Below are 56,823 nucleotides of genomic sequence, written 5' to 3'. Positions count from 1 at the left end.
CGCGATGGCCGCGGTGACGGCGAGGGGGCCGACGCTGCGCTGGACCGACTGGGCCAGGCCGTGCACTCCGAGATAGGCGCCCTGCGCCGCGTCCGGGGCGAGGGCGATCGAGAGCTCCCAGGAGATGGTCGCGTGGATGATCTCGGCCAGCGTGAAGGCCGCCGTCGCGATCAGGAGGCAGGCGGCGGCGAGCGCGGCGCCGTGCGCCGCGGAGGCAGCGATGGCCACGCCCGCCAGCGCGAAGATCGCGGAGAGCGGGAGCAGGAGTCGCCGGGCCGCCGCGGTGGTGGCGCCGAAGCGGGCGAGGGGCACCTGGAGGGCGACCACCATCACGTTGTTGAGCACCATGAGCAGCGGGACGAGGCCGTGCGGGGCGTCGGTGGCGTGGACGGTCCAGAGCGGGAGGCCGACCTTGAACACCGCGTCGTCCAGGAAGAGGACGGTTTCGGTGGCCACGAAGGCCAGATAGCGGCGGTCGCGCCAGGGGGTGGCCGGATGCGGCCGGGCCGCGGGGTCGCCGGATCTGGCGACGGTGCGGGAGGGGGCCGATGGTTCGGCGCACAGCGCGGTGATGAGGGCGGAGCCGACGAACGAGAGGGCGTTGCCCGCCAGGAGCCACTGGTAGGCGGAGACCGAGCCGATGGCCAGGGCGCCCGCAGCGGCGAGGCCGCCCACGGCCCAGCCCGCGTTGGCGATGGTGCGACTGACGGCCTGGTAGCGGACGCGGCCGGGGCCGGCGATGCGGGCCGCGTACAGCTTGGTGAGGACGTTGGCCGAGCGGTCGCCGAAGCTTCCCACGGAGGCGATCAGGAGCAGGAGGGCGAAGTTGTCGGTGGTCAGGAGCGCGAACGCGGCGACGGCGCGCAGGGTTTGGAGGCCGACGAGGAGGCGGGTGAGGGGCAGTCGGTCGGCGATGCGGCCGCCGATGGGTGCGCCGGCGATGCCGACGGCGCCGGAGGCGGCGACCAGGGTACCGATCTGGGCGAGCGAGAGCCCGGCCACGTAGGTGAAGTAGAGGACGGAGACGGCTTCCCACAGGCCGCTTCCGGTCCGGTCGACGAAGGCGACCGACAGCATCCGGCGGCCGTCGAGGCCTCCCGGGACGCGTTCCCACAGCGCTGCCCTCCGGCGGCTCCAGTTCATTGCTCCCCCTTGACCGATGTTATGTATTGGTACAGAATTACTTACGTGGCAGCACAATATTCGATCTCTGGTACGACAGCCAAGGGGATTGCCGCGTCCGTCGAGCGCGCGGTCGCCGACGGGGGCCTGGGCCCCGGGGACGCGCTCCCTCCGGTGCGCAGGCTGGCCGAGGAGCTCGCGGTGAGCCCCGGCACGGTCGCCACCGCCTACAAGGAGCTGCGCGGGCGCGGTGTCGTCGTCACACGCGGACGCGGGGGCACCGTGGTGGCCGCGGCGCCCGCCGTCGCTTCCCGCAGGCCGCCCAAGGTCCCCGAGGGGCTGCGGGATCTGGCGGGCGGGCACCCGGACCCGGCCTTCCTGCCGGATCTGCCGGGTCTCCTCGCGCCGTCCACGGGCCCTCGCTCCCACCGGTCCACACCCCGGCTGCCTCAGCTGGAGGAGCGCGTGCGGGCCTGGTTCGCGGGAGACGGGGTGCCCTCCGAGTACGTGACGTTCGCCCACGGCGCGCTCGACTGCGTCGCACGGCTGCTGGCCACGGAGCTGCGGCCGGGGGACGCGGTGGCCATGGAGGACCCCGGGTATCACCATCTGCTCGACCTGCTCCACGCCATGGGGCTGCGCACGGTCGCGGTCGCCGTGGACGACGAGGGCATGCGGCCCCAGGCGCTGCGCGAGGCACTGCGCGGCGGCGCGCGGGCCGTCGTGTGCAGCCCCCGGGCGCAGAACCCGTACGGGGGCCGGTTCTCCCGAAAGCGCCGCGACGAGCTGGTCGAGATGCTGCGGACGGCGCCCGAGGTGCTGGTGATCGAGAACGACCACGCCGCCGAGATCGCCGGTGCGGAGCTCAACTCCCTTACACAGGGCGGGCTTTCGCGGTGGGCCCACGTGCGCACGGTCACCAAGTACCTGGGCACCGACCTGCGGTGGGCGGCCGCCGCGTGCGACCCGGTGACGCTGGCGCGGCACGACGGACGGCTGCTGCTCACCTCGGGGTGGGTGAGTCATCTGTTGCAGGCGGCGGTGCTGAGCCTGCTGGACGATCCGTCGGCCCAGCTCCTGGTGACGCGCGCGGAGGCCACTTACGGGGAGCGGCGCGCGGCTCTCGTCGACGAGCTGGCCCGGCGCGGGATCACGGCGCACGGGGCGAGCGGGATGAACGTGTGGGTGCCGGTGCGCGACGAGTCGGCCGTCGTCAACGGGCTGCGTACGCGCGGCTGGTGGGTGGCCGCTGGGGCCCGCTTCCGCATCGCCGCCGCGCCCGGCGTACGCATCACCGTGGCCGGTCTGGACAGCTCGGAGGCCGGGCGGCTGGCCTCGGACTTCGCCGCCGCGCTGGGCGAGTCCGAGGCCACCTACGGCGGGTGAGGCGGGCCGGTCAGCCCCGCTTGCGGGCGATGTCCTCGTAGAAGCGCAGCAGGTCCAGGTTGTCGACGGAGCCGGGGTTGACGGCCTTGTCGAGGGCCGTGCCCTGCAGCAGGCGCTTGACGGGCACCTCGATGCGCTTGCCGGTGAGGGTGTGCGGGACGCCCGGCGCCTCGATGATCTCGTCCGGCACGTGGCGGGGCGAGAGCTGTTCGCGGATCGCCTGCTTGATCTTCGTACGGAGCGCCTCGTCCAGGACCGCGCCCTCGGCGAGGTGGACGAACAGCGGCATCCAGTAGCCGCCGTCCGGTTCTTCCAGGCCGATGACCAGGGACTCGCGGATCTCCGGAAGGCGTTCGACGACCTCGTAGATGTCGGCCGAACCCATGCGCACGCCCTGGCGGTTGAGGGTCGAGTCGGAGCGGCCGTGGATGATCACCGAGCCGTGGTCGGTGAGGGTGATCCAGTCGCCGTGGCGCCATACGCCCGGGAACATGTCGAAGTAGCTGTCGCGGTAGCGGCTGCCGTCCGGGTCGTTCCAGAAGCGGATCGGCATCGACGGCATGGGGTTGGTGACGACCAGTTCGCCGACCTCCCCGATGACCGGCGCGCCCTGGGCGTCCCAGGCCTGGAGGTCGGTGCCGAGGCAGGGTGCCTGGAGCTCGCCGATGTGCACCGGGAGGGTCGGGACCGCTCCCGCGAAGCAGGAGCAGACGTCGGTGCCTCCGCTGACCGAGGCGATCCACAGATCCTCGCGCACCTCGTCGTGGAGCCAGCGGAACCCGTCGGGCGGCAGCGGCGAGCCGGTGGTCGCCACGCAGGTGACGCGGGACAGGTCGAAGTCGCGGCCCGGGTGCACGCCGGCCTTGCGGCAGGCCATGACGTACGCGGCCGACGTGCCGAACAGGGTGGCGCCGGTGCGCTCCGCCACGCCCCACTGCGCGCCCGTGTCGGGGTACCCGGGGCTGCCGTCGTACAGCACGACGGTGGTGCCGGTGAGCAAACCGGAGACGAGGAAGTTCCACATCATCCAGCCGGTGGAGGTGTACCAGAAGAAGCGGTCCCCGGGGCCGAGGTCGCAGTGCAGTCCGAGCTGCTTGAAGTGTTCCAGGAGGATGCCGCCCTGGGACTGCACGATGGCCTTGGGCAGGCCCGTGGTGCCGGAGGAGTAGAGCACCCACAGGGGATGGTCGAAGGGCACCTGCTCGAAGACCGGCTCCTGGTCGCCCGCGGTGAGGGCGGACCATTCGAGGGCGCCTTCGGGGGCGGGCGTGCCGAGCAGGGGGATGTGGACGACGGCGCGCAGGGTGGGCAGTTCGCGGCGCAGTTCCGCGACGACGTCCGTGCGGTCGTGCCGCTTGCCGCCGTAGCGGTAGCCGTCGACGGTGAACAGGACGACGGGCTCGACCTGCTGGAAGCGGTCGAGCACGCTGCGGGCGCCGAAGTCGGGCGCGCACGAGGTCCATACGGCGCCGACGGCGGCGGCCGCGAGCAGCGCGGTGACCGCCTGCGGAACGTTGGGCAGATAGCCGCTCACGCGGTCGCCGGGGCGCACCCCGAGAGCGCGCAACTCGGCGGCCAGCGAGCCGACTTGGCGGCGCAGTTCCGACCAGCTGATCCCGACCGGTTCCTGGCTCTCGTCGACGTGGAGCAGCGCCGGGTCCCCGGCCCGTGCCGGGTCCTCGGCGGTGCGCAGCGCGTGTTCCGCGTAGTTCACGGTGGCCCCCGGGAACCACTGGGCGCCGGGCATCGTTCGATCGGCGAGGACGGCTTCGTACGGGGAGGAGAAGCGGATGTCGAACCACGCGGCGACGGCCTGCCAGAAGGTGTCGAGCTCGGTGACCGACCAGCGGTGCAGAGCCGGGTACCCGCCCTCGGCCGGTGCCCCGTAGCGGTCGGCCGCCCAGGCCTGGAAGCGGGTGATCCGCGCACCGGCGATGCGGTCGGAGTCCGGCTGCCACAGGGGCGCGGGCTGCGGAGCGGGGTTCGCTGCTGAGGTCATGGGTCGGCTCCCGGGCTGTAACGCGTGGTGTGCGTGTGTCCCGCGCACACGCGAGGGGGTGTGCGCGTGAGGCGGCTGACAGGGACGATGCCATGTGATCGTCTTCCGCACCAGGGTCCCCCACCCATAGTCGGATGCCGGGGCATGTGGTGCCGCCACGGGTGAACGGCAGTTGAACGAACCGCGCACAGGGCCGTCCGGGTGGCAGGCTGAGCTGCATGAACGGCGATGACCTGGTGCGCTCGGTGAAGGCGGTCGGTTCGGTGCGGGGGCTGCGGGCGATGCGCTCGGCCGTGCGGCGGCGCCGGGCGGACGCACGGGACCTGCCCGCGCGGGGGCCGGAGCGGGCCCGGGTGCCGGGAGTGGTGACCGGGGCCGAGCCGAGTGCGGGCGGCGGTGTGCTGCGGTTCGCGCGCTCCGAGCTCATGGTGCGGGTCGCGGCGGGCGGCGCGGTGTTCTGGGGCTGGGACGGGGCCGGGCCCGAGCCGTCCTACGCGCTGGGCGGCCGCGTGCCCGAGCCGGATCCCCGGGCGGTCCTCGAACCGGACAAGGACGGGGGCTGGCGGGTCGTGTCCGAGCGGCTGACCGTGGTCATCTCCCGCCACGGCGCGGTGGACGTGTGCACACCGGGCGGGGTGGTGCTGCGACGCGAGCTGCCGCCGCGCTGGTGGGAGCCGGTCGGGGGCGGCCCGGCCCGCTGGTCGCAGCGGTCCGAAGTGGCCGCGGACGCGCGGTTCTTCGGGCTCGGCGGGCGGGCCGCGGGGCCCCGGCTGCGGGACGGCGTCTACCGGCTGTGGAACACCGACCCCGGCGGCGCCTTCGTGCCCGGCGACGACCCGCTGTACATCACCATGCCCGTGCAATTGGTGGTCGCGGACGCGGGGACCCACCTCGCGTTCTACGACAGCACCTGGGACGGCCGGGTGGTGCTGCGCGAGGGCGAGGAGGGCGCCGGGTCGGGGCACGACCGGCCGGGCGGCAGCGAGCTGCGCATGGACGGGGGGCCGCTGCGCTGCTGGGTGGTGGCGGGCACCCCGGCCCGGGTGCTCCAGGGGTGGACGGCGCTCACCGGCGCGCCCGCCGTGCCGCCGTCCTGGGCGCTGGGCCCGCAGCACGCCCGCTGGGGTTTCGGCAGCGACCGGGAGGTGCGGCGGATCGCGGCCGGGTACGCCGAGCGCGGTCTGCCCCTGTCGGCGCTGCACCTGGACATCGACCACTACGACGCCCACCAGGTCTTCACGGTCGACCCGGAGGCCTTTCCCGACCTGCCGCGCCTGGCCAAGGACCTGGCGGACGGCGGCGTACGCCTGGTCTCGATCGTCGACCCCGCGGTCAGGGCGGACCCGGACAATCCGGTCTACGCGAGCGGGCTCGCCGCCGGCGCCTTCGTCAAGGACGCCCGGGGGCACGAGGTGCGCGGCGAGGTGTGGCCCGGCGAGTGCGCCTACCCGGACTTCACCGATCCCCGGGTCCGCGCCTGGTGGGGCGGGCTCTACCAGGAGCGGCTCGACCAGGGGTTCGCCGGGGTGTGGCACGACATGAACGAACCGGTGTCGTTCGCGCCCTTCGGCGATCCGACACTGCCCAGATCCGCACGGCACGACCTCGACGGCCACGGCGGCGACCACCGCGAGGCCCACAACGTGTACGGCCTCACCATGGCCCGCGCCGGATACGAGGGGCTGCGCAGGCTGCGCCCGCACGAGCGGCCGTTCCTGTTCTCGCGCTCCGGCTGGGCCGGGATGCAGCGCTACGGCGGCACCTGGTCCGGCGATGTGGCGAGCGGCTGGCCCGGCCTGCGCGCCTCGCTCTCCCTGGTGCTCGGCCTCGGCCTGTGCGGCGTGCCGTACTCGGGGCCGGACGTGGGCGGCTTCACCGGCAGCCCCTCGCCCGAGCTGTATCTGCGCTGGTTCCAGCTGGGCGCCTGGCTGCCCCTGTTCCGTACCCACTCGGCCAAGTGGGCGGGGCGGCGCGAGCCCTGGGAGTTCGGCCCCAAGGTGCTGGAGAGCGCGCGGGCCGCGCTGGCCGAACGGGAGCGGCTGCACCCGTACTTCGTGACCCTGGCCCACTGGGCGCGGCTGACGGGTGCGCCCTATGTGCGGCCGCTGTGGTGGGGCGCGCCGGCCGACCGGGCGCTGCGCGACTGCGAGGACTCCTTCCTGCTCGGCGACGCGCTCCTGGTGGCCCCGGTCCTGGAGCCGGGTGCCGACCGGCGGGCGGTGCGGCTGCCGCGCGGGCGCTGGTACGACACCACGACCGGCGAGGCGCACGACGGCCCGGGCCAGGTCCTGCTGAACGCGCCCCTGTCCCGGATCCCGGTGCTCGCGCGGGCGGGCTCGGTGATTCCGGTGCGGGGCGACGGGGGCGGCATCGAGCTGGAGGTGTGGGCGCCGGCCGCCGGGCGTACCGGGGGCGGGATCGTGGTCAGGGACACCGGGGACGGCTGGGAGCCGGCGGAGGTCGAGCGGTTCTCGACCCGGGTCGCCCACGGCCGGGTGGTCGTGGAGCGGGCCGACGGCGGGGCCGGCGGCGAGGTAGGCCACCCGGTGCGGGTGCGGGGCGCGGTCCGCTGAGCGCTCCCGCGCCGGGGCCGGGGCCCTTCGGCAGGAGGGCGCCTCGCGTGACGCTTCACCGGCTCCTCGCGACCGCGCTCAGCGGTACTCCCCCGCGAACCACCGGCGTACCGCCCGGGTGTGCAGCGGGAAGGCCAACTCGGCCGGTTCCCGCAGCAGTTCCCAGCCGTCGGTCTCGTCGGTCGGCCGTGAGGGCGGCAGCGCCTCGGCCGGGCAGGTGGGCAACAGGCCGAAGACCAGCAGGTGTTCGGGGGAGCTGAGGGCGTCCGCGAGGCGGACCGCGACGGCCGGGGCCTCGATGCCGGTCTCCTCCCTGAGTTCGCGGACGACCGCGTCCTGCCAGCTCTCGCCGTGGTCGATGAACCCGCCGGGCAGTGCGCGGCGGCCCCGCCGCGGCTCGATGGTGCGGGTGATCACGACGAGGGCGGTGCCGCGCGCGTCGGTGACGGGCAGGAGCGCGACGGCGACGGGCAGCGGATTGCGGTACGCCACCGCGCCGCAGGCCGCGCAGGCACGCGGCCAGGCGCTGTCCGCCGGGTACGGTGCTCCGCACGCGCCGCAGTGGGAGTCCTTGAGGGGCTGCTTCGGGGTGGCGGTCACGCGCGGACTGTAGCCGACGGCCGCGGCCCCGGGCAGGGCCGCCCCGAGCGCCGACCACCCTTTCCCGACGCCCGGTTGACCTGATAGAGGGTGTGCGCATGACACGACGTACGGAACGACGAGACCCCACCTTCCGGCGGACCCCGATGAGGGCGCTGCGCGGGCTGGTCGCCGCCGCCGCGGCGCTGCTCAGCGTCACGGCCCTCTCCCCCGCCGCGCACGCCGCGCCGGAGCCGAAGGCGCCCAGGGCGTTCGTGGCGCTGAGCTCGGTCGACCCGACGATCATCCAGGAGATGCGCTACATCACGCCGCACGACTTCGTGGGCGAGCCCATCGACGGGTACCGGCAGCCGCTGTGCATCCTGACCCGGCCGGCCGCCGAGGCGCTGCACCGGGCGCAGCTGAGGCTGCTGCGGCAGGGCTACTCCCTGAAGGTGTACGACTGCTACCGGCCGCAGCGTGCCGTCGACCACTTCGTGCGCTGGGCCAAGGACCTGGACGACGAGCGGATGAAGGCGGAGTTCTATCCGCGCGTCGACAAGTCGAGGCTGTTCGCGGACGGGTACATCGCCGAGAAGTCCGGGCACAGCCGGGGCAGCACGATGGACCTGACGATCGTGAAGCTGCCCGCCCTCCCCACCCGCCCCTACCGCCCCGGGCAGCCGCTCGTGCCCTGCTACGCCCCGAAGAAGGAGCGGTTCCCCGACAACTCCGTCGACATGGGGACCGGTTTCGACTGCTTCGACACCCTGGCGCACACCGACGACCCGCGCGTCCAGGGCGCACAGCGGGCGAACCGGCAGTTCCTCAAGAGCACCCTGGAGGCGCAGGGCTTCGTCAACCTGCCCGAGGAGTGGTGGCACTTCACGTACCAGCCGGAGCCGTTCCCCGACACCTACTTCGACTTCCCCGTGGCCCGGCGCTCGGTGGCCGGACACTGAGCCGGTCCGCGGCTCCGGTTCGCCGCGGCGAGACCGGGAGCCGGCCGGTCCCGGCCGGCAGGAGCACGGCCGGGCCGCGTTCCGGTTGAGGGTCGAGCGGGTGTCCGGAGCCACCCCCGTCGGTCCCGGGCACCCGCTCTGCCTTCTCGGACGCGAAGCAGGCGTATCCGGTTCTCCGAAGAACGATTAGGTTCTGGCCCATGACACAGCCGACGTTCGCTTCGTACGAGGAGTTCTGGCCCTACTACGTGGCCATGCACTCCCGGGCCGCCACCCGGTGGGTCCACCTCACCGGCACCCTCACGGGGCTCGCGATCAGCGCCTGCGGACTCGCCCGCGGGCGCAAGCGGTACGCACTGGCCCTGCCGCTCATCGGGTACGGGACCGCCTGGCCGGCCCACTGGTTCATCGAGAGGAACAACCCGGCCACCTTCGGACACCCCGCCTGGTCGCTGCGCGGCGACCGGCAGATGATCCGGATGATGCTGGCCGGACGCGACCACGAGCTCGGTGAGATCGCCGCCAAGTGGCTCGCCGAGCACCGCTGAGCCCGGACCCGGCGACCGGCCCTCCCCAACTCCCGGCAGCCGTGGCACACTTCTGACACTCCGTCAGAAGTAAGTGCCGGGAGGGGACTTGAGCGACGCACGCACACGCACGCCTGTGGTCATGGGCTGGTTCACGGACAGCGAGGGACCGGACTTCCGGCTGCTCGGCACCCGCTGCACCGCCTGCGCCTGTGTCTTCTTCCCGCGCGACGACTCCTTCTGCCGCAATCCCGGGTGCGCGGGCGGCGAACTGGAGGAGGTGCCCCTCTCCCCGCGCGGCCGTGTCTGGTCGTACACCGACGGCCGCTACCGCCCGCCCGCTCCCTATGTGTCCGACCCCCACACGGCGTGGGAGCCCACCACACTCGTCGCGGTCGAGCTGGCGGCCGAGCGGATGGTGGTGCTCGGCCAGGCCGCACCCGGGGTACGCACCGCCGATCTCGCGGTGGGCATGGAGGTCGAGGTGGTGCCCGGAGTCCTGAACGAGGACGCGGAGACCACCTGGACCACCTGGCACTGGCGGCCCGTGGAGGTGGCCCGATGACCGACGACATCGCGGTCCTGGGGGCCGGCATGCACCCGTGGGGCAAGTGGGGCCGGAGTTTCGTCGAGTACGGGACCGTCGCGGCCCGCGCCGCGCTCGCCGACGCCGGGGTGGACTGGAGGGACGTGCACGCCGTGGTCGGCGCGGACACCGTGCGCGGCGGCTACCCGGGCCATGTGGCGGGCGCGACCTTCGCGCGGGCGCTCGGCTGGCAGGGCGCACGGGTGACCAGCGTGTACGCGGCCTGCGCCTCCGGCGCGCAGGCGATCAACGCGGCCCGGGCGCAGATTCTGGCCGGGATGGCGGACGTGGTGCTCGTGGTGGGCGCCGACGCCGCGCCGAAGGGGTTCTTCGCGCCGCCCGGGGGCGAGCGGCCCGACGATCCGGACTGGCTGCGGTTCCGGGTGCTCGGCGCCACCAACCCGGCCTACTTCGGCCTCTTCGCCCGCCGCCGCATGGCCCTGCACGGCGACACCGTCGAGGACTTCGCGCGGGTCAAGGTGAAGAACGCGGCGGCGGGCGCGCTCAACCCCAACGCCCGCTACCGCAAGGCCGTCAGCGCCGAGGAGGTCGCCGCGTCCGCCGTCGTCGCGGACCCGCTGCGCCTGCTCGACATCTGCGCCACCTCGGACGGAGCCGCCGCCCTCGTCCTGACCAGCATGGACTTCGCCCGCCGCCACGGCGCCCCCGACCCGGTGCGGATCCGCGCGGTCTCGACGGTCACCCCCACCTATCCGAGGACGGTCCTCGACCTGCCCGACATCGCGACCGACTCGGCGGCCGCCGTCGAGCCCTCGCCGCACTCCTTCCGGGCGTCCATCGCGCGGGCCGCCTACGAGGAGGCGGGCATCGGGCCCGAGGACCTGTCACTGGCCGAGGTCTACGACCTGTCCACCGCCCTGGAGCTGGAGTGGTACGAGGACCTCGGGCTGTGCGGCACCGCGGAGGGGGCCAAGCTCGTACGGGAGGGAGCGACCGCGCTCGGGGGGCGGATCCCGGTCAACGCCAGCGGCGGACTGGCGTCGTTCGGAGAGGCCGTGCCCGCCCAGGCCATCGCCCAGGTCTGCGAGCTCACCTGGCAGCTGAGGGGCACCGCGGGCGCGCGTCAGGTTCCCGGGGCCCGGGTCGCCATCACCGCGAACCAGGGCCTGTTCGGACACGGCTCCTCGGTGGTGGCGGTGCGCTGAGCCGACGCGCCCGACCACCCGGCCGGGTACCGGGCATCCGGAACGCACCCGCCCGCACTCGACACCCGTCGGCCCAACAGGCCGTGCGGTCGGCGACCTTGACGGCCCATCACGGCCGGTGAACACTTCCCGTTGTCTCTCGGCGTCACCGTATTCCGGCTCCCGGCCGCGTGGCAGGCGCGCGGTTCCCCGGCGCCGCCCTCACGGCCGATTCCGCCGGGGAGGCATGCTCGAAGCGACGCCGGCCGGCGTCCGGGTTCCCCCGCGGCCGGTCTCGCCGCCATGGGAAACGCGCACCGTGCACGGAGACCGGGGCAAGCCCCGGGCGAGGGCCAAGGAGCCGCCATGAGCAACGGGGACATATTCGTCGGGGAAGTCATAGGCACAGCGATCCTGGTCCTGTTCGGGGCCGGGGTCTGCGCCGCCGTCACACTCAAGCACTCCAAGGCCAGGGCGGCCGGGTGGGTCGTCATCGCCTTCGGCTGGGGCTTCGGCGTGCTCGCCGGGGCCTACACGGCGGGACCGCTCTCGGGCGGTCAGCTCAACCCGGCCGTCACCATCGGCATCGCGATCGACACCGGCAGCTGGGGCAAGGTGTGGGTCTACCTCTGCGGCGAGCTGGTGGGGGCCATGCTCGGCGCCGTACTCGCCTACCTCACCTACTTCGCGCAGTTCCAGGCCAACGCCGACCAGGACGAAGCGCTGGAGACGCTCGGCATCTTCTCCACCATCCCGGAGCTCAGGAACCCGGTCGCCAACCTGGTCACGGAGATCATCGCGACCGTCGGGCTCGTCCTGCCGGTCCTCTCCTTCGGCAACACCAAGGGGCTCGGCGAATCCGGAGTCACGGTGCTCGTCGTGGCCCTGCTCGTGGTCGGCATCGGGCTCTCGCTGGGCGGTCCCACGGGGTACGCCATCAACCCGGCACGCGACCTCGGGCCGCGCATCGTGCACGCCCTGCTGCCGATCCCCAACAAGGGCACGTCCGACTGGAGTTACGCCTGGATCCCGGTGGTCGGCCCACTGATCGGCGGGGCCCTGGGCGGCCTCATCCACCACGCAGCCTTCTGACCCGCAGCCTTGAGAACGAGGGGTAGCCATGACGGACAGGTTCGTCGCCGCGATCGACCAGGGGACCACCTCCAGCCGCTGCATCATCTTCAACCAGGACGGGGCGATCGTCGCCGTCGACCAGCGCGAACACCGGCAGATCTTCCCCAAGCCCGGCTGGGTGGAGCACGACGCCGCCGAGATCTGGTCCAAGGTGCAGGCCGTCGTCGCGGGCGCGCTCGCCCGGGCCGGGCTGCGCGCCGAACAACTCAGCGCGCTCGGCATCACCAACCAGCGCGAGACGACCGTCCTTTGGGACCGGGCGACGGGCAAACCCGTGCACAACGCGATCGTCTGGCAGGACACCCGGACCTCCGGGCTCTGTCACGAACTGGGCGGCAGCGACGGCCAGGACCGCTTCCGCGAGGCCACCGGACTGCCGCTGGCGAGCTACTTCTCCGGCCCCAAGGCCGCCTGGCTGCTCGACAACGTCCCCGGCCTGCGGGCCCGCGCCGAACGCGGCGAGATCGCCTTCGGCACCATCGACTCCTGGCTGATCTGGAACCTGACCGGCGGCACCTCCGGCGGCGTCCACGTCACCGACGTCACCAACGCCTCGCGGACGTTGCTGATGAACCTGGAGACCCTGCAATGGGACCAGGAGATCCTCACGGCGATGAACCTGCCCCGGGCCATGCTGCCCGAGATCAGGTCATCGGCCGAGGTGTACGGCACGGCCGTGGGCCACGTCGCGGGCGTACCGGTCGCCTCCGCGCTCGGCGACCAGCAGGCGGCGGTATTCGGACAGGCCTGCTACGACACGGGGACCGCGAAGAACACGTACGGGACGGGCAGCTTCCTGCTCCTCAACACCGGTGCCCGGCCCGTGCCGTCCAAGAGCGGGCTCATCACCACCGTCGGGTACAAGATCGGCGAACAGGCGCCCGTCTACTGCCTGGAGGGCTCGATCGCGATCACCGGAGCCCTGGTGCAGTGGTTCCGGGACCAGCTCGGCATCATCCACAGCGCGGACGAGATCGAATCCCTGGCGGCGAGCGTCGACGACAACGGCGGGGCCTACATCGTGCCCGCCTTCTCCGGACTCTTCGCGCCCTACTGGCGCTCCGATGCGCGGGGGGTCGTCACGGGGCTGACCCGGTACGTCACCAAGGCGCACCTGGCCCGCGCGGTCCTGGAGGCGACGAGCTGGCAGACCCGCGAGGTCGTCGACGCCATGTTCCAGGACTCGGGTGTGCAGATCACCAGCCTGAAGGTGGACGGCGGGATGACCGTCAACAACCTGCTGATGCAGCACCAGGCGGACGTCCTCGGGGTCCCCGTGATCCGGCCCAAGGTGTCCGAGACGACCTGTCTGGGGGCGGCGTACGCGGCCGGGCTCGCCACCGGTGTGTGGTCGGACCTCGACGAACTGCGCGCGCACTGGCAGCGCGATGTGGAATGGTCTCCGCGTATGGAGGCCCCGGTCCGTGAGCGCGAGTACGCCAACTGGCGCAAGGCGGTGGAGCGCAGCCTCGGCTGGCACGAGGAGAGCGGCGAGTAGGCCCCCGTGGACGCGCGGCCCGTACCCCGGTCGGTGGGGGTACGGGCCGCGCATCGGTCCGGCTCCGTCACGTGGTGGCGGGCTGGCGGGACTTGGCCGACATCGCCATGGCGTGCTCGACCACCCCGACCAGGATCTCCTTGACGGACTCGCGGACCCGCGCGTCGCACATGAGGAGCGGCACCTCGGGGTCGAGGTCGAGCGCGGCGCGCACCGTGTCGGCAGGGTAACGGGTGGCGTCGTCGAAGCAGTTGACGGCGACGGTGAACGGGATGCCGCGCCGCTCGAAGTAGTCGATGCCGGCGAAGCAGTCCTCCAGGCGGCGGGTGTCGGCCAGGACGACCGCGCCGAGCGCGCCCTGGGCGAGCTCGTCCCACAGGAACCAGAACCGGTCCTGGCCCGGCGTGCCGAAGAGGTAGAGCACCAGGTCCTCGCGGAGCGTGATGCGCCCGAAGTCCATGGCCACCGTGGTGGTGCTCTTGGCCTCCACCCCGGCGAGGTCGTCGACCGGCCGGCCGGCCTCGCTGAGGCGTTCCTCGGTGCGCAGGGGGCGGATCTCGCTCACCGCGCCGACCAGGGTGGTCTTGCCGACGCCGAAGCCGCCGGCGACGAGGATCTTGAGCGTCACCGGATCGACGTGCCGCTTCCTGCGGCTAGAGCGCCCGAAGGCCATTGATCACCTCGCGGAGAAGGGACTCGTCCGGCAGCTCGGCCGGCGGAACGGGTCGGGTTACGTGCACCAGGGCGTCGGCGACGAGATCGCCGACCAGGACCCGGACCACCCCGACGGGGAGGTCGAGCCCGGCCGCGAGCTCGGCGATCGACTGCGGGGTCTCGCCGCAGCGTTCGACGATCTCCACGTGTTCCGGGGAGAGCGTCTGGTCCCGGCCGGGGTCGTCGGCGGCCGGTTCCGGGACGACCACGGCGATGAGGTCGAGGCGGTGCTGGCCCGCGCTGGTGGTGCGGCCGCGCGTCATCGCGTACGGACGCACCACCGGGCCCGCGTCGTCGTCGAACCAGTGGTGCGGCCGCCCCGGGGCTGCCGCCGCCGACCGGGCCCGCGGCTGGTCCTGGGCCCGCTGGTCTGCGTCACTCATCGCGTCCCCCGCTCATGACGTCCCCCACTCACCCTCCGGTGTGCAGGCCGGTCCGTGGTGCGGTGGTCAGATGGGCGCCGACCCGCTTGACCATCAGCGTCATCTCGTAGGCCACCTGTCCGACGTCGGAGTCGGCGTCGGACAGGACGGCCAGACAGCTGCCGTCGCCGGCCGCCGTCACGAAGAGGAAGGCGTCGTCGAGTTCGACGACGGTCTGGCGGACCTTGCCCGCCTCGAAGTGCCGGCCCACGCCCTTGGCGAGGCTGTGGAAGCCGGAGGCGACGGCGGCCAGGTGCTCGCCGTCCTCGCGCGTGAGGTCGCGGGAGGTTCCGGTGGCGAGGCCGTCGCTGGAGAGCACCAGGGCCTTGCGGATGGAGCCGACGCGGTCGACGAGCTCGTCGAGGAGCCAGTTGAGTTCGCCGGTACCGTTCCCTGCGGCGTTGCGTGCTGCGGCTGAGCCTTGTGGCGCGGTCATCGACCGTCCCCCTCCAGTGTGGTTCGTCGTGCGGTGTCGCCTCGGACTGCGGGCGGTCCCTCCGCGGCGTCCGATGCCGCGTTCTGCCGGCGGCCGCGCTGCCAGCCGCGCTGCAGCGCGGCCATGCGGTCGCGCACCTCGTCGGCGTCACGCTCGGGCTCGGACCCGTCGTCGGATTCGGGCGCGGCGTGCCGGCCGTCGGGGGCGTCCTTGAGCTGGGGGGCGAGGCTCGCCTGGCGGACCCGGCGGGGCAGCCCGCCGAGCGGTGCCTCCGGCTCGGACACCGGGGCCTCGGGGAGGCTGCCCCAGGACGGTGCGGAGCTCGGCGCGCCCGGCAGGTCGGCGGGGTTGGCGGGCGGCGCCGCGGGCGGCTCGGTCAGGCCCGCGGGCCTCACGGGGGTCAGCCCCGAGGGCTGCGGCGCGGGCCGGAGGGGCTGCGGGCTCCGGGGTGTCGAGGGTCGCGGCGGCTGCGGCGGGCGCCGTTCGGGCAGCCGGTTCCCGAAGGCGCGGCCCTGCTGGGGGTCCAGGTCGGGTTCGGGCGCGGGATGCCCGCGCCCGGGGCCGTCCACGCGGCGGCCGTTGTCGCTGACCAGGGTGGGCACCCGATGGCGGCGCGGCAGCGGGACCGGGCCCTGCTCCTCGCCCTCGTCCGCGGCCTGCTGGTGCTGCTGGCGGTCGTCGGCGGCCTCGGGGGCCCGGCGGGCCGAGCGCAGGAGTCCGCCGCGCGGGGCTTCGATCTCGTCGAGGCCCGCGGGCGCTTCGAGCACGGAGGGCGCGTCGAGCCCCAACGGGTCGAGCGGCGGCTCCAGTTCGACGGGGCCGTCCAGGACCGGCTGGCCGGGAATGCCGACGGGCAGCGGGGACAGCGCGCGGCGCTGTGCGTCCGGTGCGCGCGTGCCGTCGCCCTTGGCGGCCTTGCGGTCGAGCCGGAACCCGGTGCCCTCGGTGTCGGGCGCGTCGGTGAGCAGCGTCGCCGGGATGAACACGACGGCGGTGGTGCCTCCGTACGGGGACGGCTGGAGCGAGACGCGTACGTTCTGGCGCTGGGCCAGCCGGCTGACCACGAACAGGCCGAGGCGGTCGGTGTCGGAGAGCTCGAACTCGGGGGTCTCGGCGAGCCGCAGGTTCGCGTCGAGCAGCATCTCGGGAGCCATGCCGAGGCCGCGGTCGTGGATCTCCAGGGTGAAGCCGTTGGCGACCCGCTCGCCGTGGACCTGGACGGCGGTGTGCGGGGGCGAGAACACCGTGGCGTTCTCCAGGAGTTCGGCGATGAGGTGGGTGAGGTCGGCGACGGCCGGGCCGCCCACGCCGAGCCGGGGCAGCCTGCGCACCTCGATGCGCTCGTAGTCCTCGACCTCGGCGACCGCGGCCCGTACGACGTCCATGAGCTGGACCGGCTTGCGCCACTGGCGGGAGGGGGCCGCGCCGGAGAGGATCACCAGGCCCTCGGCGTGCCGGCGCATGCGGGTGGTGAGGTGGTCGAGGCGGAAGAGGTCGGCGAGTTCGTCGGTGTCCTCGGTGCGCCGCTCCATGGTGTCCAGGAGCGTCAACTGGCGGTGCAGCAGCACCTGGTTGCGGCGGGCGAGGTTGACGAACACCTCGGAGACGCCGCGCCGCATGTCGGCCTGTTTGACGGCGGCCTCGACGGCGGCGCGTTGCAGGGTGTTGAGGGCCTGGCCGACCTGGCCGACCTCGTCGCGTTCGTAGTCGAGGCGGGGCGCCTCGGTCTCCACGTCGACCTGTTCGCCGGCGGCGAGGCGGCGCATGACGCTCGGCAGCCGGACCCCGGAGACCTCGTGGGCCTCCTTGCGGAGGCGGGTGAGGTCGCGGATCAGCTCGCGGCCGATGCGTACGGACATGAACAGGGAGATCAGCAGGGCGAGGAAGCCGAGGACACCGGCCAGGCCTGCCTTGATCAGCACGTTGAAGGCGACCGGTTCGACCCGGTCCTGGTAGCGGTTGCCCGCCTCGGTGTCCATCTGCGCGAGATGGTCGAGCACGGGGGTCGCGGCCTGCTGCCAGCGGGTGGCGTCGATGTGCCGGGGGTCCTTGGCCGGACCCGCGTCGATGATGGCGGCCTCGGCGGTGCGCAGCGCCTCGGTGTCGGGGCCGCGCCAGTACTGCTCGAAGACATCGCGTTCGGTGGCGGGCAGGGTCTCCAGGTTGGTCTCGTACAGGAGCCGCCGGTTGGCCACCAGGTCGGATATGCGGCGCAGTTCGGGGGCGGTGGTCTTCGGGGTGATCAGGGAGGAGGCGACGAGGGCGTCCTCGCGGGAGAGCATCTCGCGGGCCCGGGTGATGCCGACCAGCGCCCGGCCCTGCTTGTCCATCTCCACGTTCTCCAGGGCGTGGAGATTCATGAGGAAGCTGTAGCAGGGGTCGACGAGGCGGTTGTAGACCTCCAGCGCCTGCGGCCGGTCGACGGTGCCCTGTTCAATGGACTGCCGCAGCGCGGTCACCGTGTCGAAGCCGTCGAGCACGTCCTTCAGGCGGGCCTTCGCCACGGGCTGGAGGTCGCCGCGGACGTCCGGGTCCTGGGCGGCGGCGCGGATCCTGGCCATCGCGGTGTCGGTGGCCGAGCGGCGGCTGCGCAGCGCCGTCAGGGCGTCCGAGGGGCGTTCGTCGGCGAGGTAGACCAGGGTCTGGCGGCGCTCCTGCTGGATGACGCGGACGGTGTCCTCGATCGGGTAGCCGACCTTCTTGACGATGTTCGCCACGTCCATCAGCTCGCCGGCCTGCCGGCCGGTGAGATAGGTGGAGAACCCCCACAGAGCGGTGAGGGAGACGAGCGGCACGAGCAGCAACGCCACGATCTTCCTGCGGATGGACTTCCCGCGAAAGCGCATGGCCTCCCCCAGATCAACCGTCAGCAAACGGCGTGAGCCTACTACTGACACACAGACAACTCGAAGGAACGTCCGGACGATTTTCGGCCGCCGTCACGCGCGGTGATCATGAGTTGTCCTGGTATTCCGGGAGATGGCAATGCCGCCCGCGACGGGGCACACGCGTCATGGCGGCTTTTCGCCCACCACGGCAGATGGCTGGAATTATGCGTTCCGGGCAAATCCCGGGAATCTTCGGGGAGTTCGGTTCGTCTGTCTGTGCGGGATGTCTGTTACGTGCGTTCTGTTTGCACGGCCGGCGGGCTCAGCGGGTAGGGGGTAGCACGGAGCCGGGCCCCGGCGGGACGTCAGTCGCGGCAGGATGAGGCATCGAGGCACCGAGGGTGGGGAGGAAGGAACGCATGAGTGTGGAGCAGCAACCGTTGTGGGTGGAAGAGCCTGCCGTGCGGCCGCGGCTGCCCGACCCGGTCCGCACCGCCGCCGTGCGCGCCGTCATCATCGTCGCGGCGACCCTGATGCAGGCGGTGGTCGCCTTCCTCTGCACCCTGGCCGGCTCGTGGCTCGCCTTCCCGATGGTGATGAGCAGCGTCGGCAGCACCGTCCTCGCCACGTGGGGCGTCCTGGACGTGTGGGTGACCCGCCAGGTGTGGAACCAGCGCAACGGCGTCGTGTCGATGCCCAGCAGCACCGCGCGCAAGCTGCGCAAGGAGCGGCGCCGGGCCCGGCGGGCGGCCCGCACGGCCGAGCGTGCCGCGCGAATACGGTCCGCGGACGGCTCGCGCGGGCGGCTCTCCCGCGCCTGAGCCGCCCGGCGGCTTCCACCGTGGCCCGCTCAACGGCCAGGTCAGGCGGGCTTCTTGTACATGCGCGTCGCGGTGATCTCGCCGTGCACGGTCTCGCCCGCGGTGTCCTGCTGGGGCAGACCGGGCCGCAGGTGCTCCTCGACGCTGATGTACTTCAGGCCCGCCCGCAGGTCCGCGTCGTTGCGCAGCCGGATCACCAGGGGGAACTCGGCGAGCGCGGTCGTGTCGAACAGGCCCGTGGTGTAGAGGAGTTGGACACCGAGCGCGTCGGAGACGGCCCGCTGGAGTTCCAGGAGGTACGTCGCGTTGGCGCGGCCGATCGGGTTGTCGAGGAAGAGCGTCCCCGCGTGCCGGTGCTTGTCCCGGCCGCGGTCGTTGCTGCGCAGGGCCGCCATCGTGCAGTAGAGCGCGATGGCGGCGGTGAGCAGCTGGCCGCCGGAGAACACGTCGCCCATCTGCCCGACCGGGACGCGCTCGGCGCGCAGCACCGCGTCCGGCTTGAGGATCTCCACCGAGATGCCGCGCGGTTCGAGCGCCGCCTGCACCCCGCGCAGCAGCAGGGACATGCCGTCCCGGCGCAGGTCGGAGTTCTTCCTGACGGCGGCCCGGGTGGCCTCGTCGATGACCTCGCCGAGCCGTTCGGTGAGGGTGGCCTGGTCGGGCTCGTCGAACCGGATCCGCAGGAACTCCTGCCCGGACCACTCGCCGAGGCCCTCGGGAAGCTGGGACAGGCGCTGCGCGGAGCGGAGCGTGGTGAGCGCCGACTCCACCAGGCCGCGCAGCCGGTCGACGATGGAGTCGCGGTTGCGCTCCAGCTGCTCCAGCTCGTCGGTCAGGACGCGCAGCCGGGGTTCGAAGGCGGCGGCCCACGCCGCGGCGTGCTCGGGCAGGGCGGCTGCGGGCAGTTCGCGGATCTGCTGGCGGGCCGGGGTGCGGACCTGCTCGTAGCGGGTGGCGTTGGCGTGGCGCACCAGGATGTCGGAGGCCTCGCGCACCGCGGAGTCGGCCGCCGACAGGTCGCCGGAGCAGCCGCGCAGGGAGCGGCGCGCCTCGGCGGCGGACTGCCGGGCCTCCTCCAGGCTGCCCGGGTAGGGCTCGGGGGCGCTCTCGTCCTCCGGCGTCTGCCCGTTGTCCCGCAGCAGGTCGCGCAGCAGCGCCGCCGTCTCGTCGAAGCCGCCCGCCGCGTCCTCGGCCGCGCGGTGCGCGCTGAGCAGTTCGGCGTGGGCGGCGCGGGAGGTCTCCAACTCGTCGGTGCGCGTGGCCAGTTCGGCCGTCGCGGTGCGCAACAGCGCCTGCGCCTGCTCGACGTCGGCGGGCACCAGGTCCTCGGGCAGCTCGGTGTGCGTCTCGCCGTCGGCGGGCGCGAGCCGTTCGGCCTCGCCGCGCAGCCGGCCGAGCTGCTCGCTCGCGGCGGACGCGCGGGTCTCCAGCATCTGGACGAGCGACTCGGCGCGGGCGGCGGCCGCCTGGCGAGAGGGGCCGTCGGCGCCGTCGGTGCCTTCGAGGAGGGTGGCGGCGCGGGTGCGCACCTTGTTGGTGAGGCGGTCGAGTTCCGCCAGGGCGGCGCTTTCGTCGCTCTCGGCACGGGCCTGCTCGGCGCGCAGGTCGGCGCCCACGCCGACCTTCTCGTACAGCTGGGAGGCGGCTCGGTAGGCCTCGCGCAGGGTGGGCAGCGCGGCGCGCGGAGCCTGTGTGTCCGGCTCCGGCAGCGATTCGGGGGCGCCCGCGATCTCGGCGCGCTCGGCACGCAGCGCGCGGGAGGTGCGATGGGCGTCGTCGGCGGTGCGCTGGGCGGCGCGGCGGTCCTCGTCGGCGGCCTTGGCGCGCTCCAGGAACGACTGGGCGCGGGCCTCCGACTCGGCCGCCTCGTCGGCGAGTTCGCGGAGCTTGAGCTGCCAGGCGGCCCGCTCGCGCAGCCGGTGGGCGAGTCCGGCGAGCGCGTCGGCGGCGCGGCGGGCGCGCTGGGCGGCCTCCTGCCGTTCGTCGCGTACCCGCGCGGTGTCGGCGGCCGCCTCGTCCGCCTCGGTCCGCGCGGCACGGGCCTCGGTCAGCTCCCGCGCGGCCTCCCCGGCCGCCTCACGGGCGGCGTGGGCGGCGGTGGCGAGCTCGGCGAGCATGCCGGGCGGGCAGTCGGCGCGCCAGGATCCGATGCGGGCGGCGAGCGAGCGGTCCCCGGAAAGGCGGGCGGCCAGCGAGCGGATCTCCTCGTCGCGTGCGGTGGCGCGGGCGCGCAGCGCCTGGCGTTCCTCGTCGGCGGCGTGCTCGTCGTGCATGGCCGGGTTCGGCGGGACCAGGAAGATCCCCGAGTCGGTGCCGCTGTCCGGGGCCGGGACGGGCGCGAGCAGTGCGGCGGTGGTGCCGACGGCCACCGCCGAGCGCGGCAGCAGGGCGGCGCCCGCGAGCGCCTCGCGGGCCCGGGCGTGCGAGGCGGGGTCGGTGATGACGACGCCGTCGACGAGCTCGGGGCGGGTGGCGAGCACGGCGGCGTGGTCGGCGGGGGCCACGGCCTGGGCGAGGTAGCGCCAGCCGGGCAGCGCCGGGATGCCGTGCTCGCCGAGGTACTCGACGGTGGCCAGCACGTCGGGGCTGGGCGGCAGGAGGCCGCCGTCGCCGAGCGCGCCGAGGATGCGCGAGTCGTCGGCGGCGGCCGTGCGCAGTTCGAAGAGCTGGCGCTCGGCGGCGGCGACGCTCTGGTCGAGCAGGGCGCGCAGCTCGTCGGCGGCGCGGTCCAGCTCCTCGGCGGTGAGCGGGCTGCGGGGCCCCTCGCCGTCGGCCCTGCGCGGCTCGGGCACACCGGTCGCGGACCGCGCGGCGGGCAGGCTGAGCAGTTCGGCCAGGCGTTCTTCCGCGGCGATCGCCTCGGCGGCCCGGCGCTCGGCGTCGTGGGCGTGCTCCGCGGCGCGCGCGGCGTCCTCGGCGCGGGCCGCTGCCAGCTCGGCGCGGGCCTCGACGGAGGCCGCCTCGCGAGCCCGGTCGGAGGCGGTGCGCGCGGCCTCGCGGGCCGCGTCCCAGGCGGCCACCGCGGACTTCTCGGCGTCGCTCGCGGCGAGCGCGGCGCGGGCCGGGTCGGCGTCCGGCGCGCTGTCGTCGAGCCAGCCGGCGCGCACGGCCTCGGTGGTCTCCTGCTCGACCTCGGCGAGGCGCTGGCGCAGGTGCCCGGCCTCACTGCGGGCCCGCTGGGCCTCGGTGGCGGCGGCGGTGGCGTCGCGGTGAGCGGCCTCGCCCGCTTCCTGGAGCGCGGCGGAGCGCTCCTCCTCCTCGGCCGCGACCCGCTCGCCGTCCTCGGCGGCCGCGTGCAGGGCCCGTACGAGATCGGCGGCCGCCTGGGCGCGGGCCGCGAGGGCGGGGGCCGCGTCGCGCTCGGCCTCCTGGATGGCGGCGGCGACGCGGGCCGAGCGGTCGGCCGCGGCGCGGTGGCGCAGCACGGCCTCGGCGGCCTGCCAGGCGGAGTGCAGCGTCCGGGCGTCGGCCAGTTCGCGGCGCTGCGCGGTGGCGGCCTTCTCGGCCACGGCGAGCGCCAACGAGGCGTGCCGGTAGGCGAGTTCGGAGGCGATCAGGGAGCTGCGGCCGCGCGCCTGCTCGGCGAGGGTGACGTGGTGGGCGGCGGCGGTGACCTGCTGGGCGAGGTCGGTGGCGCGGCCGCGCTCGTCGGCGGCGCGGGCGGAGAGCCGACGGGCGAGGGTGCGGGTGCGCCGTTCGGCCCCGGCGTGGATCTCGCGGGCCCGGGTGCGGGTCTCGGCGGCTTCGACGATCCGGCCGAGGAGGTCGACGGAGCCCGCGGTGAAGTCGCGTTCGGCGGTGAGTTCGGCGCGGCGTCCGAGCTTGTTGCCGAAGCCGCTCACCAGGTCGGCGAGCCCGTCGGTGTCCCGGGTGTCGGTGACGGCGCGCAGCAGCAGATCGGTGAAGTCGGAGTCCTTCTTGACCGCGAAGAGGCCCGCCGCCTCGCCCTCGTCGGCGTTCATCTCCCGCTGGTAGCGGAAGAGTTCGGGGTCGAGGCCCAGCTCGCCGAGGTGCTCGTTCCAGCGGTCGTGGATCTCCTCCCAGTAGACCTCCAGGTGCGGGTAGGCCTTGGTCGCCTCGGTGAGGGCGTCGCGGAAGCCCTTCATGGTGCGGCGGCGGCCCTGGGCGCCCGAGGCGCCTTCGGCGGACGGGCGCATCGCGCTGGACTCGGCGACCGGCAGCGAGTCCAGGCTGAGCCCCGGTCCGGGCCGGAAGGAGTACCAGGCTTCGGCGAACTTGCGCGGGTCGTTGGAGACCTGACGGCCGCGCCATTCGCTGACCTTGCCCACCACGACGAGCTCGCCGGTCAGGGTGTGCTGCCACTCCAGGGCGACGTGCCCGCAGTCGTCGGCGAGCAGGAACTTGCGCAGCACGCCGGAGCTCGCGCCGCCCAGGGTGTTGCGGTGGCCGGGCAGCATCACCGAGAAGATCAGCTTGAGCAGGACGGACTTGCCGCCGCCGTTCTCCAGGAAGAGCACGCCCGCGGGGGCCGGGCGGCGCGGCGGGCCGACCGGCTCGTCCTCGAAGAACTCGGCCTGCGTGGGGGCCGGGTTGGGCACGGGCGCGCCGACGCCGCGCAGGTCAAGCACGGTGTCGGCGTAGCGCGCACCGGCGGGCCCGATGGAGTAGAGGCGGACCCGGGACAGCTCGTACATGTCGGCGGACTCTCGTGGTGGTGGGGGGCGGGAGGCGGGGTCAGGAGTGGAACGGCAGCCCGGCGTCGGCCGCCAGTTCCAGGTCGTCGGCGTCGGTCGGCGGCAGCAGGGTGGCGCCGCCGTCGGTGACCGCCACCACACCGAGCTCGATCAGCTCGGACAGCGCGGCGCTGCCCGCCATGTCGCGGACCTGCAACTGGTAGCGGGCGGTGGTGCGGTAGGCGCCGCCCGCGTCGTCGCCGGTGCGCTGCAGGAAGCCGGACTCCGTGAGGAAGGCGACGGCCTTGGCGACGATGCCGGTGGTCGAACCGGCGAGGCGGCGCGCGTCCTTGGTCGCTCCGGTGGAGCTGCGCCGGGCGTAGATCCGCCAGGCGGCCTCCAGGCCCGGGGCGCCGGTCTCGGGGTCGGTGTTCTCGCCGGTCTCCTCGGCCCGCTCCTCCAGGCGGCGGCAGGCCTGCCGCACGAACGCGTCCACGCCGTTGACCGTGATCCGCCCGATGTAGCCGTCGTCGGCGAGGTCCTCGGGGCGGGGGAACGCCATCGCGGCGACGGCGAGATGGGCCAGGCCGTGCAGGAACCGGTCGGCCGAGTCGGGGGCGGCGGCGCGCCGCGCGTAGTCGCCCATCCGGACGGCGAAGACCGAGTCCTCGGCGGCCGTCACCGCCATACCGGCGCGGGGCGAGACCTCCAGAACGATCAGGCCGAGTCCCGCGGCGACCGCGTCCGCCAGGCGGGCGAACGCCGGGTCCTCGCGGTGGCGCCGGAGCAGCTCCGCGTACTCGGCGTCGCGGGCCGGGAGCAGCTTGGGCTGGAGGCCGAAGGCGACCAGTCGCGCGGCGTCGGCGGCGTCGGCGGGGGTGATCCGGCCTTCGCCGCCGGTGCCGGGTGCGGCGGGCGCCGGCTCGGCGTCGTCGCCGAACGCGGGCTCGGGGTGGTGGTCGGTCACGGGGTTGTCTCCTTGGTACGTACGGTGTCGGGCGCGGCGGGGCGGACGCCTGCGACGGGCTGTTCCCCCGCCCCGCCCCTCCCCGAGACCCTCCGGCTGCCGGACCGTGGAGGGCTGGCCGCGCGGTTCCCCGCGCCCCTGGCGGCCCGGACGGGCAACTCGGCCCGTCGGGCGATTGAGGACGAGCGCCCTTCAGGCGCGAACGGGGTCCGGGGCGGCGCCCCGGGGTCGGGGGCCGCCCACCGTGGGGACTTCACGCCGCCTCCGTCCGGCCCGCGGCCATTCCTGCCGCGTCCAGCAGCGCCATGCCCACGATCAGGTCCGCCCCGCCGAACTCGGGATCGTCCAGCTGGGTGCCGTCGTCCACGGCGAACAGCAGACGCTCCTCGCCCTGGCGGTAGGCGGTGCCGACCGGCGGGCTGGCGGCGTGGACCGCCAACAGGGCGACCAGGTACGGCAGTTCGGGGTCCAGGCGGCGGGCCTCGGCGAGCAGGCCGGAGAGGCGGCGCGGCGCGTCGTGCTCCAGGTCGAGCAGGTCCATGGCGGCGGCGAGCTGTTCTTCGCTGAACCGGCTGTCGTCCGGGGTGGCGATCAGGTCGGGCTCGGGCATCTCGGCGCCCAGGTGCTCGCGCTCCATGGGGGGCGTCAGCAGTATGTCCACCAGGTCGCCGACCCGTACGGACACCGGGGTGCGCAGGCCGGTGCCGCGCGCGAAGAAGGCGTCGGTGACGCTGATCGCCTGCTCGACCGGGAGCGGAAGCACGGGGGCGACCAGCTGGCCGTAGAGGTCGAGGCCGGAGCGGGCGGCGGGACGGGCGAAGGCCTGGCGGTCCTGCTCGGCGCGGAACAGCGGCCCGGCCTCCAGGAGGCGGGACTGGAGCTGGGTGTGGCGGCGGATGCAGTCCTTGACGATGTCGACGAGCTCGGCGGCGCGGCGCTTGTGCTCCGGGTCCTCCGCCTCGTCGCGCGCCTTGCGGATGTTGGTCAGGATCGCGTTCTCGTGCCGGTAGCGGTCGGCGACGTGGTCGAGGGCCTCGGCGATCATGTCCGGCACCGCGTTGAGCCAGTCGACCGCCCGCACGTTGCGCCGCGTCGCCTCCAGGGTGCGCCGGAGCGTCTCGGCGTACTGCACGGTGCGGTAGCGGGCCTGTTCGGCGGCGAGCTGGGCGTCGGCGAGGCGGCCGCGGCTGATCAGCACCTCCAGCTTGACCTCGGCGGCGATCTGGGCGCTGGTGACGTCCGTGTCGAGGGCGCCGACCAGGACGTTGACCGCCTCGTCGGTGGTGCGCAGGTAGACGGCTCCGCCGTACCCGGGGACCTCTTCGAGGAGCTTGAAGTCGTAGTCCCTGCGGACGTAGACGCCGTCCGGGTTGAACGTGCCGTACACCGCGCGGAAGCCGCGGTCCACGCTGCCCACGTTGATCAGGTTCTCCAGGACCCAGCGGGCCACCCGCTCGTGCTCGGCGGCGGGCCGCGACGGGGCCTGGGCGGCCACCCGCGGGACGAGCCGGGCCACGATCTGCTCGTGGTCGGCGCCCGTGTCGAAGTCCATGTTCAGCGTGACGAGGTCGATGGAGGCCAGCGCCACCTCGGCCATCGCGTACACCGAGTACTCCCCCGCGAGGTTGGCCTTGCGCACGTCGAGGTCGTGCAGCGGCGCGGTGCACGCCAGGGCGCGCAGCCGCCGCGCGAGCCCCTCGTCGGCGGCCGGCCCCGGTGCGGGGCGCGCCGCCGCGCTGAGCTGGGGCGGAACGGGTTCCGTCGAGGCAGGCGAAGTCACGGTGGACAGATTAGGTCCTCGCACTGACAACGGTCGAAACGGCGCAGAACCGCCCGCCGTCCGGGGCCCGGCGCGCGTCCTAGGCGAGGGCGCCCTGGACCAGTTTCCCGTACGCCTCGACGAGCTGGGCACGCGAGTCGTCGAGGTATCCGGCGAGCAGCCGCCCGGCGCCGGTCCGCTCCCCCGCCCGCAGCGCTTCGAGGATCTGCCGGTTGCGCACGAGGTAGGGCTGGTGGAGCCGGCGCGGATCGTCCACCACGTGGAAGGCCAGGCGGAGTTCGGCCAGGACGCCACGCATGAGTTCGTCGGTGCGGGCGCTGCCGGCGAGGGCCACGAGTTCGCGGTGGAAGTGGATGTTGGCGGTGGAGACGCCCTGCCAGTCGCCCTCCTCGGCCGCGCTCTCGCCTCCCGAGACGGCGGCGTCGAGCCCGTCGAGGCGGTAGGGCGGCTCGCCGAGTCCCTGGACGACGGCGCACTCCACGAGGCGCCGGGTGCGGTAGATGTCGGCCACGTCCTCGACGGCGAGGACCCGGACGAAGACCCCGCGGTTGAGTTCGTGGACCAGCAGCCGTTCGTGGGTGAGCAGCCGGAACGCCTCGCGCAGGGTGTTGCGCGAGACGCCGAGGGCCTTGCCGATGGCGTCCTCGGCGAGGCGCTCCCCCGGCGGGAAGAAGCCCTCCGCGATCCGGGTGCGCAGGATGTCCGCGACCCGTTCCGCCGTGCTGGTGCGGCCCAGCAGGGCGCGGTCCTCGGCAAGTCCGCCGAGCCCGGAGTCCGTTGTGGCCACAGCGCCCTCTCTCCCCCGCCGGCCGCTCCCGCCGACGCGTCCGCCCATCGTAGAAGCATCGCGAGGACGCGAGGAAGCGGGAATCCCTCGACATGACCCTTGTCGGATCGTTCAACAATCCCCTACGTTGAGGGCACCGCACCCCGGGAACCCGGCCCCGCGCCGCTCCCCGGACCCGCTCCCGCACAGTCTCGGCAGCCCTCTCATCCCCTCCTGCGAGGTGCACATGAGCACGACCCAGGCACAGCCGCAGCACGGTCAACACCCGCACGCCGACGGCCCGTTCGGATGGCTGCGCGCCCTCGGCCCCGGTGGCCGCCGGGCCTTCGGGGGCGCCTTCGGCGGCTACGCCCTCGACTCGTACGACTTCTTCACGCTCCCGCTCACGATGGTCGCGATCTCGGCGTACTTCGGGCTCGACACCGGACAGACGGGGCTGCTGACCACCGTGACCCTGGTGGTCTCGGCCGTCGGCGGCGCCTTCGCCGGGGTGGTCGCCGACCGCATCGGCCGGGTCAGGGCGCTGATGATCACCGTCGGCACCTACGCCGTCTTCACGGTGCTCTGCGGCTTCGCGCCCAACTACGAGACGCTGCTGGTCTTCCGCGCCCTCCAGGGGCTCGGCTTCGGCGGCGAGTGGGCGGTCGGCGCGATCCTGGTCGCCGAGTACGCTTCGGCCCGGCACCGCGGCCGCACCCTGGGCGCCGTGCAGAGCGCGTGGGCGGCCGGCTGGGCGCTCGCCGTCGTCGTGTACACCCTGGTGTTCCAGTACGTGGACGCGGACACCGCCTGGCGCGTGGTGTTCTGGACCGGCGCGCTCCCGGCCCTGCTGCTCGTCTATGTGCGGCGCAACGTGAGCGACGCACCGCAGGCCACCGAGCAGCGGCTCGCCACGGCCCGCACCACCAGCGGCGGCGCCACCTTCGCGGCCATCTTCCGCGACCCGCTGCTGCGCACGACGCTGTTCGCGGTGCTGCTCTCCGCCGGCGTGCAGGGCGGCTACTACACGCTCGCCACCTGGGTGCCGACCTTCCTGAAGAGCGAACGCCACCTCACGGTGGTCGGTACCGGCGGCTATCTGGCGTTCCTGATCTCCGGCGCCTTCATCGGCTATCTGACCGGCGGCTACCTCACCGACCGGCTGGGCCGGAAGAAGAACATCGCCCTGTTCGCGGTCCTCTCGGCCGTGTGCATCCTCCTCTACACACACCTTCCGTCCGGCGCGAACACCCTTCTCCTGGTGCTCGGCTTCCCGCTCGGCTTCTGCATGTCGGCGATCTTCAGCGGGTTCGGCTCGTTCCTCAGCGAGCTCTACCCGACCGCCGTGCGGGGCACCGGCCAGGGGTTCACGTACAACACCGGGCGAGCGGTGGGCGCGTTCTTCCCCACCCTGGTCGGCTACCTCGCCGACAGCTGGGGTGTCGGCGGCGCCCTGGTCTTCGGCGCGGTCGGCTACGCCCTCGCCGTCCTCGCCCTGCTCGGACTGCCCGAGACCCGCGGCCGGGAGCTGCTGTGAACGCCGCGGGACCGGCCTCGCCGAGGTCCCCCGGTGACGCCCGCGCCCGCTTCCGCGCCGGCGCCGACGTGCCGACCGCGGGCTGGGCGCCCGGCCACACCCAGGTCAACCTGATCTCCGTACCGTCCGACTGGGCCGAGGACGTACGGCTGTTCTGCGAGCGCAATCCGCAGCCCTGCCCGGTCCTCGACATCACGGAGCCCGGCTCCTGGCGGACCCGGCTCGCCCCGGGCGCCGACCTGCGCTCGGACCTGCCGCGCTACCGGGTGTGGGAGGACGGCCGACTGCTCGCCGAGCCGGCCGACGCCGGGGACTTCTGGCGGGACGACCTGGTGACGTTCCTCATCGGATGCAGCTTCACCTTCGAGTCCCAACTGGCCGCCGAGGGAGTCCCGTTGCGCCACGTCGAGCAGGGCCGCAACGTCTCGATGTATGTGACGAACCGCCCGTGCCGGCCCGCCGGACGGCTCAGCGGACCGCTCGTGGTGTCGATGCGGCCGATCCCGGCGCCCCTGGTGAGCACGGCCTGCCGGGTGACGCGGGCGATGCCCCTGGTCCACGGGGCACCCGTGCACTCCGGGAATCCGGCGGCCCTCGGCATCGCGGACCTGTCCCGGCCCGACTTCGGGGACCCGGTGGCCGCCGCGCCCGGCGACGTGCCGGTGTTCTGGGCCTGCGGGGTGACCCCGCAGGCCGCGGTGAGGGCGTCCCGGCCGCCGTTCGCGCTCACCCACGCGCCGGGCCGGATGCTCATCACCGACGTCCGCGACGATCATTACCGGACCGGCTGAGCGAGCCGGTCGCACCCGGCCGTGCCCGAGCGTCCCGGGCGCGGCCGGGGCAGACTGCACCCAGGACCACGCACCGCGACGAAGAGGAGATCCCGCATCCATGACCCGGTCCGCGACGACGTCGATCGACCTCAATGCCGACCTCGGCGAGGGCTTCGGCCACTGGCGGCTGACCGACGACGAACAACTTCTGTCCGTCGTCACCAGCGCCAATGTGGCCTGCGGCTTCCACGCCGGCGACCCGGCCATCATGCGGCGGGTCTGCGCCCTGGCCGCGGAGCGCGGCGTACACATCGGCGCCCAGGTCTCCTACCGCGATTTGGCGGGCTTCGGGCGCCGCTCCATGGACGTGCCCCGGGCCGAGCTGGCCGCCGAAGTCGCCTACCAGATCGGCGCGTTGGAGGTCTTCGCCCGGGCCGCGGGCAGCCGGGTGGCGTACGTCAAACCGCACGGCGCGCTCTACAACCGCGTCGTGCACGACGAGGAGCAGGCGCAAGCCGTCGTCGAGGGGGTGCTCCTGGCGGGAGCGGGGCTCCCGGTCCTCGGGCTTCCCGGGTCGCGGCTGCTCGCGGCGGCCGAGCGAGCCGGTCTTCCGGTCGTCACCGAGGCGTTCGCCGACCGCGCCTACACCGCGCAGGGCACGCTGGTGCCGCGCGGCCGGGACGGCGCGGTGGTCAGCGACCCGGACGCCGTGGTGGCCCGGGCCGTCGCCATGGCCCTGCACGGCACGGTCGTGGCCGAGTCCGGCGAGCCGGTGCCGGTCGGCGCGAGCTCGCTGTGCGTGCACGGCGACACCCCGGGGGCGGTCGGCCTGGCCCGCCGGGTGCGGGCGGCCCTGGAGGCGGCGGGGCTGCGGGTGGCGGCGTTCTCGTGAGCGGCCCGCGCACCCTGCCGGTGGGCGAACACGCCCTGCTGGTCGAGCTCGACAGCGCGGAGGCGACCGGCGCGCTGCACGCCGAGCTGCTGCGCCGCCGCGCCACCGGAACCCTCCCCCCGCTGCGCGAGATCGTGCCCGCGGCCCGCACCGTCCTGCTCGACGGCGTGGCCGATCCCGCTGCCCTCGCCGCCCAGTTGACGACCTGGCACATCCCTCCCCTGGAAGCGGACGTCCGGGAGACGGTCGAGATCCCCGTCCGCTACGACGGCCCCGACCTCGCCGACGTCGCGGCTCTGTGGCAGGTCTCGGAGCAGGAGGCGGTCCGCGTCCACTCCGCGGCCGAGTTCCGGGTCGCCTTCTGCGGGTTCGCGCCCGGCTTCGCCTACCTCACCGGACTCGGCGAGCGGTACGCCGTGCCACGCCGGGCCACCCCGCGCACCGCGGTCCCGGCCGGTTCGGTGGCCCTCGCGGGCCCGTACACCGGCGTCTATCCGCGCTCCTCGCCCGGCGGCTGGCAGCTGATCGGCAGCACCGACGCCGCGCTGTGGGATCCGCACCGCGAACCCGCGGCCCTGCTCACCCCGGGCACCCGGGTCCGCTTCGTCCCCCGGGTGGCGCGATGAGCGACCGGGCCCTGTCCGTGGTGCGGGCGGGCGCGCTCACCTTGGTCCAGGACGAGGGCAGGCACGGGCACGCGCACCTGGGGGTGCCGCGCTCGGGCGCGCTCGACCTGCCCGCCGCCCGCCTCGCCAACCGCCTGGTCGGCAACGCGGTGGGGGCGGCCGTGCTCGAGACGACCCTCAACGGGTGTGCGGTACGCCCCCGTCGCGCGGTCACCGTGGCGGTGACCGGAGCCCCCTGCCCGGTCACGCTCGACGGCCGCCCGGTGGCGTGGGGCGCCCCGGTGCGGGTGCCCCCGGGCGCCGTCGTCGAGGTGGGCGCGGCCACCCGCGGGGTGCGTTCGTACCTGGCGTTCGCCGGGGGCGTCGCCGTCGAGCCGGTCCTTGGCAGCCGCTCCACCGATCTCCTGTCGGGCCTCGGCCCGCCGCTCCTGCGGGACGGCGCGGTCCTTCCGCTGGGCCGCCCGGCAGACACGTGTCCGCGGGTGGACGAGGCTCCCGCGCCCGGCGTGCCGGAGGAACTCGTGCTGCGGGTACGCCCCGGGCCGCGCGCCGACTGGTTCACGGCGGACGCGCTCGCCGTCCTGGCGGGCGGCCGCTACCGGGTCTCCTCGGCGAGCAACCGCATCGGGCTGCGCACCGAGGGACCCGCGCTGCGGCGCGCCCGGAAGGGTGAACTCCCCAGCGAGGGAATGGTGTTGGGCGCGGTCCAGGTGCCGCCGGACGGGCGACCGGTCATCTTCCTGGCCGACCACCCGACGACCGGCGGCTACCCGGTGATCGGCGTGGTCCCCGAGCCCGATCTGGCGGCCGCGGCGCAGGCCGCGCCCGGCACGCCCCTGAGGTTCGCGCCGGTGGGCAGGCCCTGACCCCCGGGCCGACTAGGCGAGACCGCCGACAGCGCGGCGGCCAGGGCTTCGGCCGCGTGCAGGTCGAGGCGGGCCGTATGGCGCAGTTCCTCACCCGCCAGGCGGAGCAGTTGGGGCAGGAGGTCGGTGGAGCGGCGGCCCAGCCACGCGGTGCCGGAGGTGGCCAGCCAGTACAGCGAGGCGGCGGCGCCCGGCGGCGGCCGTTCCGGTTCTGCCGGTGGCGGCTCGCCCGGCGCGAGCCCGCGCTCGGCCAGCAGCGCGTGGCAGCGGGCCGCGATCAGCCGGTGCCCGCGCTCCCCCGGGTGCAGCCGGTCCGCGCTCCACAGGGTGCGGTCCTCGACCCAGGCGGGGTCGGCCAGATGCAGATGGACCGCCCCGTACCGCGACGACAGGCTGTGCACCACGGTGTTGACGGCCCGCTGGCGCCTGGCGAGCGGCCGGGCCAGCGGACCGGGCAGCCCGAGCATGGCGCCCGGGTCGGGCAGACAGGCGGTGAGCAGCACCGTTCCCGCCGAGGCGAGGCCCTCGTACACCGTGTCCAGGCGTACCGCGACGTGCTGGATGTCGAAGGAGCGGCGCAGGGTGTCGTTGACGCCGACGACGACCGAGGCGAGGTGCGGCGCGAACTCCCTTGCCAGAGGGGCCTGTTGTTCCAGCACGTCAAGGATGAGCGCGCCGCTGGCCGCGAAGTTGCGGAACTCCCAGCCCGGCTGGTGACCGGCGAGCAGCGACGCCCAGCCGCGCCATCCGCCGGAGACCGGATCGCCGACGCCCTCGGTGAGCGAGTCCCCGAGGGCCGCGAACCGCAGCTCCCGCCGGGGTGGCGGGACGGGCCCGGCGGCGAGGGCGAGGGCGGTCACGCGATCGCCCCCGGCGCCCTGCGTGCCGGGCCGGATCCGGCCCGGCGCGGCACCGGTGCCTCGTGCGCGGCCAGGAAGGCCGCCACCGAGGCGTCCCAGCCGAACAGTTCGGCCCGCGCCCGCGCGGCCGCCCGCCGCGCCCGCTCGGGCCTGCCCAGCAACTCCCTTACGGCGTGGGCGATGTCCTCGCCGCTGTCCCGGGCCGCGAGCCCCGCGTCGGCGACCACCTCGGGCAGGGCGGACGACGCGCTGCACACGACGGGGGTCCCGCAGGCCAGGGCCTCAAGGGCGGAGAGGCCGAACGTTTCGGCGGGGCCCGGCGCGAGGCAGATGTCGGCCGCCGCCTGGAGGTCGGCCAGCGCTTCGCGGTCGGCGACGTGGCCCAGGAACTCGACCGGCAGCCGTTCCGCGGCCGCCCGGCGCGCGAGGCTCCCCGCCAGCGGGCCGTCCCCCGCGACCACGAGCGCCGCCCGCACCCCGGCGTGCCGCAGCGCCGCCAGCGCGTCCAGCGCGAGACCGGGCCGCTTCTCGACCGAGAGCCGGGAGCACATCAGGAGCAGCACCCGGGCGCCGCGCGCGTGCCGGGCCCGCAGCACCGTGGAGCGGCGCCCCGGCCGGCACCGCGCCGGGTCGACCCCGAGCGGGGCCCGGACCACGTTGCGCGCGCCGATGCGTACGAACTCGCGCTCGGCCCACTCGGTGGTGCACACGACGCGCGAGAACGCCCAGCCCGTACGCCGGTTGAGCCGGTCGGCGGCGCCGCGGGCGACGGCTTCGGGCAGCCCCCAGGTGCGCAGCACCCCGTCGGCCGTCTCGTGCGACACCATCACGGAGGGCACCCGGGCCCGGCGCGCCCACTCGCCCGTCCAGCGCAGGGTGGTGCGGTCGGACACCTCGATGCGGTCGGGCGCGAGCTCGTCGAGGACGTGGCGGACCCGGCGCCGGTCCGCGAGCACCCGGTAGCCGCCGGTGCCCGGCAGCAGCACACCCGGCAGGGTGATCACCCGCCCCTGCTCGGTGTGTTCGTCCCGCGCCCGCCCGCCCGGCACGATCAGGACGGGCTCGTGCCCGGCCTCCCGGTAGCCGCGGCCGAGTTCGCGCAGCGCGGTGCGCAGCCCGCCGGACGCGGGCGTGACGAAGTTGGCGAGCCGCACGATCCGCAGGCCGCTCATGCCGCCACCGCCGCGCGCGCCCCGAGGACATCGGCGTAGTGGCCAAGGAGCAGATCGCCGACGGCGGCCCAGGTGCGCTCCCGCACGGCGGCCCGCCCGGCGCGTCCATGGGCGGCCCGCAGCCGGGGGTCGGCGAGTTGGAGCACGGCGTCGCGGAGGGCCCCGGAGTCTCCCGGGGGCACCAGGAGGCCCGTGCCGCCGTGGCGTACGAGGTCGAGCGGGCCGCCCGCGGCGGGCGCCACCACCGGCACCCCGCTCGCCATGGCCTCCTGCACGGTCTGGCAGAACGTCTCGTAGGGCCCGGTGTGCGCGAAGACGTCCAACGAGGCGAAGATCCGGGCGAGTTCACCGCCGGTGCGCCGGCCGAGGAAGACGGCGCCGGGCAGGGCCCCGCGCAGGGCGGCGGCGCTGGGGCCGTCCCCGGTGACGACCACGCGTACGCCGTCGAGCGCGCAGACGTCCGCGAGGAGCTCCACGTGCTTCTCGGGGGCGAGCCGGCCGACGTAGCCGACGATCAGTTCGCCGCGCGGTGCGAGTTCGCGACGCCATGCCTCGTCGCGCAGTTCGGGGCCAAAGCGGTCGGTGTCGACGCCGCGCGGCCACAGCCGTACCCGTGGGACGCCGTGTTCCACCAGGTCGCGCAGGGCCGCGGCGGAGGGGGCGAGGGTGCGGTCGGCGGCCGAGTGCACGGCGCGCAGCCGACGCCAGGCGGTGCCTTCTCCGGCGCCCATGTAGGTGCGCGCGTACCCGGCCAGATCGGTCTGGTAGACGGCGACGGCGGGGACGCCGAGACGGCTGGCGGCGGCCATGCCGCGTACGCCGAGGACGAAGGGGCTCGCCAGGTGGACGAGGTCGGCCCGGTGCGCGGCGATCGCGGCGGCGACCCGGCGAGTGGGCAGCGCGAGGCGGACCTCTCGGTAGCCGGGCAGCGGCAGCGAGGGCACCCGGACGACCGGGCAGGGCGCGTCAGAGCCCTCCCCCGTGGCCGTGGCCGGGGCTATGACGAGCGGTTGGTGACCGCGGACGGCCAGATGCCGTGCGGTCTGCAGGGCGCAGTGCGCCACTCCGTTGACGTCGGGCGGGAAGGATTCGGTGACGATGACGACACGCATACCCGTGTTGTCGTCGCGCCGGGAGTGGCCCGGCCGACTTGGATCTTTCCGCCCGGGGAACGTCCCATGAGCGTTGCCCCATCGGGCTCCGGCCGTGGATCACACGGCTCCGCCCGTGGGGGCCGTGAGTCACACGGCCGTGGGGTCCGGGCCGAGCCGGTCGTGAATGACGCTCTGCACCTCGGCCTCCTCGGCCGGGTCGGCCGCGAGCCTGCGCAGTCGCTCGGCCACGCGGGCGTCGACGAGCTCGGCGTACTGTGCGGCCACTTCCCGCGTGGTCTCCTCGCAGTCCCACAGGCATTCGACGGCGAAACCGGTGGCGAAGGAGGGGTCCGTGGCGGCCAGCGCGCGGGCGGCGCGGCCGCGCAGCTGGGAGGAGGCGGTCTCGCGGTAGACGTGCCGCAGCACCGGGGCGGCGCAGCAGATGCCGAGCCGGCCGGCCCCGTCGACGAGCGCCCTCAGCAGCGGGGCGTCGGGGCCTTCGGAGCGTACGGTCTCGCGGAGCGCGCCCAGCACCAGCTTCTCGTCGCCGGCCTCGCCCCGCGAGGCGAGCACGGCGGCGGCGCGGGCGCCGAGTTCGTCGGGGCGCTGGATCCAGCGGCGGGCCCGGTCGACGGCTTCGGGGCCGCACATCCGCTCGAAGGCGTGGACAGCCGCCTCGGCGACGCCGGGCGAACCGGTGGAGACGGCGCGTTCGATCAGGTCGAGCACGCGGGCGTCGCGTGACTCGGCGAGATAGTGCAGGGCGGCGCCGCGGGCCCCGTCGGTGCCCGAGCGGGCCGCCTCCAGGATGGTGTCGCGGTCCTCGGGTCCGGCGACCGCGCCGAGGCACCGGGCCGCGGGCAGGTGCAGGACCGCCCCGCGTTCCAGGCCTTCGTCAGCCCAGTCGAAGACGGCCTGGACGCTCCAGCCGGGGCGGGGCCCGGACGGCCGCATCTGCCGTTGCCAGCGGTCGAAGGAGCCGCTCTCCTGGGCGGCCCGCACCCGGGCGCCCACGCTCTCGCGCGGGTCCTCGGCCCACAGCCGCCAGGGCCGCGGTTCGTAGGCGTCCCGCACGGTGGCCGCGAGCTCCGCGTCACCCTGCGCGGTGGCGGGGAAGCGGTCGAGGACCGGCACGGCGAGGGCGCGCAGATGCGCGTCGTCGTCACGCAGCGCGAGCTCGTCCAGCGCCCAGGCCCAGTTGGAGCCGGCCGCGGCGTAGCGGCGGAGCAGCGCGAGCGCGTCGTTCCTGCCGTACGAGGCGAGGTGGCCGAGCACCGCGAGGGCGAGCCCGGTCCTGGAGTCCTCGGTGTCGAGGATGTCCTCGGCGCCGAAGAGGTGCCGCTCGATCTGGTCGAGCCCGCCGTCGAGGTCCAGGAAGAGGCGCGCGTAGTACAAGGAGCGGTTCTCGACCTGCCAGTCGTGGCGTGGGTCGCTCAGTACGCAGTGGTTGAGGGCCGCCAGGGCCTCGTCGCGCGGGGCGGCCAGCGCGTGCAGGGTGCCGTCGCCGCGGCCCCGCTGCAGCAGGCCGAGCAGCGTGCCGCTCGGCGCTATGACTGGATCGAACATGGAAATAGCCTCACATCAAGCTGTCGACGCAACCGGGATTCGTGCCTTGCCCTAGGCCGCGCAGCAACATGAGGGGTCGCCCGCCGTCTTCTGCTTGGTGTAGACCATCTTCCTGCCTCTCGTCGCGGTCCCCGATGTAGGGACCCTGCCCCCGATGTAGGGGTTCGACGTCATGATGACCCAGCCATTTCGCCATCGCGACCACATTTACGGCGCCCCTCTCCGCGGGCTCTTCGGTGGATCCCCCGTAAACGCTTGGTGGACGCTCAGTTGGCCCCGAACAGGGCCAGCAGCTCCGCCTTGCCGAACATCCGGGCGGTGTCGACCGCCGACGGCGTCCCGGCGGAAGGATCGGCTCCGCCGGCCAGGAGGGCCTTGATCACGGCTTCCTCGCCCTTGAAGACGGCGCCGGCGAGCGGGGTCTGGCCGCGGTCGTTGGCACGGTCGGCGTCGGCGCCCCGGGCCAACAGGGTGCTCACCGCGTCGGCGTGGCCGTGGTAGGCGGCCAGCATCACGAGCGAGTCGCCGCGGTCGTTGGTCAGGTTCGCGGGCGCCCCGGCGTCGACGTAGGCGGCGAGCGCCTCGGCGTCGCCCCGGCGGGCCGCGTCGAAGACCTTGGCCGCCAGCTCGACCACCTCGGGATCGAGTTCCTCGCTCATCGAAAACTCCTTAGGCGCAACGGAACGAACCCGCACGGCGACGGAGCCGTACGAGTGAATCGACAGGGTACTGCCCGACGGGCGACATGACGTGGCCGATCGGCGGCAAAGATCACCGCGAGTGACGGTTTCGCGTCCCGGTGGCCGCACAGTGTCCCGCTCCGACCCGCTTGTCATATCCGCCACTCCAGTGAAATTGCCGGAGTTTCACCCATTCGCACCTTTTATCGCATAGATACTTCCTGTGAGCCTGGAAGAACTCATGGTGACCGTCCCCATCGACCAGGAGAACCCAAATGATCCTGTCCATCTCAGGTGTGGTGCTGCTCGGAATCATCTGCTTCCTCTTCTTCAAGAAAGACGGACTCAAGGCTTCGCACGCGCTCGTGTGCTCGCTCTTCGGCTTCTATCTCGCGGGCACCGCCATCGCCCCGAGCATCACCGCCGGAGGTGCGAGCCTCGCCAGCCTGCTGGGCGGGATCAAGTTCTGACCTCCCGCCGCCCTCCGTACGACGGCAGACCGAGCCGCGGCACCAGCGCGGACCCGACTCCAGGAGAACGATGTGGCCCGGCGACCACTCCCCCGCATTCTGAGCAGCAGCAGCGCACCCATCGTTCGCAGCCGCGAGATCGCGCGCACGGCCGCCGACAGCGCCACCGACGTTCTCCATCCGCTCATCACGATCAGCCGCGGCCTGCGGCTGATCGCCGCCGCCCTGCGCGGCAGATGGGCCGCCACCCCCAAGGAACGGCGTGGTCCCGCGCTGTTCCTGACGGCGGCCATCGTCCTGGTCGTCGCGCTCATCCCGTACGGGCCGCTTCTCGCCCTGATCACGGTGATGGGCGCGGCCGCCTGGAAGGGCCGCGAGAAACCGGTCGTCAAGACCGGCCCGGACGAGGCGGAACTCGCCCGGCTCCAGGCCCTCTACGAGGCACTCGTGCCCTACTTCTCCGTCCCCGAGGACCCGGCCCCGCTCTTCTCCCACGGAGGTGAGTGGGACAAGGCCTTCGGCGAGTACGCGTTCGACGACAGCGGCCGCCTCACCCGGCTCCAGGTGCGCTACCCCGCCTACTTCACGGACGGCGAGCCCGCCTCGCGCGCCCGCATCGAACAGCTCCTGCACACCAAGTCGGGGCGCGGCCGCGAATACCACTTCGCCTGGGACGAGGAGGGGAACCAGCTCGTCATGAGCGTCCTGGACGCGCTGCCCACCTCGATCGCCGCCCAGCGCTTCGTGACCTCGCCCGGCGAGACCGTCCTCGGCTTCACGGACGCCGACGCCGTGCAGCGGACCATGCCGGTGACCACCGGCGGGGCGAGCCACGACGCCCCTCCCGTGGTCTGGCGCACGGGGCCCCGCTCCACCGAACCCCACCTCCTGGTCGTCGGCCAGCCCGGCACGGGCACCACGACCCTGCTCCGCTCGATCGCGCTCCAGGCGCTCCAGCACGGCGACCTGCTGATCGTCGAGGGCAGCGGAACCGGCGAGTACGCCTGTCTGACGGGCCGCTCGGGCGTCCTGGCCGTCGAGTGCGGCCTCGCCGGAGCCCTCGCCACCCTGGAGTGGGCCTCGCACGAGACCGAGCGCCGTCTCATCGCCGCCAACCGCGCCCGCCAGGCGGGCCGCCCCGCGCCCGAGGACACCAAGCGGCCGCTGTGGATCCTGCTCGACCGTCCCAGCGTCCTCGCGGACCTGGCCGCTGCCGACGGCCGCACCGACCCGCAGCACCTGCTCCAGGTCCCGCTGCGGCACGGCCGGGCCGCCGGGGTCACGGTCGTCGTCGCCGAGCAGTTCGACACCCTGGACGACCTGTCCGAGCCCGTACGCAGCCACACCCGGGCCCGCGTGGTCCTCGGCCCGGTCTCGCCCGGCCAGGTCGAATCGGTCCTGGGCGTCCCTCCGCACACCACCCCCACCCCGGACGTGCCCCCGGGCCGCGGCTACGCCCGCCTCGGCACGGGACCGGTGCTGCGCCTCCAGGTCCCGGCGACCCCGGACCCGTACGACGACGCGACGGCCGAGGCCCATCGCCAGGCGGTCCTCGACCTCCTCCCGGCCCGCGAGGGCCCGGTGGTGGCGACACCGGTGGAGGCGGTCGTGGCGGACACCGTTCCCGTGGAGGCGGCACCCGTCGAAGCGGCGCCCGTGCGGGCGGTCCCGGCCGAGGGCTGAGGGGCGGGCACGGGCCGGGACGTCAGCGGTGGGCGCCCCCGTCCCTCACGCCACGAAGGTGCGCGGCGGCTCCGCGCCCCCGGATCCGCCGCCCGTCTCCACCAGGCGGGCCGCCGCGGCCAGGCGTACGGCCGCCTCGTCCGCGACCGGGCCGCCCACCGTGAACGGCAAGCGCACATAGCCCTCGAAGGCGCCGTCGACCCCGAAGCGGGGACCGGAGGGCACCCGAACGCCGACCCGTTCGCCGACCTCGGCCAGGCGGGAGCCCGACAGGCCCCCGGTGCGGACCCACAGCGTGAGTCCGCCGCGCGGCACATGGAACTCCCAGTCGGGCAGTTCGCGCCGCACCGCCGTCACCAGGGCGTCGCGGTTCTCGCGGGCCTGGGTGCGGCGCAACTCGACCGCCTGCTCCCAACCGCCCGTGGCCATGAGCCAGTTGACGGCGAGCTGCTCAAGGACCGGGGTGCCCAGATCGGCGTAGGCGCGGGCGGCGACCAGGGAGCGGATGATGTCGGGGGCGGCCCGCACCCAGCCGATGCGCATGCCCGCCCAGAACGCCTTGCTCGCCGAGCCGACCGTGAGCACGGTGGCTCCGGCCGGGTCGAAGGTGCAGACGGGGCGCGGCATGTCGAGGTCCTCGTCCAGCCACAGCTCGGTCATCGTCTCGTCCACGACGAGCACCGTGCCGGCCGAGCGGGCCGCGTCCACGAGCCGGCGGCGCTGGTCCTCGTCGGCAAGCGCCCCGGTGGGGTTGTGGAAGTCGGCGACGACGTACGCGAGCCGGGGCGCGGCGTCCCTGAGCACCTGGCGCCAGCGCGGCAGGTCCCAGCCGGTCAGCCCCTCGGCCATGGCGATCGGCACGAGCCGGGCGCCCGCTTCGCGCATGAGCTGGAGGATGTTGGCGTAGGAAGGTGACTCGACGGCGATGCGCTCGCCGCGTCCGGCGAACAGATGACAGATGGCGTCGATCGCCCCCATCGCACCGGTGGTCACCATGATCTGCTCGGGCATCGTCGGAATGCCGCGGGCGGTGTAGCGGTCGGCCAGCATCTGGCGCAGCGCGGGCAGGCCCGCCGGATAGTCTCCGTGGGTGTGGGCGTACGGCGGAAGCTCTTCGAGCGCGCCCTGGACGCCCCGGGTCAGCCAGGGCTCGGGGGCGGGCAGGGCCGCGCAGCCCAGGTCGATCATCGAGCCGAGCGACTCGGGCGGGAGCGGTTCGAGCCCCCGGCCGGGCAGCGGGTGCCCGGCGGGCACGGCGGTCCAGCTGCCCGCGCCGCGCCGCGATTCGAGGAAACCCTCGGCACGCAGCGCCTCGTAGGCGGCGGCGACCGTCGTACGGCTCACCGAGAGGGCGGCGGCCAGTTCGCGCTCGGCGGGCAGCCGGGCGGCGGCGGGGACGCGGCCTTCGAGGACGAGCAGCCGGATCCCGTCGGCCAGCGCCCGGTAGGCGGGCGGCTTGCGCAGCCCGGCGCCGACCGGGCGGGGCTGCTGTGCTGTGAGCTGACGGGCGAGCTGAGCAGGCCCGATCGCCGAGGTCCACTGCGCCATGAAGTCAGTCCACCTTCCCGGAATTGGCCATGGTTGGGGTCCATTTCCCTGCCACACAGTGTCATGAGTCAGTCCACTACCACCACCCAGGGGGGACCACCGTGTCCACGCACCTCACGCGGAGACTGCTCCAGCTGTACGTCGGTCTCGCTCTGTACGGCGTCAGTTCGGGACTGCTCGTCCGCGCCGGGCTCGGCCTCGAACCCTGGGGTGTGCTGCACCAGGGCCTCGCGGGGCACACCGGTCTCTCCATAGGCGTCGTGTCGATCATCGTCGGGGCGGCGGTGCTGCTGCTGTGGATCCCGCTGCGCCAGCGCCCGGGGCTCGGCACCGTGTCCAACGTCTTCGCGATCGGCGTCTTCATGGACGGGACGCTCGCCGTCGTGCCCGATGTGCACGGCCTGCTCGCCCAGGTCCCGCTGACGGCCGCCGGGATCGTCTGCAACGGCGCCGCGACCGGCCTGTACATCTCGGCCCGCTTCGGCCCGGGCCCGCGCGACGGCCTGATGACGGGCCTGCACCGGGCGACGGGCCGCTCGATCCGGCTCGTGCGCACGTCGCTCGAGGTGGCCGTGGTGGCGACCGGATTCCTGCTCGGCGGCTCGCTCGGCGTCGGCACGGTGCTGTACGCGCTCGCGATCGGGCCGCTGGCCCAGTTCTTCCTGCGCGTCTTCGCGATCCCCGAAGCGCCCCGGGCCCCGCAACCGGGCGCGTCCCCCGCCCCCGCGTTCGAGGTCACCTCCCCGGCACCCGCACGCGGCACGGCCGTCGCGGAGGCGACACCGTAGCGCGCGATACTTCCCCGGTGACTCGCGTACGCCACCCCTATCTGGACCACCCGTCGCCGATCCCGTTCGCCCACCGCGGCGGGGCGGCGGACGGCATCGAGAACACCGCGGCCGCCTTCGAGCGGGCCGCGAAGGCGGGCTACCGGTACTTCGAGACCGATGTGCACACCACGGCCGACGGGCGCCTGGTCGCCTTCCACGACGCGACGCTCGACCGCGTCACCGATGCCCGGGGAAGGATCGCCGAGCTGCCCTGGGCCGAGGTCCGGCGGGCCCGGGTGGCCGGGCGGGAGCCGCTGCCGCTGTTCGAGGAGCTCCTGGAGGCCTTCCCCGGCGCCCGCTGGAACGTCGACCTCAAGGCCGAGTCGGCGCTCGTCCCGCTGATCGATCTGATCCGCCGCACCGGCGCATGGGACCGGGTCTGCGTCGGCTCCTTCTCGGAGGCCCGGGTCGCCAGGGCCCACCGGCTCGCGGGCCCGCGCCTGGCGACGTCGTACGGCGTGCGCGGTGTCGCCGCGCTGCGACTGCGCTCCTACGGGCTCGCGGTGCCGCTGCGCGCGGGCGCCGTCAGCGCCCAGGTGCCCGAGCGCCAGAGCGGCATCCCGGTCGTGGACCGCCGCTTCGTGCAGACCGCGCACGCCCTTGGCCTGCAGGTCCACGTCTGGACGATCAACGATCCCGCTCGGATGACGGCCCTGCTCGACCTCGGCGTGGATGGCATCATGACCGATCATCTGGAGACGCTGCGCACGGTACTGACCGACCGGGGGGCCTGGAACTGACCCGGCGGCCACCGCTCGCGTACGGGGCACGAGCGAGGGGGCGCGCGATGGGCGCTGAGACCACGGACCTGGCGGACCGCACCGATCAGCCGGTGGGGGCGGCCGACCGCGCGCGGGAGCAACGGGGCTGGTACTTCTACGACTTCGCCTGCTCGGTGTACTCGACGAGTGTGCTCACGGTCTTTTTGGGCCCGTACCTGACCGCTCTGGCGAAATCGGCGGCGGACTCGGACGGTTTCGTGCACCCCCTGGGCATCGCGGTGCGGGCGGGCTCGCTGTTCGCGTACGCCGTGTCCGCGTCGGTGATCCTGGCGGTGGTCCTCATGCCGATCGTGGGCGCCGCCGCCGACCGCGGCGGCCGCAAGAAGCCGCTCCTCGCGGCCGCCGCCTACACGGGCGCGACCGCGACGGCCGGGATGTTCTTCCTGGACGGCCACCGCTATCTGCTGGGCGCGGCGCTCCTGATCGTCGCGAACGCGTCCCTGTCGGTGTCGATGGTCCTCTACAACGCGTATCTGCCGCAGATCGCGGGCCCCGAGGAACGCGACCGGGTGTCCTCGCGCGGCTGGGCCTTCGGCTACACCTCGGGCGCCGGCGTGCTCGTCCTCAACCTGGTGCTCTACGCGGGGCACGACCGCTTCGGGGTGTCCGAGTCGACGGCGGTACGGATCTGCCTGGCCTCGGCGGGCATCTGGTGGGGCGCCTTCACGCTGGTCCCGCTGAAACGGCTGCGCGACCGCCGGGTGGCCCCGGCGCCGGCTGCCGCGGGGAAGGTGGGGGCGGGCTGGCGGCAGCTGATCGCGACGCTGCGGGACATGCGGGCCCGCCCGCTGACCCTGGCCTTCCTCCTCGCGTACCTCATCTACAACGACGGTGTGCAGACGGTGATCTCGCAGGCCTCGGTCTACGGGTCCGAGGAGCTCGGGCTCGACCAGGACACCCTCATCGTGGCCGTGCTCCTCGTGCAGGTGCTCGCGGTGGGGGGCGCGCTCGGGATGGGGCGCCTGGCCCGGACGTACGGCGCGAAGCGGACGATCCTGGGCTCCCTCGCCGTCTGGACGGTGATCCTCGCGGCCGGTTTCTTCCTGCCCGCCCATGAGCCGGCGCTCTTCTTCGTCCTGGCGGGAGCCATCGGGACGGTGCTCGGCGGCAGCCAGGCCCTGTCGAGGTCGCTCTTCTCACACCTGGTCCCGAGCGGCAAGGAGGCCGAATACTTCTCGGCCTACGAGATGAGCGACCGGGGACTGAGCTGGCTGGGGCCATTGGTGTTCGGTCTCGCGTATCAGCTGACCGGGAGCTACCGGGATGCGATCATCTCGCTCGTGGTCTTCTTCGCGGCCGGGTTCGTGCTGCTCGCACGGGTTCCCGTGCGGGCCGCCGTGGCGGCCGCGGGAAACCCTGTTCCGGCGCGGATTTAGACGTCGAAGTGAAAGGCCGGTAGTGTACGCCTTTGGCCTGCCAGGCGGACCGTTACTGCGTGCTCGAGTAGGGAAGACGCTGGGTGACATCTGCTGTCAGATGTGACAAACCGGTCACTGGTGGGTACAACAAGGGGCGGCACGACGGCGACGCATGACCCAGAACGGGAATCTTTACCGCCGACCGGACGTTGACCGGATGACGACGACAGTGACACCTGTCCTGTGGGCGACAAGCCCGGGAGGCACGATTCATGAGTGAGCGAGCTCTTCGCGGCACGCGCCTCGTGGTGACCAGCTACGAGACCGACCGCGGCATCGATCTGGCCCCGCGCCAGGCCGTGGAGTACGCATGCGAGAAGGGACATCGCTTTGAGATGCCCTTCTCGGTGGAGGCGGAGATCCCGCCGGAGTGGGAGTGCAAGGTCTGCGGGGCCCCCGCACTCCTGGTGGACGGCGACGGTCCTGAGGAGAAGAAGGGCAAGCCCGCGCGTACGCACTGGGACATGCTCATGGAGCGGCGCACCCGCGAGGAGCTGGAGGAGGTTCTGGCCGAGAGGCTGGAGGTCCTTCGTTCCGGCACCATGAACATTGCCGTGCATCCGCGCGACAGCCGCAAGTCCGCCTGATCGCACAGTTCGGCGATACAGCGCACAAAGCTGAGGGCCGGTCACACCAGATGGTGTGACCGGCCCTCAGCTTTGTGCCGGAACCACAACCGGTCCCGGTCAGGGTGTCAGCGGTGGGCGCGGACCCAGGTCCTCGCGCGGGGCGTCGTCCCGGACGACCTCGCCGGGCACGACCTTGCCGTCCGGGTAGTGGATGCGGGCCTGCTGGAAGGCGTCGCCGAAGCTGCCCGGAGCGGCGGTCCGCATCCGCTCGCGCAGCGAGCGCTCGGCGCGCCGGGCCACGAACTTCCGTACCGGCGGCACCAGGCAGAGCAGCCCCAGGGCGTCCGAGACGAAGCCGGGGATGATCAGCAGCAGACCGCCCAGCATCGTGAGCGCGTTGCCCTCGCCGCCCGGCCCGGCAGCCTGCGGGGCGGCCCCGGACTGCTCCTGCTGGAACGTCCGGGTGAGGTTGCGGAAGGCGCGGCGCCCGGCCCGCTTGATGACGTAACTGCCGAGCAGCAGGCCGCCGATGAGCAGCAGCAGGACCGTGAGGCCGCTGGTCGCTCCGGCCACCACGGTGAGCAGCCAGATCTCCAGGACCAGCCAGGCGGCGATCCCCAGAGGGACGAAGGTGCGGGCGCGCGAGCGCTTGGGAGCTTCGGTGGGAGGCGGAGTGCCGGTCGTCATGCTCCCAGTGTGCCTGGGAGCCGATCCGGACGGCGTAAGGAGCGGATCAGTACGCCCTGGTCACGAAGGCTTGCGGCCCAGGAGTTTGTTGGCGCGCGAGCCGACGCCCCAGGCCGTGACCCGCCAGAGCGCCTCGACCAGGATGTCGTTGCTCATCTTCGAGTCGCCGCGTTCGCGCTCGACGAACGTGATGGGTACCTCGACCACATGGAAGCCGGCGCCGACCGCGCGGCGGGCCAGGTCGACCTGGAAGCAGTAGCCGGCGGAGGCGACCTCGTCGAGGCCGAGGCCTTCGAGGGTCTCGCGGCGGAAGGCCCGGTAGCCGCCGGTGACGTCGCGGATCGGGACGCCGAGGAGCAGCCGGGAGTAGGTGGAGCCGCCGCGCGAGATGAACTCGCGGTACTTGGGCCAGTTCACGATCCGGCCGCCGGGCACCCAACGGGAGCCGAGCACCAGGTCGGCGCCCTTGAGGGCGGTGAGCAGCCGGGGCAGTTCCTCGGGCTGGTGGGAGCCGTCGGCGTCCATCTCGACGAGCACGCCGTAGTCGTGCTCGATGCCCCAGCGGAAGCCCGCCAGGTAGGCCGCGCCGAGGCCTTCCTTGCCCTTGCGGTGCAGCACGTGCACCTGGTCGTCCTCGGCCGCGATCTCGTCGGCGAACTTGCCCGTGCCGTCAGGGCTGTTGTCGTCGGCGACCAGAATGTGGGCCTCGGGGACCGCCGCTCTGACGCGGGCGACGATCGGCTTGATGTTCTCCGCCTCGTTGTAGGTCGGAATGATCACCAAGGCTTTGCCCAGCGGGCCGTACCGCCTCTGACCGCCGTCGTTCACTGCTGCCCCTTATTGTCCGTACGCAGAGGTCCACCATAGCGAGCGGTCGTGATCAGGCCGCACCGCGAGGGTGCGTGGTGTCGGATGCGCCCGGATGGCGGCGGGGATCCGCCGGAATGCCGGAAGTGGGGAACGTGTCGGTACCGGGGCCCGGCGCCCTTCGGGCCGACCTGGGACCCGCTGGCTGCGGGTCGACCGAGAGCCGTTGTCTACTGAGCGACCGGGCCCCACCCGGGTCGCACCGTCCCCGGGGCCCGCAGGGGCAGGGGGGACACCCTCACGGCTGAAACCTTCCCTCGCCCCCGAGGCGCGGGCGCTGAACCTGGCTCCCAGTGACGGGGTGCCGGTGCGGCACCCCGCCCCATGACCCAGCGGCGTTCGACGACTGCGTGGAGGTTTTAACCGGTCGGACGTCCTGTGGTGGACTCGGCCGAACCTACCGGCCCCTGGGCGCTTTCTGTCAACAGCGGTGTGAGCTGCGACGTTTTTTCAAATCACCAGGCCAGTGCCGAAGATCCGCAGGTCGTGGCGATGCCGTGACGGCCGTCCGCCAACGGTACGAATTGTCCCTATGTCACTCGTTCGGCCGCTCGAATACCGTTTGTCCGAACACCACGGTGCGCAGACAGACCGGCAGGGCCGCGCCCGGCGTGAGGTCGGGCAGGCCCGGGGTGCCCGAGCGCGGGTCGGTGGACCAGCGGGCCACCCGGTCGTCCGGGGCCTGGACCACCAGTTCTTCGGCGCGCCAGATGGCGTAGTCGGCCGGAGCCCCGGGCACCAGGGTGCCCGCGTCGTCCCGGCCGAGGGCTCGCCAGCCGCCCCGGGTGTGGGCGGTGAAGGCGGCCCGGGCCGAGATCCGGTGCTCGGCGGTGCGGTGGAAGGCGGCCGCGCGCACCGTCCCCCACGGGTCGAGCGGGGTCACCGGCGAGTCGGAGCCGAAGGCGAGCGGCACCCCGGCCCGCAGCAGGGCCGCGTACGGGTTGAGGGTGCGGGCCCGCTCGACGCCGAGCCGCTCGGCGTACATGCCTTCCTCGCCGCCCCACACCGCGTCGAACGCGGGCTGCACGGAGGCCGTGAGGCCGAGCTCGGCGAAGGCGGCGATCGTGGCGGGGGTGAGCATCTCGGCGTGCTCGACGCGGTGCCGGGCGGCCCTGATCCGGGCGAGGCCCACCTGCTCGGCGGCGGCCCGGACTCCCTCGACGACGGCGGTGACGGCGGCGTCACCGATCGCGTGGAAGCCCGCCTGGATTCCCGCCTCGGTACAGGCAGCCACATGGGCGGCGATGCCGGCCACGTCCAGGTGGCCGGTCCCGGTGTGCGGGGCGTCCGCGTACGGGGCGTGCAGGCAGGCGGTGTGGGAGCCGAGCGAGCCGTCCACGAAGAGGTCTCCGGCCGCGCCCACCGCACCGAGTTCGCGGATGCGATCGGCGTCCTTGGCCCCGGTGACGCGCTCGGCCCAGTAGCCGAACACCCGCGGCCCGGCCTCCTCGCGCGACAGCCTCAGCAGCGAGGTGAAGTCGTCCTCGTCGGAGATCTCGGGGCCGCCGCACTCGTGGACGCTGCCGATGCCCAGGGAGGCGGCGTGCCGCAGGGCCGCGCGCTGCGCCTCGGTGCGCTGGCGCGGGGTGACCGCGCCGTGCGCGGCGGCCCGCACCGCGTGGTGCGCGGCACCGGTGAGCGGCTCGCCGTCCCGGTATCCGGCCAGGTCACGGACGCCGGGGACGAGGTCGAGCAGGGCGGTGGTGACGACGGCCGAGTGGACGTCGACGCGGGGCAGGTAGAGCGGGCGCCCGCCGGTGGCGGCGTCGAGTTCGGCGCGCGAGGGGTGGCGCCGCTCGGGCCAGCGGGCGGCGTCCCAGCCGTGACCGAGCAGCACCCGGTCCTCGGGGCGGGCGGCGGCGTGGGCGCGTACGGCGTCGAGGGCCTCGGCCAGGGTGCGGGCCGGGGTCAGGTCGAGGCCGGTCAGGGCCAGGCCGGTGGCGGTGGTGTGCACATGTGCGTCGGTGAACGCCGGGGTGACCAGGGCGCCTTCGAGGTCGACGACCTCGTCCACCCCGCCCGCGAAGGCGTCCGCGGCGCCTTCCGAGCCGACCCAGGCCACGTGTCCGCGCTCGACGACCATCGCGGTGGCGAAGGGGTCGGCGGGGCTGTGCACGTCGCCCCCGCGCAGCAGGACGGTGCGGTGGGCGGTCTCTTCGGGTGCGGAACTCGCGGAACTCATGGAGACAGCCTAAAGACGCGGCGGCCACGCCCCGTACGGGGTGGGCCGGATGCGCGGCGGCCGCGCCCGTCGGGCGTGGACGGGCGCGCGGCCGCCCCGCCGGGACGGCTCAGATGTGCGGCGGCCGCGCCTCGTACGGGGTGGACAGGACGACGGTGGTACGGGTCGAGACGCCGGCCAGGGTGCGGATGCGGGTCAGCAGGTGCTCCAGCTCCAGCGGGGTCGCCACCCGCACCTTGAGGATGTAGTTCTCGTCCCCGGCCACGCTGTGGCAGGCCTCCAGCTCCGGCACGCCCGCCAGCCGCTCCGCGATGTCGTCGGGGGCGCTGGGGTCGAAGGGTTTGACCGAGATGAACGCGGTCAGCGGCAGGCCCACCGCCTCGGGGTCCACGACAGCGGCGTAGCCGCGGATGACACCGCGCTGTTCGAGACGGCGTACCCGCTGGTGCACCGCCGAGGTGGACAGGCCGGTGGCCTTGCCCAGGTCGGTGTAGCTCATCCGCCCGTCCTTGACGAGCAGATCCACAATCTGACGGTCCAGCTCCTCCATGGCGATCAACCTATTGCCCCGGGTCGCTTCCGGCACAGTCGGGCGGCGCCCGAATCGGCACCTGCGGGCGGCATGTGACGAACGCCACAGGTTTGCGGACGGCTCGGCGGGGGCCTCGTGGTTATCGCCACGGCCTGGCGGGAAGTGCTTGCTTTGGTCGCGGCCGCGGCGCAATGCCGGCCCACCCGAGGGGGAGTGTCCCAATGCAGAATCCCAAGCGCACCGGACGTACGGAACGTGAACGTACCGAACCGGACCCTGTCGATATCGCCGAGCTCGTCGACGAGGACGACTCGCTCGACGCGTACGACACCTTCGAGATGTACCGGGTGGTCTGCCCGGACTGCGCCCAGCCGATCGCGCTGCTCGCCGACGAGGACGAGCTGCCCGAGCACGCCCTGTGCCCCAGCCCGTGGAACCCGTTCGTCCTGACCGTGTGCGCCGGGACCGGGCGTCCCGCGGCGGAGGCGAAGGCGGCGGACGAGTCGCTCGACGTCCAGGAGCAGGACACCGCGCTGCTGCTCACGCTCCCGCAGGGGCTGGACTGGCGCACCCAGCCGTTCTCGCACGTCGGGGGACCGGGCTCGCGCCCGCTGCGCGTGCCGCAGATGCGCCGCGCCGCCTGAGCGCGCGACAGGCTCCGCGGGCCGGACGCCACAGGGGGGCGTCCGGCCGACGAGCGCTCAACTCCAGTACGTACCCTGCACCATGGCCTCAAGACTGGCCCGGTGCATGATCAGCGCGTCCGGGTCCGCGGGCGGCTCGACCTCGCCGAAGTGCAGCTGCCGGTAGGCGATCCGGAGCATGACCACGGCGTGCCGCAGCGCCGCGTACAGGGTGTGGAACTCCATGTCGCGCGGGGTGTGGCCGGTGAGTTCGGCGTAGCGTCGCTCGATGTCCTCGCGGCGCAGGAAGCCGGGGAGACCCGGCTGGCCGAAGGCCACCGTCAGGTCCTGGAAGAAGCGGTGCAGATAGACGGTCCAGCCGAGGTCGAGTTCGCGCGGGCCGCAGGCGGCCATCTCCCAGTCGAGGACGGCCGCCGGGTCGAAGCCGTCGTAGACGATGTTGCCGATGCGCGCGTCTCCCCAGGTGAGGACCGAGGGCCCCTCGTCCGCGGGCCAGTGCGCGTCGAGCCAGTCGAAGGCCGCCTCAATGAGGGGTGAGCGCGGAACTCCCTCAACCACCCAGCGGTAGTAGCCCCGTTGGGCCTCCACGTGCCGACGCAGCGCGGAGTCCCGGGGGTTCGCGTCCGGCAGCAGGAACTCAGCTTCCCCTGGCGGGAATTGACTGTGCAGGCGCGCGAGCACGGACACGGTGCCCTCCTGGAGGCGGGCGCGCTCGGCGTCGGTGGCGGCGTGCAGCCAGTTGCCCTCGTAGGTGTAGGGCATGACGTCCGGCGGGACGCGTCCCTCGGCCCGGTCCATCACGAAGAACGGCGCGCCGAGCGGCTCGGGGTCCTCTTCCAGCCAGCGCACCCGCGGCACGGGAACGTCGGTGTGCTCGGCGACCAGGCGCATGACGCGGTACTGACGGCCCATGTCGTACACGGGGAAGACGGTGTACGCGGCCGGGTCGGCGGCGAGCCGCAGGGCGCAGGCGCGGACGGGGGTGTCGGGGTGCTCGATGTCGAAGAGGAGGGTCTCGCTGGACATGCCGTTGGAGGACGGCACCCGGATGTCACCGACGCGTGCGCCGGGCAGCCGGGCGTCCAGCCAGGCGGTGAGGCGGCGTCCGACGTCCTCGGGGTCGCGGGTGGAGGTGCGGGGACGGGGCGCGGTGGCCATGGGCGTGCTCCTTCACGGAGGGCCTCAGGGGGCTACGGAGGTGTAGTCGGCGAAGCCGCTGGGGTCGTGGCGGCCGAAGCTGCCGTGCTCGAAGATCCCGTATCCGGTCCGCCCGTCGAGGGTGAAGCGGGCGGCATGGTCGGTGACTCCGTACGCGGCCATCGGGTGGGCGGCCGGGTCGGACAGGTCGTAGACCTGCCGGTCGGTCCAGCCGCGGCCCTGCCAGGTGCCGTGCTGCCAGCCGTCGGCGGGCGGGTAGCCGGCGCCGACCGCCAGCGGCGAGGAGGCGAGGACCTCGACGCCGAGCTCGAGGGGTTTGCGGGCCTTGTCGGTGAGGTGGATGACCGCGCGTTCGGGGTGGCGGGTGCCGGGGCGGTAGGTGATGTCGGCCTGGGGCCAGCCGAGTTGGGCATCGGGGTGACCGTCGCGCACCAGTACCGCCTCGTTCAGGGTGCGGTAGCCGTCGGCGTCCTCCTGGGCGACGACCATCACGAACCGGTCGTCGAACCGGGCCGGGACCCAGAGCCAGTGGAAGCCCTCGGGCCGGTACTCGTCGCCGCGCCCGGCGTCCTCGCCGGGGATCGGCCGCACTCCCCAGCTGCGGTCGCGCGTCCCGGTCCACTCCCCCGCCGTCACGGCCGTCTCCTCGCCACCGACGCGGATCACGCCCTCGCACCGGCCCGCCTGCACGAACCGCCGCCCCTCCAGCGTGAGCCGGTCCCCCCGGCGCTGCACGTGATGGGGTTCCCACAGCGCGGGGAAGTCGGCGTTCCAGACGATGTCGTACGAGAGTGAACCCGGGTCGCCCGGATCGGGAGCGCAGTGCAGGCCGAGGCGGCGCAGCGGGACGTCAACGGTGATCCGCAGGGGACCGACGGCGAGGTTCATACGGTCGTCCGTGAGGGCGTCGGAGGCACGGACGGCGTGCAGCAGGTCGCCCACGCGGAGGGTGGCGTAGGCGTCGATCACCCCGGTGTTGGGGTAGACGCCGAGGCCCGCGATGAGCAGGGCGCGGCCGTGGTGGTCGAAGACGTGGAAGATGCAGCGGTCGTAGGCGTTGCGGTCGCCGGTCACGACGTGCTTCATCGAGAGCGGGGCCTGGTGGATGGGGTACTCGTCGAGAGGGACGGGGCGGTCCTGGGGCGGCATGGGCAACCTCCGGCGTGAACGGCAGACCTGACGGTACGTCAGCTCCCCTCGCCTCGCCATACCCCGAACGGCACCCGCCCCCTCCCCCGGGGGGAGTTGCCCACCCACCCGTGACGGGGGTTGGATGGTTCCCACCCCCCGGGGGGAGTTCCCCACCCACCCACCCGTGACGGGGATTGGATTGTCCCGCTCCTGGGGCTCCGCCCCAGACCCCGCGGGGACTCCGTCCCCTGCACCCCTCCCGGCGGCCCTGCCCCCCGTTTCGCGCCCGAGACGCGCTCCCAGCCACCCCCACAGGGCGGCCAGGGACACCAACACCCCCAGGGGCGCGAGGAACTGCGCGAACAGCCGCCGACGGCCGAAAGCCGACAACACACCGAGCCCGGGGGCCGCACAACCACACCCCCTCCAAGCCACACCCCCCAGGGGCGCGAGGAACTGCGCGAGCAACCCCACACAGCCGAAAGCCGACAACACACCGGACCCGGGTCGGCACAACCACACCCCCACACCAACCCCCTCAGGGGCGCGGGGAACTGCGCGAACAACCCCGCACGGCCGAAAGCCGACGACACACCGGGCCCAGGGGCCACACCGCCACGTACCTGCACCCCAACGGGCCAAGAGGCACGGGAACCGCGTGGAGCCACCTCAGGGTTCGGAGCGCGAACAGGCCGCAGGGAGGCGGGAGTTAACGCGAGGGGGGCCTGAGTCACCCGAGGCGGGCGACCCGCAGCGGTGCCAGGCGAAGGGGGCTGGAGGCGCGAAGGGCGGCGCCTGGGGCGGGCAGGGTTCGGACGTAGGGCCGAATCCCCCCGGGGGTGACCCCCGCGCGGCGGGTCGCGTTGGCCAAGCTATGAGTTTGCTCTATTCGACCGCACCCGGCCGAGGACGGCGCCGACTCGCGCCGCCCACCCCCGCCTCCACCACAGAAGAATCGGTTCTGCACCACGCTGACGCGCCCATCTACCAGGCCCTGCTCCACCATTGGGCCAGTAGTGGGCGGACCCTCCCGGGCCACCGGGACCAGGAGTGGGCCCGGCTCGCGGCGGCCCCGGTGTGGCCGGGGCGCGGCGCGGCAGGGGTCAGCGGGTCTCCGGACCAGCGAGGTGGCGGGCGATGACCATGCGCTGGATCTGGTTGGTGCCCTCGACGATCTGAAGGACCTTCGCCTCGCGCATGAATCGCTCGACGGGGAAGTCGGCCGTGTAGCCGTAACCCCCCAGAACCTGGACGGCGTCCGTGGTCACCTTCATCGCGGCGTCCGTGCAGAACAGCTTGGCCATCGCGGCCTGGCGGGAGAAGGGGCGGCCCGCGTCGCGGAGCCGGGCGGCGGCCAGGTACAGCGCGCGGCCCGCCTCGATCTGGGTCGCCATGTCGGCGAGCATGAAGCGCAGGCCCTGGAAGTCGGCGATGGGACGGCCGAACTGCTCGCGACCGGTGGCGTACGCGAGGGCCTCGTCGAGGGCGGCCTGGGCGACGCCGATCGCGCAGGCCGCGATGCCGAGGCGCCCCGAGTCGAGCGCGGAGAGCGCGATCGCGAAGCCCTGGCCCTCCTCGCCGACGCGGCGGGCGTCGGGGACGCGTACGCCGTCGAAGTGGAGCTGGGCGGTGGGCGAGCCCTTCATGCCCATCTTCTTCTCGGGCGCGGCCGCGCTCAGCCCCTCGGCGTCGCCCGGGACGAGGAAGGCCGTGATGCCCCGGGCGCCTTCGCCGCCGGTGCGGGCCAGCACGGTGTAGAAGTCGGCGATCCCGCCATGGGTGATCCAGGCCTTGGTGCCGGTGATGATCCAGTCGGCCCCGTCCCGCACGGCCTTGGTGCGCAGCGAGGCGGCGTCGGATCCCGAGGAGGGCTCGGAGAGGCAGTACGCGCCGAGCAGACCGCCGCCGAGCATGGCGGGCAGGTGCTCGGACTGCTGCTCCTTGGTGCCGTAGCCCGCCAGCGCGTGGCAGGCGAGCGAGTGGACGCTCACGCCGAGGCCGACCGTGAGGCGGGCCGAGGCGAGCTCTTCGAGCACCTGGAGGTAGACCTCGTAGGGCTGGTCGCCGCCGCCGAACTCGGAGTCGTACGGGAGCCCGAGAAGGCCGGATTCGGAGAGCAGGGTGAAGATCTCGCGCGGGAAGTGCCCGGCGTCCTCCTGCTCGGCGGCCCGAGGCGCGATCTCCCGCTGGACGATGTCGCGCACCAGCGCGACAAGGTCCCGGGCCTCTTCGGTGGGCAGCTGTCGTTCCACCGGCTGTGGGGCACGGTCGGGCATGGCGGCGCTCTCCTCCCTGTCGGGCGCTTCGACGGACGCACGCGCAGGGTGTGGCGGCGCCGCCGGTGACTCTGCTCTACGGCCGTTACCTTCCCCTCCGGGTCACGGAAGTAGCAGGCGGGCGGCCGTGGCGCTGTGAGTATGCCCGATCGGACGCGTCGCGTCACTGGCCCCAAGATCACGATTTCCACCGGGCTCCCGGCGGCAGCGCGCGCCGGAATCCAGCGCCGCGGAAGCGGGCGCACCATTGACCGCACTGGTCTAGTCCTTCTAGCGTTCCCTTCAGCGACTTTGTGCGTTCATGTCAAAGCAGTCGTGCCCGGCCCCACTCTCCCCTTCCCCACGAGGAGATCACGATGCTCGGACCCCGTTCCGCCCGCCTCAGAGCGCTGACCGCCGCCGCGTGTACCGGCGCGCTCGGCGTCGCCCTGCTCGCCGGCGCGGGCAGCGCCACCGCTTCCCCCGACCGGACCCCCGAGGCCCCGCGCGCCGCGGCGGCGGGCTCCAAGGTCGTCGGGTACTTCACCGACTGGGGCGTCTACCAGCGCAACTACCACGTGAAGAACATCGAGACCTCGGGCTCGGCCGCCCGGCTGACCCACATCAACTACGCGTTCGGGAACGTCACCGGCGGCAAGTGCGCCGTCGGCGACGCCTACGCCGACTACCAGAAGACGTACGACGCGTCCTCCAGCGTCGACGGCACCGCCGACAAGTGGGACCAGCCGGTGGCCGGCAGCATCAACCAGCTGCGCGAGCTCAAGAAGAAGCACCCCGGGCTCAAGGTCCTCTGGTCGTTCGGCGGTTGGACCTGGTCGGGCGGGTTCGGCGAGGCCGCGAAGAACCCGGCCGCGTTCGCCGACTCCTGCTACTCGCTGGTCAAGGACCCGCGCTGGGCGGACGTCTTCGACGGCATCGACATCGACTGGGAGTACCCCAACGCCTGCGGGCTCACCTGCGACACCAGCGGGCGCGAGGCCTTCAAGAACCTGCTGGCGGCGCTGCGTTCGAAGTTCGGCCGCTCCGGCCTGGTCACCGCCGCCATCACCGCCGACGCCTCGGCGAAGGGCAAGATGGACGCCACCGACTACGCGGGCGCGGCCCAGTACGTCGACTGGTACAACCCGATGACGTACGACTTCTTCGGCGCCTGGGCGGCCAAGGGCCCGACCGCCCCGCACTCACCGCTGACCTCCTACAGCCAGATCCCCACCCAGGGCTTCGACACCGACGCGGCCATCAGCAAGCTCAAGGGCCTCGGCATCCCGCCGGGCAAGCTCCTGCTCGGCATCGGGTTCTACGGGCGCGGCTGGACGGGCGTGACGCAGAAGGCGCCGGGCGGCACCGCGACGGGGCCCGCGGCGGGCACCTACGAGCAGGGCATCGACGACTACAAGGTGCTCAGGTCCAAGTGCCCCGCCAACGGCACCGTCGCGGGGACGGCCTACGCGTACTGCGGCAACAACTGGTGGAGCTATGACACCCCGGCCACCATCGCCGGGAAGATGACCTACAAGAACAGCCACGGCCTCGGCGGCACCTTCTTCTGGGAGCTGAGCGGCGACACGAGCAACGGCGAGCTGATCAAGTCGATCCACTAGCACGGCACTTGGGCCAGGGGCGGTCGGCGGTCGCCGGCCGCCCCTGCGGCATGCCCCGGCCTAGGCGGACGGCTCCGGGGCCGGACAGGACGGGTCGAACTCCTCGATGGTGTCCAGCGTGTGGCGCAGCATCCGCACCAGCAGCTCGCGCACCGTGTCGCGCGGCGGCTCCAGGGATCCCAGCCAGTCGAGCGTGACGCTCTCCACGGTGCCCAGCCAGCCGACCAGGGCGAGCCGGGCCAGGGCGGGTATCGCGCGACGGCCGTAGGCGCCCTCGGCGATGGTCGCTATCAACTCCTCGCGCACCGCGTCCCGGATGGCCTGCACCTGGGTGTCGAAGCCGACACCGCCGCTGACGATCGTCCGGTAGGCCGCCTGATGGTGCTCGGCGTACCGGAGGTAGCCGTCGATGGTGCGGTGGACCCGTTCGGCGCGGGGCAGGTCGGTGTCGCTCGCGGCGCGCGACACCAGGTCCGCCACGGAGTCCTCGACTATGGCCAGGTAGTAGCCCCGTTTGGACTTGAAGTAGTAGTAGATCAACCCCTTGGCGACCCCGGCGTGCTGGGCGATGTCGTCCATCGACAGGGCGTCGTAGGAGGTGTCGGCGAACAACTTCCGGCCGGTTGCGATGAGTTCGGAGCGACGGACCTGGGATTTTACGGTCGTTCCGCGCTGTTGACTATTATTCAAATTCGGCCCTACTCTCCAACTGCCACAGGATGCCCGCAGTATGGCAGACCTGCATTCGCACTCCCCCTGCACCGGCTTTCGCGGGTTCGACGGATCGTACGGGAGGATCAAGTGAGCGCAGCCAAGCGGCCGTTGGCCGAAGGCAGAACCGCCTGGAAGAAGACCGCGGTCGTCGCCCTGCCGGCGATCGTCGCCGTAGGGATCATGGCCAATGTGATGGCCGAGGGCGCGCTGGCCGCGTCCTTCGCGGTCTCCGGCACCAGCTTCCAGGTCGCGTCGGGGAAGCTGACCAGCTCGGGGCTCTCCTCGTACGTGCAGACCGACAAGTCGGTGGACGGGAAGGGCCACCCGGTGGCGCTGCTCGGCATCGGTGACGCCCGGCTCAGCGACATCTGCCAGTCCGCCGAGGTGGCCACCCCGGTCGGCACCGTGGTGTTCAAGCTGACGGCAGGCGGCGACGCGGGCGAGGTGACGGCCAGCAACCTGGTCATCGACGGCGAGGACCTGGTCGGCGACGCGCAATTCGGCACCGCCCAGATCGGCCGGGACGCCTCGACGCTCGACGCCGTCAAGCGAGTTCAGGGCGAGGCGGGCAAGTTCGGGCTGCAGGCCGGGAACATCGAGGTGGCCGGCGTGAAGTCGCACGCCTGGTCGGCGACCGGCGGCAACTTCCGGCTGAAGGGGATGAAGGTCGATGTGAGCATCGGCGGCAAGAAGTGCTTCTGAGACGCCTGGGGCTGCTCAGGCCGCCGCGCGCCGGCTGGACCGCGCCGGCTCCGCGACCGTCCGTGCGGGTGCAGGGCGATCCGC

Annotated in this window: 47 protein-coding genes and 1 pseudogene (1 of these 48 only partly in view); 23 read left to right on the top strand and 25 right to left on the bottom strand. The window is 73.6% G+C overall.

Going from position 1 to position 56,823, the window contains the following annotated elements; all coding sequences use genetic code 11:
• A protein-coding gene (locus tag DT019_RS19535; protein WP_317617780.1) for an MFS transporter crosses the window boundary here: on the bottom strand, window positions 1–1,143 show its 5' portion. 132 nt of this gene lie to the left of the window's left edge; the window shows 1,143 of its 1,275 coding nt (coding positions 1–1,143); the start codon lies at window positions 1,141–1,143; its stop codon lies beyond the left edge, outside the window.
• A gap of 45 nt (window positions 1,144–1,188) precedes the next feature.
• On the opposite strand from DT019_RS19535, the gene DT019_RS19530 reads away from it, so the two are divergent.
• Window positions 1,189–2,508 (top strand): aminotransferase class I/II-fold pyridoxal phosphate-dependent enzyme, encoded by a 1,320-nt coding sequence (locus DT019_RS19530; protein WP_114038129.1) that lies wholly within the window; start codon window positions 1,189–1,191, stop codon window positions 2,506–2,508.
• Between the two features lie 10 nt (window positions 2,509–2,518).
• On the opposite strand, the gene DT019_RS19525 is transcribed toward DT019_RS19530, so the two are convergent.
• Window positions 2,519–4,507, bottom strand: a complete 1,989-nt coding sequence (locus tag DT019_RS19525; protein WP_114038128.1) for an acetoacetate--CoA ligase — start codon at window positions 4,505–4,507, stop codon at window positions 2,519–2,521.
• A 218-nt stretch (window positions 4,508–4,725) separates the two neighbouring features.
• Here DT019_RS19525 and DT019_RS19520 point away from each other — a divergent pair, with 218 nt between their 5' ends.
• The gene (locus tag DT019_RS19520; RefSeq protein WP_114038127.1) at window positions 4,726–7,080 is read left to right on the top strand and encodes a glycoside hydrolase family 31 protein; all 2,355 of its coding nucleotides are present in this window, start codon (window positions 4,726–4,728) and stop codon (window positions 7,078–7,080) included.
• A gap of 78 nt (window positions 7,081–7,158) precedes the next feature.
• Here the strand turns inward: DT019_RS19520 and DT019_RS19515 are convergent, their stop codons facing one another.
• Window positions 7,159–7,680, bottom strand: coding sequence for an NUDIX domain-containing protein (locus tag DT019_RS19515; protein ID WP_114038126.1), 522 nt, complete (start codon window positions 7,678–7,680; stop codon window positions 7,159–7,161).
• Between the two features lie 98 nt (window positions 7,681–7,778).
• Here DT019_RS19515 and DT019_RS19510 point away from each other — a divergent pair, with 98 nt between their 5' ends.
• The 6 genes from DT019_RS19510 (at window position 7,779) to glpK (ending at window position 13,511) form a co-directional block, all read left to right on the top strand.
• Window positions 7,779–8,621 carry a M15 family metallopeptidase gene (locus tag DT019_RS19510; protein WP_411292717.1) on the top strand — a complete coding sequence of 281 codons (843 nt, stop codon included), beginning with the start codon at window positions 7,779–7,781 and terminating at the stop codon, window positions 8,619–8,621.
• 200 nt (window positions 8,622–8,821) lie between these two features.
• Window positions 8,822–9,169 (top strand): DUF962 domain-containing protein, encoded by a 348-nt coding sequence (locus DT019_RS19505; protein ID WP_114038124.1) that lies wholly within the window; start codon window positions 8,822–8,824, stop codon window positions 9,167–9,169.
• Window positions 9,170–9,290: 121 nt separating this feature from the next.
• Complete coding sequence (locus DT019_RS19500) at window positions 9,291–9,713, top strand: Zn-ribbon domain-containing OB-fold protein (protein ID WP_114038156.1); 423 nt, start codon at window positions 9,291–9,293, stop codon at window positions 9,711–9,713.
• A complete protein-coding gene (locus DT019_RS19495) occupies window positions 9,710–10,900 on the top strand; it encodes a lipid-transfer protein (protein ID WP_114038123.1) in 1,191 nt (396 codons plus the stop codon). Before DT019_RS19500 ends, DT019_RS19495 begins: the two co-directional genes overlap by 4 nt.
• Window positions 10,901–11,245: 345 nt before the next feature.
• On the top strand, window positions 11,246–11,971 hold the full coding sequence (locus DT019_RS19490) for an MIP/aquaporin family protein (protein ID WP_114038122.1): 726 nt from the start codon (window positions 11,246–11,248) through the stop codon (window positions 11,969–11,971).
• A 28-nt stretch (window positions 11,972–11,999) separates the two neighbouring features.
• Window positions 12,000–13,511 carry a glycerol kinase GlpK gene (gene glpK / locus DT019_RS19485; RefSeq protein WP_114038121.1) on the top strand — a complete coding sequence of 504 codons (1,512 nt, stop codon included), beginning with the start codon at window positions 12,000–12,002 and terminating at the stop codon, window positions 13,509–13,511.
• A gap of 67 nt (window positions 13,512–13,578) precedes the next feature.
• Here glpK and DT019_RS19480 read toward each other — a convergent pair whose 3' ends face one another.
• Genes DT019_RS19480 through DT019_RS19465 form a run of 4 tightly spaced genes read right to left on the bottom strand, consistent with a single transcriptional unit; the run spans window position 13,579 to window position 17,929 of the window.
• Window positions 13,579–14,184, bottom strand: a complete 606-nt coding sequence (locus DT019_RS19480; RefSeq protein ID WP_114038120.1) for a GTP-binding protein — start codon at window positions 14,182–14,184, stop codon at window positions 13,579–13,581.
• Window positions 14,165–14,608: a DUF742 domain-containing protein gene (locus DT019_RS19475; RefSeq protein ID WP_114038119.1), complete on the bottom strand. Its 444-nt coding sequence runs from the start codon at window positions 14,606–14,608 to the stop codon at window positions 14,165–14,167. Before DT019_RS19475 ends, DT019_RS19480 begins: the two co-directional genes overlap by 20 nt.
• 28 nt (window positions 14,609–14,636) lie before the next feature.
• A complete protein-coding gene (locus DT019_RS19470; protein WP_114038118.1) occupies window positions 14,637–15,083 on the bottom strand; it encodes a roadblock/LC7 domain-containing protein in 447 nt (148 codons plus the stop codon).
• The gene (locus DT019_RS19465) at window positions 15,080–17,929 is read right to left on the bottom strand and encodes a nitrate- and nitrite sensing domain-containing protein (RefSeq protein WP_114038117.1); all 2,850 of its coding nucleotides are present in this window, start codon (window positions 17,927–17,929) and stop codon (window positions 15,080–15,082) included. The genes DT019_RS19470 and DT019_RS19465 overlap by 4 nt, the downstream gene beginning before the upstream one ends.
• A gap of 416 nt (window positions 17,930–18,345) precedes the next feature.
• Between DT019_RS19465 and DT019_RS19460 the strand changes: the two are divergent.
• Window positions 18,346–18,732 (top strand): annotated as a pseudogene (locus tag DT019_RS19460) (hypothetical protein); the annotation flags it as partial.
• Window positions 18,733–18,773: 41 nt separating this feature from the next.
• Here DT019_RS19460 and DT019_RS19455 read toward each other — a convergent pair.
• From DT019_RS19455 to DT019_RS19440, 4 genes are all read right to left on the bottom strand, one after another.
• On the bottom strand, window positions 18,774–23,387 hold the full coding sequence (locus tag DT019_RS19455) for a hypothetical protein (RefSeq protein ID WP_114038115.1): 4,614 nt from the start codon (window positions 23,385–23,387) through the stop codon (window positions 18,774–18,776).
• 40 nt (window positions 23,388–23,427) lie between these two features.
• A complete protein-coding gene (locus DT019_RS19450; protein WP_114038114.1) occupies window positions 23,428–24,333 on the bottom strand; it encodes a hypothetical protein in 906 nt (301 codons plus the stop codon).
• Window positions 24,334–24,586: 253 nt separating this feature from the next.
• Window positions 24,587–26,113, bottom strand: a complete 1,527-nt coding sequence (locus tag DT019_RS19445; RefSeq protein WP_114038113.1) for a hypothetical protein — start codon at window positions 26,111–26,113, stop codon at window positions 24,587–24,589.
• Between the two features lie 79 nt (window positions 26,114–26,192).
• Window positions 26,193–26,900 carry a GntR family transcriptional regulator gene (locus tag DT019_RS19440; protein ID WP_223279662.1) on the bottom strand — a complete coding sequence of 236 codons (708 nt, stop codon included), beginning with the start codon at window positions 26,898–26,900 and terminating at the stop codon, window positions 26,193–26,195.
• A 226-nt stretch (window positions 26,901–27,126) separates the two neighbouring features.
• Between DT019_RS19440 and DT019_RS19435 the strand changes: the two genes are divergently transcribed.
• The 5 genes from DT019_RS19435 to DT019_RS19415 all read left to right on the top strand — a co-directional run bounded on the left by DT019_RS19435 (window position 27,127) and on the right by DT019_RS19415 (window position 31,573).
• On the top strand, window positions 27,127–28,416 hold the full coding sequence (locus DT019_RS19435; protein ID WP_114038111.1) for an MFS transporter: 1,290 nt from the start codon (window positions 27,127–27,129) through the stop codon (window positions 28,414–28,416).
• Entirely contained in the window at window positions 28,413–29,207 is a 795-nt protein-coding gene (locus DT019_RS19430) for a putative hydro-lyase (protein WP_114038110.1), read from the top strand. The genes DT019_RS19435 and DT019_RS19430 overlap by 4 nt, the downstream gene beginning before the upstream one ends.
• Before the next feature lie 100 nt (window positions 29,208–29,307).
• The gene (locus DT019_RS19425) at window positions 29,308–30,081 is read left to right on the top strand and encodes a LamB/YcsF family protein (protein ID WP_114038109.1); all 774 of its coding nucleotides are present in this window, start codon (window positions 29,308–29,310) and stop codon (window positions 30,079–30,081) included.
• A complete protein-coding gene (gene pxpB / locus DT019_RS19420) occupies window positions 30,078–30,707 on the top strand; it encodes a 5-oxoprolinase subunit PxpB (protein WP_114038108.1) in 630 nt (209 codons plus the stop codon). Before DT019_RS19425 ends, pxpB begins: the two co-directional genes overlap by 4 nt.
• Window positions 30,704–31,573, top strand: coding sequence for a biotin-dependent carboxyltransferase family protein (locus tag DT019_RS19415; RefSeq protein ID WP_114038107.1), 870 nt, complete (start codon window positions 30,704–30,706; stop codon window positions 31,571–31,573). The genes pxpB and DT019_RS19415 overlap by 4 nt, the downstream gene beginning before the upstream one ends.
• Here DT019_RS19415 and DT019_RS19410 read toward each other — a convergent pair.
• The 5 genes from DT019_RS19410 to DT019_RS19390 form a co-directional block, all read right to left on the bottom strand.
• Window positions 31,474–32,433 (bottom strand): SGNH/GDSL hydrolase family protein, encoded by a 960-nt coding sequence (locus DT019_RS19410; RefSeq protein ID WP_223279661.1) that lies wholly within the window; start codon window positions 32,431–32,433, stop codon window positions 31,474–31,476. The genes DT019_RS19415 and DT019_RS19410 overlap by 100 nt on opposite strands.
• Window positions 32,430–33,605: a glycosyltransferase gene (locus DT019_RS19405; protein WP_114038106.1), complete on the bottom strand. Its 1,176-nt coding sequence runs from the start codon at window positions 33,603–33,605 to the stop codon at window positions 32,430–32,432. Before DT019_RS19405 ends, DT019_RS19410 begins: the two co-directional genes overlap by 4 nt.
• A complete protein-coding gene (locus DT019_RS19400) occupies window positions 33,602–34,717 on the bottom strand; it encodes a glycosyltransferase family 4 protein (RefSeq protein WP_114038105.1) in 1,116 nt (371 codons plus the stop codon). Before DT019_RS19400 ends, DT019_RS19405 begins: the two co-directional genes overlap by 4 nt.
• 129 nt (window positions 34,718–34,846) lie before the next feature.
• Window positions 34,847–36,265 carry a HEAT repeat domain-containing protein gene (locus DT019_RS19395; RefSeq protein WP_114038104.1) on the bottom strand — a complete coding sequence of 473 codons (1,419 nt, stop codon included), beginning with the start codon at window positions 36,263–36,265 and terminating at the stop codon, window positions 34,847–34,849.
• Between the two features lie 266 nt (window positions 36,266–36,531).
• Window positions 36,532–36,924 (bottom strand): ankyrin repeat domain-containing protein, encoded by a 393-nt coding sequence (locus DT019_RS19390; RefSeq protein ID WP_114038103.1) that lies wholly within the window; start codon window positions 36,922–36,924, stop codon window positions 36,532–36,534.
• Between the two features lie 296 nt (window positions 36,925–37,220).
• Here DT019_RS19390 and DT019_RS19385 point away from each other — a divergent pair, with 296 nt between their 5' ends.
• Window positions 37,221–37,415, top strand: a complete 195-nt coding sequence (locus DT019_RS19385) for a hypothetical protein (RefSeq protein ID WP_114038102.1) — start codon at window positions 37,221–37,223, stop codon at window positions 37,413–37,415.
• 72 nt (window positions 37,416–37,487) lie between these two features.
• On the top strand, window positions 37,488–39,098 hold the full coding sequence (locus DT019_RS19380) for a hypothetical protein (RefSeq protein WP_114038101.1): 1,611 nt from the start codon (window positions 37,488–37,490) through the stop codon (window positions 39,096–39,098).
• Window positions 39,099–39,143: 45 nt separating this feature from the next.
• Here the strand turns inward: DT019_RS19380 and DT019_RS19375 are convergent, their stop codons facing one another.
• Window positions 39,144–40,646 carry a PLP-dependent aminotransferase family protein gene (locus tag DT019_RS19375; protein ID WP_114038100.1) on the bottom strand — a complete coding sequence of 501 codons (1,503 nt, stop codon included), beginning with the start codon at window positions 40,644–40,646 and terminating at the stop codon, window positions 39,144–39,146.
• Between the two features lie 101 nt (window positions 40,647–40,747).
• Here DT019_RS19375 and DT019_RS19370 point away from each other — a divergent pair, with 101 nt between their 5' ends.
• The 4 genes from DT019_RS19370 (at window position 40,748) to DT019_RS19355 (ending at window position 44,263) form a co-directional block, all read left to right on the top strand.
• Complete coding sequence (locus DT019_RS19370; protein WP_114038099.1) at window positions 40,748–41,434, top strand: YczE/YyaS/YitT family protein; 687 nt, start codon at window positions 40,748–40,750, stop codon at window positions 41,432–41,434.
• A 17-nt stretch (window positions 41,435–41,451) separates the two neighbouring features.
• Entirely contained in the window at window positions 41,452–42,216 is a 765-nt protein-coding gene (locus DT019_RS19365) for a glycerophosphodiester phosphodiesterase (protein ID WP_114038098.1), read from the top strand.
• A 47-nt stretch (window positions 42,217–42,263) separates the two neighbouring features.
• Complete coding sequence (locus DT019_RS19360) at window positions 42,264–43,634, top strand: MFS transporter (RefSeq protein WP_114038097.1); 1,371 nt, start codon at window positions 42,264–42,266, stop codon at window positions 43,632–43,634.
• A 254-nt stretch (window positions 43,635–43,888) separates the two neighbouring features.
• Window positions 43,889–44,263: an RNA polymerase-binding protein RbpA gene (locus tag DT019_RS19355; protein WP_053724453.1), complete on the top strand. Its 375-nt coding sequence runs from the start codon at window positions 43,889–43,891 to the stop codon at window positions 44,261–44,263.
• A gap of 99 nt (window positions 44,264–44,362) precedes the next feature.
• Here the strand turns inward: DT019_RS19355 and fxsA are convergent, their stop codons facing one another.
• From fxsA to DT019_RS19335, 4 genes are all read right to left on the bottom strand, one after another.
• Window positions 44,363–44,932: an FxsA family membrane protein gene (gene fxsA, locus DT019_RS19350; RefSeq protein WP_114038096.1), complete on the bottom strand. Its 570-nt coding sequence runs from the start codon at window positions 44,930–44,932 to the stop codon at window positions 44,363–44,365.
• A gap of 60 nt (window positions 44,933–44,992) precedes the next feature.
• Window positions 44,993–45,760 (bottom strand): polyprenol monophosphomannose synthase, encoded by a 768-nt coding sequence (locus tag DT019_RS19345; protein ID WP_114038095.1) that lies wholly within the window; start codon window positions 45,758–45,760, stop codon window positions 44,993–44,995.
• Window positions 45,761–46,334: 574 nt separating this feature from the next.
• Window positions 46,335–47,981, bottom strand: coding sequence for an amidohydrolase (locus DT019_RS19340; RefSeq protein WP_114038094.1), 1,647 nt, complete (start codon window positions 47,979–47,981; stop codon window positions 46,335–46,337).
• A gap of 109 nt (window positions 47,982–48,090) precedes the next feature.
• On the bottom strand, window positions 48,091–48,531 hold the full coding sequence (locus tag DT019_RS19335; RefSeq protein WP_053724457.1) for an Lrp/AsnC family transcriptional regulator: 441 nt from the start codon (window positions 48,529–48,531) through the stop codon (window positions 48,091–48,093).
• A 203-nt stretch (window positions 48,532–48,734) separates the two neighbouring features.
• Between DT019_RS19335 and DT019_RS19330 the strand changes: the two genes are divergently transcribed.
• On the top strand, window positions 48,735–49,157 hold the full coding sequence (locus tag DT019_RS19330) for a hypothetical protein (RefSeq protein ID WP_114038093.1): 423 nt from the start codon (window positions 48,735–48,737) through the stop codon (window positions 49,155–49,157).
• A 57-nt stretch (window positions 49,158–49,214) separates the two neighbouring features.
• Here the strand turns inward: DT019_RS19330 and DT019_RS19325 are convergent, their stop codons facing one another.
• The 3 genes from DT019_RS19325 to DT019_RS19310 form a co-directional block, all read right to left on the bottom strand.
• Window positions 49,215–50,315, bottom strand: coding sequence for a phosphotransferase family protein (locus DT019_RS19325; RefSeq protein WP_114038092.1), 1,101 nt, complete (start codon window positions 50,313–50,315; stop codon window positions 49,215–49,217).
• Between the two features lie 24 nt (window positions 50,316–50,339).
• Complete coding sequence (locus DT019_RS19320) at window positions 50,340–51,464, bottom strand: hypothetical protein (protein ID WP_114038091.1); 1,125 nt, start codon at window positions 51,462–51,464, stop codon at window positions 50,340–50,342.
• A gap of 1,085 nt (window positions 51,465–52,549) precedes the next feature.
• Window positions 52,550–53,722, bottom strand: a complete 1,173-nt coding sequence (locus DT019_RS19310; RefSeq protein WP_114038090.1) for an acyl-CoA dehydrogenase family protein — start codon at window positions 53,720–53,722, stop codon at window positions 52,550–52,552.
• Between the two features lie 356 nt (window positions 53,723–54,078).
• Here DT019_RS19310 and DT019_RS19305 point away from each other — a divergent pair, with 356 nt between their 5' ends.
• A complete protein-coding gene (locus DT019_RS19305) occupies window positions 54,079–55,323 on the top strand; it encodes a glycoside hydrolase family 18 protein (RefSeq protein ID WP_114038089.1) in 1,245 nt (414 codons plus the stop codon).
• A 60-nt stretch (window positions 55,324–55,383) separates the two neighbouring features.
• On the opposite strand, the gene DT019_RS19300 is transcribed toward DT019_RS19305, so the two are convergent.
• Window positions 55,384–56,013: a TetR/AcrR family transcriptional regulator gene (locus tag DT019_RS19300; RefSeq protein ID WP_114038088.1), complete on the bottom strand. Its 630-nt coding sequence runs from the start codon at window positions 56,011–56,013 to the stop codon at window positions 55,384–55,386.
• Between the two features lie 111 nt (window positions 56,014–56,124).
• Between DT019_RS19300 and DT019_RS19295 the strand changes: the two genes are divergently transcribed.
• Window positions 56,125–56,739 (top strand): DUF6230 family protein, encoded by a 615-nt coding sequence (locus DT019_RS19295; RefSeq protein ID WP_114038087.1) that lies wholly within the window; start codon window positions 56,125–56,127, stop codon window positions 56,737–56,739.
• Window positions 56,740–56,823: the final 84 nt, after the last annotated feature.

Source organism: Streptomyces sp. SDr-06 (genome assembly GCF_003324565.1).
Taxonomy (GTDB): domain Bacteria; phylum Actinomycetota; class Actinomycetes; order Streptomycetales; family Streptomycetaceae; genus Streptomyces.
This window is presented reverse-complemented; position numbering and strand designations above follow the sequence as displayed.

What these genes read in the sequence shown, in the direction of transcription:
- DT019_RS19495 (WP_114038123.1), top strand. Translation starts at nt 9,710, where the DNA reads ATGACCGACGACATCGCGGTCCTGGGGGCCGGCATGCACCCGTGGGGC.
- DT019_RS19500 (WP_114038156.1), top strand. Translation starts at nt 9,291, where the DNA reads ATGGGCTGGTTCACGGACAGCGAGGGACCGGACTTCCGGCTGCTCGGC.
- DT019_RS19375 (WP_114038100.1), bottom strand. Translation starts at nt 40,646, where the DNA reads ATGGCGCAGTGGACCTCGGCGATCGGGCCTGCTCAGCTCGCCCGTCAG.
- DT019_RS19480 (WP_114038120.1), bottom strand. Translation starts at nt 14,184, where the DNA reads ATGGCCTTCGGGCGCTCTAGCCGCAGGAAGCGGCACGTCGATCCGGTG.
- DT019_RS19335 (WP_053724457.1), bottom strand. Translation starts at nt 48,531, where the DNA reads ATGGAGGAGCTGGACCGTCAGATTGTGGATCTGCTCGTCAAGGACGGG.
- DT019_RS19520 (WP_114038127.1), top strand. Translation starts at nt 4,726, where the DNA reads ATGAACGGCGATGACCTGGTGCGCTCGGTGAAGGCGGTCGGTTCGGTG.
- DT019_RS19400 (WP_114038105.1), bottom strand. Translation starts at nt 34,717, where the DNA reads ATGCGTGTCGTCATCGTCACCGAATCCTTCCCGCCCGACGTCAACGGA.
- DT019_RS19310 (WP_114038090.1), bottom strand. Translation starts at nt 53,722, where the DNA reads ATGCCCGACCGTGCCCCACAGCCGGTGGAACGACAGCTGCCCACCGAA.
- DT019_RS19425 (WP_114038109.1), top strand. Translation starts at nt 29,308, where the DNA reads ATGACCCGGTCCGCGACGACGTCGATCGACCTCAATGCCGACCTCGGC.
- DT019_RS19305 (WP_114038089.1), top strand. Translation starts at nt 54,079, where the DNA reads ATGCTCGGACCCCGTTCCGCCCGCCTCAGAGCGCTGACCGCCGCCGCG.
- DT019_RS19340 (WP_114038094.1), bottom strand. Translation starts at nt 47,981, where the DNA reads ATGAGTTCCGCGAGTTCCGCACCCGAAGAGACCGCCCACCGCACCGTC.
- DT019_RS19470 (WP_114038118.1), bottom strand. Translation starts at nt 15,083, where the DNA reads ATGACCGCGCCACAAGGCTCAGCCGCAGCACGCAACGCCGCAGGGAAC.
- DT019_RS19360 (WP_114038097.1), top strand. Translation starts at nt 42,264, where the DNA reads ATGGGCGCTGAGACCACGGACCTGGCGGACCGCACCGATCAGCCGGTG.
- DT019_RS19415 (WP_114038107.1), top strand. Translation starts at nt 30,704, where the DNA reads ATGAGCGACCGGGCCCTGTCCGTGGTGCGGGCGGGCGCGCTCACCTTG.
- DT019_RS19355 (WP_053724453.1), top strand. Translation starts at nt 43,889, where the DNA reads ATGAGTGAGCGAGCTCTTCGCGGCACGCGCCTCGTGGTGACCAGCTAC.
- DT019_RS19395 (WP_114038104.1), bottom strand. Translation starts at nt 36,265, where the DNA reads ATGTTCGATCCAGTCATAGCGCCGAGCGGCACGCTGCTCGGCCTGCTG.
- DT019_RS19455 (WP_114038115.1), bottom strand. Translation starts at nt 23,387, where the DNA reads ATGTACGAGCTGTCCCGGGTCCGCCTCTACTCCATCGGGCCCGCCGGT.
- DT019_RS19325 (WP_114038092.1), bottom strand. Translation starts at nt 50,315, where the DNA reads ATGGCCACCGCGCCCCGTCCCCGCACCTCCACCCGCGACCCCGAGGAC.
- DT019_RS19475 (WP_114038119.1), bottom strand. Translation starts at nt 14,608, where the DNA reads ATGAGTGACGCAGACCAGCGGGCCCAGGACCAGCCGCGGGCCCGGTCG.
- DT019_RS19510 (WP_411292717.1), top strand. Translation starts at nt 7,779, where the DNA reads ATGACACGACGTACGGAACGACGAGACCCCACCTTCCGGCGGACCCCG.
- DT019_RS19320 (WP_114038091.1), bottom strand. Translation starts at nt 51,464, where the DNA reads ATGCCGCCCCAGGACCGCCCCGTCCCTCTCGACGAGTACCCCATCCAC.
- fxsA (WP_114038096.1), bottom strand. Translation starts at nt 44,932, where the DNA reads ATGACGACCGGCACTCCGCCTCCCACCGAAGCTCCCAAGCGCTCGCGC.
- DT019_RS19505 (WP_114038124.1), top strand. Translation starts at nt 8,822, where the DNA reads ATGACACAGCCGACGTTCGCTTCGTACGAGGAGTTCTGGCCCTACTAC.
- DT019_RS19465 (WP_114038117.1), bottom strand. Translation starts at nt 17,929, where the DNA reads ATGCGCTTTCGCGGGAAGTCCATCCGCAGGAAGATCGTGGCGTTGCTG.
- glpK (WP_114038121.1), top strand. Translation starts at nt 12,000, where the DNA reads ATGACGGACAGGTTCGTCGCCGCGATCGACCAGGGGACCACCTCCAGC.
- DT019_RS19525 (WP_114038128.1), bottom strand. Translation starts at nt 4,507, where the DNA reads ATGACCTCAGCAGCGAACCCCGCTCCGCAGCCCGCGCCCCTGTGGCAG.
- DT019_RS19405 (WP_114038106.1), bottom strand. Translation starts at nt 33,605, where the DNA reads ATGAGCGGCCTGCGGATCGTGCGGCTCGCCAACTTCGTCACGCCCGCG.
- DT019_RS19390 (WP_114038103.1), bottom strand. Translation starts at nt 36,924, where the DNA reads ATGAGCGAGGAACTCGATCCCGAGGTGGTCGAGCTGGCGGCCAAGGTC.
- DT019_RS19330 (WP_114038093.1), top strand. Translation starts at nt 48,735, where the DNA reads ATGCAGAATCCCAAGCGCACCGGACGTACGGAACGTGAACGTACCGAA.
- DT019_RS19490 (WP_114038122.1), top strand. Translation starts at nt 11,246, where the DNA reads ATGAGCAACGGGGACATATTCGTCGGGGAAGTCATAGGCACAGCGATC.
- DT019_RS19435 (WP_114038111.1), top strand. Translation starts at nt 27,127, where the DNA reads ATGAGCACGACCCAGGCACAGCCGCAGCACGGTCAACACCCGCACGCC.
- DT019_RS19385 (WP_114038102.1), top strand. Translation starts at nt 37,221, where the DNA reads ATGATCCTGTCCATCTCAGGTGTGGTGCTGCTCGGAATCATCTGCTTC.